The organism is Bacillus sp. DJP31 (assembly GCF_049310945.1).
Taxonomy (GTDB): domain Bacteria; phylum Bacillota; class Bacilli; order Bacillales; family SA4; genus Bacillus_BS.
This window is the reverse complement of sequence record NZ_JBMERO010000026.1, coordinates 1-51,600: the sequence shown is the minus strand read 5'-3', so window position 1 is coordinate 51,600 and position 51,600 is coordinate 1. Positions and strand designations below refer to the sequence as shown.

Annotated in this window: 41 protein-coding genes and 10 pseudogenes; 8 read left to right on the top strand and 43 right to left on the bottom strand. The window is 35.7% G+C overall.

Features of this window, described 5'->3' with window-relative positions; all coding sequences use genetic code 11:
• Nucleotides 1–164: 164 nt before the first annotated feature.
• From ACOI1C_RS18370 to ACOI1C_RS18330, 9 genes and pseudogenes are all read right to left on the bottom strand, one after another.
• Nucleotides 165–614, bottom strand: coding sequence for a hypothetical protein (locus ACOI1C_RS18370; protein ID WP_422512039.1), 450 nt, complete (start codon nt 612–614; stop codon nt 165–167).
• 389 nt (nt 615–1,003) lie between these two features.
• Nucleotides 1,004–1,581 (bottom strand): annotated as a pseudogene (locus ACOI1C_RS18365) (histidine kinase dimerization/phospho-acceptor domain-containing protein); the annotation flags it as partial.
• 55 nt (nt 1,582–1,636) lie between these two features.
• Complete coding sequence (locus tag ACOI1C_RS18360; protein WP_422512038.1) at nt 1,637–2,266, bottom strand: response regulator transcription factor; 630 nt, start codon at nt 2,264–2,266, stop codon at nt 1,637–1,639.
• A 135-nt stretch (nt 2,267–2,401) separates the two neighbouring features.
• Complete coding sequence (locus ACOI1C_RS18355) at nt 2,402–2,737, bottom strand: hypothetical protein (protein WP_422512037.1); 336 nt, start codon at nt 2,735–2,737, stop codon at nt 2,402–2,404.
• Between the two features lie 48 nt (nt 2,738–2,785).
• On the bottom strand, nt 2,786–2,932 hold the full coding sequence (locus ACOI1C_RS18350) for a hypothetical protein (protein WP_422512036.1): 147 nt from the start codon (nt 2,930–2,932) through the stop codon (nt 2,786–2,788).
• Between the two features lie 365 nt (nt 2,933–3,297).
• Nucleotides 3,298–3,570: pseudogene (locus ACOI1C_RS18345) on the bottom strand (cupin domain-containing protein); the annotation flags it as partial.
• 131 nt (nt 3,571–3,701) lie between these two features.
• Nucleotides 3,702–5,144 (bottom strand): carbon starvation protein A, encoded by a 1,443-nt coding sequence (locus tag ACOI1C_RS18340; protein WP_422512035.1) that lies wholly within the window; start codon nt 5,142–5,144, stop codon nt 3,702–3,704.
• A 122-nt stretch (nt 5,145–5,266) separates the two neighbouring features.
• A complete protein-coding gene (locus ACOI1C_RS18335) occupies nt 5,267–5,995 on the bottom strand; it encodes a LytR/AlgR family response regulator transcription factor (protein ID WP_422512034.1) in 729 nt (242 codons plus the stop codon).
• On the bottom strand, nt 5,985–7,736 hold the full coding sequence (locus ACOI1C_RS18330; protein WP_422512033.1) for a LytS/YhcK type 5TM receptor domain-containing protein: 1,752 nt from the start codon (nt 7,734–7,736) through the stop codon (nt 5,985–5,987). The genes ACOI1C_RS18335 and ACOI1C_RS18330 overlap by 11 nt, the downstream gene beginning before the upstream one ends.
• 166 nt (nt 7,737–7,902) lie before the next feature.
• Between ACOI1C_RS18330 and ACOI1C_RS18325 the strand changes: the two genes are divergently transcribed.
• Both ACOI1C_RS18325 and ACOI1C_RS18320 read left to right on the top strand, forming a co-directional pair.
• Nucleotides 7,903–8,823: a ketopantoate reductase family protein gene (locus ACOI1C_RS18325; RefSeq protein WP_422512032.1), complete on the top strand. Its 921-nt coding sequence runs from the start codon at nt 7,903–7,905 to the stop codon at nt 8,821–8,823.
• A gap of 168 nt (nt 8,824–8,991) precedes the next feature.
• A pseudogene (locus tag ACOI1C_RS18320) lies at nt 8,992–9,129 on the top strand (YitT family protein); the annotation flags it as partial.
• Nucleotides 9,130–9,181: 52 nt separating this feature from the next.
• On the opposite strand, the pseudogene ACOI1C_RS18315 reads toward ACOI1C_RS18320, so the two are convergent.
• From ACOI1C_RS18315 to ACOI1C_RS18275, 9 genes and pseudogenes are all read right to left on the bottom strand, one after another.
• Nucleotides 9,182–10,041 (bottom strand): annotated as a pseudogene (locus tag ACOI1C_RS18315) (metallophosphoesterase).
• A 223-nt stretch (nt 10,042–10,264) separates the two neighbouring features.
• Nucleotides 10,265–10,624 carry a cupin domain-containing protein gene (locus tag ACOI1C_RS18310; RefSeq protein WP_422512031.1) on the bottom strand — a complete coding sequence of 120 codons (360 nt, stop codon included), beginning with the start codon at nt 10,622–10,624 and terminating at the stop codon, nt 10,265–10,267.
• 52 nt (nt 10,625–10,676) lie between these two features.
• Nucleotides 10,677–11,186, bottom strand: a complete 510-nt coding sequence (locus ACOI1C_RS18305) for a GNAT family N-acetyltransferase (RefSeq protein WP_422512030.1) — start codon at nt 11,184–11,186, stop codon at nt 10,677–10,679.
• Nucleotides 11,187–11,458: 272 nt separating this feature from the next.
• On the bottom strand, nt 11,459–12,001 hold the full coding sequence (locus ACOI1C_RS18300) for a GNAT family N-acetyltransferase (protein ID WP_422512029.1): 543 nt from the start codon (nt 11,999–12,001) through the stop codon (nt 11,459–11,461).
• A 599-nt stretch (nt 12,002–12,600) separates the two neighbouring features.
• Nucleotides 12,601–12,940: pseudogene (locus ACOI1C_RS18295) on the bottom strand (short-chain dehydrogenase); the annotation flags it as partial.
• Between the two features lie 250 nt (nt 12,941–13,190).
• Nucleotides 13,191–13,416 (bottom strand): annotated as a pseudogene (locus ACOI1C_RS18290) (transposase-like zinc-binding domain-containing protein); the annotation flags it as partial.
• A 412-nt stretch (nt 13,417–13,828) separates the two neighbouring features.
• Nucleotides 13,829–14,272, bottom strand: a complete 444-nt coding sequence (locus ACOI1C_RS18285; RefSeq protein WP_422512028.1) for a YueI family protein — start codon at nt 14,270–14,272, stop codon at nt 13,829–13,831.
• A 137-nt stretch (nt 14,273–14,409) separates the two neighbouring features.
• On the bottom strand, nt 14,410–14,838 hold the full coding sequence (locus ACOI1C_RS18280) for a hypothetical protein (RefSeq protein ID WP_422512027.1): 429 nt from the start codon (nt 14,836–14,838) through the stop codon (nt 14,410–14,412).
• 220 nt (nt 14,839–15,058) lie between these two features.
• Entirely contained in the window at nt 15,059–15,676 is a 618-nt protein-coding gene (locus ACOI1C_RS18275; RefSeq protein ID WP_422512026.1) for a hypothetical protein, read from the bottom strand.
• Between the two features lie 144 nt (nt 15,677–15,820).
• On the opposite strand from ACOI1C_RS18275, the gene ACOI1C_RS18270 reads away from it, so the two are divergent.
• Nucleotides 15,821–16,042 carry a hypothetical protein gene (locus ACOI1C_RS18270; protein WP_422512025.1) on the top strand — a complete coding sequence of 74 codons (222 nt, stop codon included), beginning with the start codon at nt 15,821–15,823 and terminating at the stop codon, nt 16,040–16,042.
• Nucleotides 16,043–16,314: 272 nt separating this feature from the next.
• Here ACOI1C_RS18270 and ACOI1C_RS18265 read toward each other — a convergent pair whose 3' ends face one another.
• Nucleotides 16,315–16,830 (bottom strand): GNAT family N-acetyltransferase, encoded by a 516-nt coding sequence (locus ACOI1C_RS18265; RefSeq protein ID WP_422512024.1) that lies wholly within the window; start codon nt 16,828–16,830, stop codon nt 16,315–16,317.
• Between the two features lie 252 nt (nt 16,831–17,082).
• Nucleotides 17,083–17,745 (bottom strand): oxidoreductase, encoded by a 663-nt coding sequence (locus ACOI1C_RS18260; RefSeq protein ID WP_422512023.1) that lies wholly within the window; start codon nt 17,743–17,745, stop codon nt 17,083–17,085.
• Nucleotides 17,746–18,050: 305 nt separating this feature from the next.
• Between ACOI1C_RS18260 and ACOI1C_RS18255 the strand changes: the two genes are divergently transcribed.
• The 4 genes from ACOI1C_RS18255 (at nt 18,051) to ACOI1C_RS18240 (ending at nt 21,626) form a co-directional block, all read left to right on the top strand.
• Nucleotides 18,051–19,025 (top strand): ABC transporter ATP-binding protein, encoded by a 975-nt coding sequence (locus ACOI1C_RS18255; protein WP_422512022.1) that lies wholly within the window; start codon nt 18,051–18,053, stop codon nt 19,023–19,025.
• 15 nt (nt 19,026–19,040) lie between these two features.
• Nucleotides 19,041–19,676 (top strand): ABC transporter permease, encoded by a 636-nt coding sequence (locus ACOI1C_RS18250; RefSeq protein WP_422512041.1) that lies wholly within the window; start codon nt 19,041–19,043, stop codon nt 19,674–19,676.
• 13 nt (nt 19,677–19,689) lie between these two features.
• Nucleotides 19,690–20,601 carry a glycine betaine ABC transporter substrate-binding protein gene (locus ACOI1C_RS18245; protein ID WP_422512021.1) on the top strand — a complete coding sequence of 304 codons (912 nt, stop codon included), beginning with the start codon at nt 19,690–19,692 and terminating at the stop codon, nt 20,599–20,601.
• Nucleotides 20,602–20,795: 194 nt separating this feature from the next.
• Nucleotides 20,796–21,626: a DUF4037 domain-containing protein gene (locus ACOI1C_RS18240; protein WP_422512020.1), complete on the top strand. Its 831-nt coding sequence runs from the start codon at nt 20,796–20,798 to the stop codon at nt 21,624–21,626.
• Between the two features lie 324 nt (nt 21,627–21,950).
• On the opposite strand, the gene ACOI1C_RS18235 is transcribed toward ACOI1C_RS18240, so the two are convergent.
• Nucleotides 21,951–23,153, bottom strand: coding sequence for a class I SAM-dependent rRNA methyltransferase (locus ACOI1C_RS18235; RefSeq protein ID WP_422512019.1), 1,203 nt, complete (start codon nt 23,151–23,153; stop codon nt 21,951–21,953).
• A gap of 457 nt (nt 23,154–23,610) precedes the next feature.
• The gene (locus ACOI1C_RS18230) at nt 23,611–25,038 is read right to left on the bottom strand and encodes an MATE family efflux transporter (protein ID WP_422512018.1); all 1,428 of its coding nucleotides are present in this window, start codon (nt 25,036–25,038) and stop codon (nt 23,611–23,613) included.
• A gap of 570 nt (nt 25,039–25,608) precedes the next feature.
• Here ACOI1C_RS18230 and ACOI1C_RS18225 point away from each other — a divergent pair.
• A pseudogene (locus tag ACOI1C_RS18225) lies at nt 25,609–25,719 on the top strand (recombinase family protein); the annotation flags it as partial.
• A gap of 661 nt (nt 25,720–26,380) precedes the next feature.
• On the opposite strand, the gene ACOI1C_RS18220 reads toward ACOI1C_RS18225, so the two are convergent.
• From ACOI1C_RS18220 to ACOI1C_RS18120, 21 genes and pseudogenes are all read right to left on the bottom strand, one after another.
• Nucleotides 26,381–27,490 carry a DUF1648 domain-containing protein gene (locus ACOI1C_RS18220; protein WP_422512017.1) on the bottom strand — a complete coding sequence of 370 codons (1,110 nt, stop codon included), beginning with the start codon at nt 27,488–27,490 and terminating at the stop codon, nt 26,381–26,383.
• Nucleotides 27,491–27,886 (bottom strand): GntR family transcriptional regulator, encoded by a 396-nt coding sequence (locus ACOI1C_RS18215; RefSeq protein ID WP_422512016.1) that lies wholly within the window; start codon nt 27,884–27,886, stop codon nt 27,491–27,493.
• Between the two features lie 742 nt (nt 27,887–28,628).
• Nucleotides 28,629–28,820 carry a hypothetical protein gene (locus ACOI1C_RS18210; RefSeq protein WP_422512015.1) on the bottom strand — a complete coding sequence of 64 codons (192 nt, stop codon included), beginning with the start codon at nt 28,818–28,820 and terminating at the stop codon, nt 28,629–28,631.
• Nucleotides 28,821–28,849: 29 nt separating this feature from the next.
• Nucleotides 28,850–29,587 (bottom strand): tRNA pseudouridine(38-40) synthase TruA, encoded by a 738-nt coding sequence (gene truA, locus ACOI1C_RS18205; protein WP_422512014.1) that lies wholly within the window; start codon nt 29,585–29,587, stop codon nt 28,850–28,852.
• Between the two features lie 344 nt (nt 29,588–29,931).
• Nucleotides 29,932–30,345: pseudogene (locus ACOI1C_RS18200) on the bottom strand (manganese catalase family protein); the annotation flags it as partial.
• Nucleotides 30,346–30,849: 504 nt separating this feature from the next.
• Nucleotides 30,850–31,410, bottom strand: a complete 561-nt coding sequence (locus ACOI1C_RS18195; protein WP_422512040.1) for a DUF1697 domain-containing protein — start codon at nt 31,408–31,410, stop codon at nt 30,850–30,852.
• A 107-nt stretch (nt 31,411–31,517) separates the two neighbouring features.
• The gene (locus tag ACOI1C_RS18190; protein WP_422512013.1) at nt 31,518–33,743 is read right to left on the bottom strand and encodes an alpha-galactosidase; all 2,226 of its coding nucleotides are present in this window, start codon (nt 33,741–33,743) and stop codon (nt 31,518–31,520) included.
• Between the two features lie 216 nt (nt 33,744–33,959).
• On the bottom strand, nt 33,960–37,007 hold the full coding sequence (locus ACOI1C_RS18185) for a glycoside hydrolase family 2 TIM barrel-domain containing protein (protein WP_422512012.1): 3,048 nt from the start codon (nt 37,005–37,007) through the stop codon (nt 33,960–33,962).
• 193 nt (nt 37,008–37,200) lie between these two features.
• Nucleotides 37,201–38,025, bottom strand: a complete 825-nt coding sequence (locus ACOI1C_RS18180; RefSeq protein WP_422512011.1) for a carbohydrate ABC transporter permease — start codon at nt 38,023–38,025, stop codon at nt 37,201–37,203.
• Entirely contained in the window at nt 38,018–38,944 is a 927-nt protein-coding gene (locus tag ACOI1C_RS18175; protein ID WP_422512010.1) for a carbohydrate ABC transporter permease, read from the bottom strand. Before ACOI1C_RS18175 ends, ACOI1C_RS18180 begins: the two co-directional genes overlap by 8 nt.
• Before the next feature lie 415 nt (nt 38,945–39,359).
• Nucleotides 39,360–40,655 carry an ABC transporter substrate-binding protein gene (locus ACOI1C_RS18170; protein WP_422512009.1) on the bottom strand — a complete coding sequence of 432 codons (1,296 nt, stop codon included), beginning with the start codon at nt 40,653–40,655 and terminating at the stop codon, nt 39,360–39,362.
• A 177-nt stretch (nt 40,656–40,832) separates the two neighbouring features.
• Nucleotides 40,833–42,599 (bottom strand): sensor histidine kinase, encoded by a 1,767-nt coding sequence (locus ACOI1C_RS18165; RefSeq protein WP_422512008.1) that lies wholly within the window; start codon nt 42,597–42,599, stop codon nt 40,833–40,835.
• A 16-nt stretch (nt 42,600–42,615) separates the two neighbouring features.
• Nucleotides 42,616–44,175 (bottom strand): response regulator transcription factor, encoded by a 1,560-nt coding sequence (locus ACOI1C_RS18160; RefSeq protein WP_422512007.1) that lies wholly within the window; start codon nt 44,173–44,175, stop codon nt 42,616–42,618.
• A gap of 424 nt (nt 44,176–44,599) precedes the next feature.
• Nucleotides 44,600–44,773: pseudogene (locus ACOI1C_RS18155) on the bottom strand (23S rRNA (uracil(1939)-C(5))-methyltransferase RlmD); the annotation flags it as partial.
• 65 nt (nt 44,774–44,838) lie between these two features.
• Nucleotides 44,839–45,147 (bottom strand): annotated as a pseudogene (locus ACOI1C_RS18150) (type I restriction-modification system subunit M N-terminal domain-containing protein); the annotation flags it as partial.
• A 17-nt stretch (nt 45,148–45,164) separates the two neighbouring features.
• The gene (locus tag ACOI1C_RS18145; RefSeq protein WP_422512006.1) at nt 45,165–45,758 is read right to left on the bottom strand and encodes a transcriptional regulator; all 594 of its coding nucleotides are present in this window, start codon (nt 45,756–45,758) and stop codon (nt 45,165–45,167) included.
• Nucleotides 45,759–45,919: 161 nt separating this feature from the next.
• Nucleotides 45,920–46,867: a type II toxin-antitoxin system antitoxin SocA domain-containing protein gene (locus ACOI1C_RS18140; RefSeq protein WP_422512005.1), complete on the bottom strand. Its 948-nt coding sequence runs from the start codon at nt 46,865–46,867 to the stop codon at nt 45,920–45,922.
• A gap of 576 nt (nt 46,868–47,443) precedes the next feature.
• Complete coding sequence (locus ACOI1C_RS18135) at nt 47,444–48,691, bottom strand: ion channel (RefSeq protein WP_422512004.1); 1,248 nt, start codon at nt 48,689–48,691, stop codon at nt 47,444–47,446.
• 106 nt (nt 48,692–48,797) lie between these two features.
• A complete protein-coding gene (locus tag ACOI1C_RS18130) occupies nt 48,798–49,934 on the bottom strand; it encodes an XRE family transcriptional regulator (RefSeq protein WP_422512003.1) in 1,137 nt (378 codons plus the stop codon).
• Nucleotides 49,935–49,963: 29 nt separating this feature from the next.
• The gene (locus ACOI1C_RS18125; protein ID WP_422512002.1) at nt 49,964–50,644 is read right to left on the bottom strand and encodes a hypothetical protein; all 681 of its coding nucleotides are present in this window, start codon (nt 50,642–50,644) and stop codon (nt 49,964–49,966) included.
• 235 nt (nt 50,645–50,879) lie between these two features.
• Entirely contained in the window at nt 50,880–51,443 is a 564-nt protein-coding gene (locus ACOI1C_RS18120) for a hypothetical protein (protein ID WP_422512001.1), read from the bottom strand.
• Between the last annotated feature and the right edge of the window lie 157 nt (nt 51,444–51,600).

Genomic DNA, 51,600 nt, shown 5'->3' with positions numbered 1-51,600 from the left:
AAAACCTTATACCTATATTTCGTAACCCATATAACGTGGTATTTTATATCAAATACAGCATGACTACTTTTTTGATAACCGTCCATACGAAATGGGTAAAATGCGACATTTAAGAATCTATTAACCTATTTAACTAAATTGATCGTTAAAATATTTAGACATTTTCAAAATGTAATTTTCCAAAATTCACGGTCTTCTAAGACTAGATCATAAGGTTTCTTTATGTCCATCCAACGAATGTTTTGTTTTTTTGAAATTGCCAAGTCTTCTTTACCACTCAGACAAGTAAAATACTCTACAACTCCACTTGCCTGAAGGGCTTTATCTAAATAAGAGTATAGTATTATTAAACATTTTTCTTCATCCACAGTTCCTTTTAATTGATATTTTAAAGGGATGTAACTTGAGCCAACTGCGACTTGGTGATTGAATGAGAAGTGCGGACTAAATGAAAATCTTCGTTTTAATTTACTATCGTAATTATTTTCAAAATATACATTCGTGAAGTCTAATTCATCTCTAAAGATATTCGGTTTTTCAAACGATAAAGGGTTTGATCCAAATGAACCTTTAGGTAATCTCATTGATGAAGCAATATAAATATATTGAGTCATAAATGTTTCCCCTTTCTATATTTTCTTATTAAACTAGCCTTCGTTAATTTAAGTATATTCTTTACTTAGTGGATTTTCTATATATCATTATAAAAGAAAATAACATGCTTTTAATAGGGCATTTTTACCTTTTTTCCATTCTGCCTCTTTGGTTTATTGCCAATAATAAATTTCCTATACATAAAAAAGGGCGTATTTGCACTTCTAACAATTATGTTTGTTGATGCACTTTATAAATTTTATAAGATCTATAATATAGCCTTTACATCATAATGAATTAACAAGATTTATCTTTAGTAAATCTTGTTCAGCTAAAGCTCACCCCGTAATGGAGCAATGAAAAAAGCCTAATTTTAAATATTTTACGCTGAAAATTTAGTAAGGAAATCTACTTTTTGAAGAGCCACCCTTTCTTTTTTAAAGTGCTCCGTACCGGCGTCAATTTTTGATAACTTTAGTAAAGAAGAAACGGGCCACTCCATTCTTTCTAATTGAACGCCAATATTACGCGTGAATTCGACCCTTTTTATTTCTTTTAGATTAGGATCACTTAACAAATCAGCCATCACCGTCATTGACGTTAGTGGTGTCTTTAGCTGATGGGATATATCCGAAATGGCATTGGTTAATTTCGCTTTGTCACGTTGCAAAAGCGAGCTATGCTCAGATGCCATTAAAGTCACTTTATAGATGTCATTTTTTAATAGCATAGCTCCCCCTCATGGTTATCTCGAAGATCAAGGGTATAATCTCCACTACTAATGCGGCGTAAATAACTTGAAAGCTTTTCAATTTCTCGATAACGCCAAGCTGTAAAACCTAGACTACAGCCTATAAGCAAAGCAGATGTGATGAATACAAGTATCGCGGCTTGTAAGCAAAGAATGATTGCAGCTAAACCCGTTGCAATTAGACAGATTGTACTAAGGAAGAGGACTAGTAGCTGAATTTCTCGATTTCGTAGCAAACTACTCACCGACCTTATAGCCCAAACCACGCACGGTTTTAATGAGCGTCGGGCTTTACGGAACATCATCAAGCTTTTCTCTTAATCTCTTGATATACACCGTTAGCGTATTATCATTAACAAAATCACCCGCTACATCCCAGATACGCTCTAGTAGTTGATTTCTCGTTAACACTTGTCCAATATGAGTCGCAAATATGAGGAAAAGCCGATACTCCAGTGCTGTCACAAGCACTTCCTCACCATTTTTATAAATCTTGCCTTCTAATGTATTCACACGAATATTCTCAATTTCGATAACTGGCTTCGCCTGCGATTGCTTGTGGTAACGGCGGAACACTGAATTAATTCTTGAAAGCAGCTCACGAATACGAAATGGCTTCGTTATATAATCATCTGCCCCCATATCAAGACCCATCACCACATTCACCTCGTCATCAAAGGCTGTCAGAAAAATGACCGGCTTATCACTGTTCTTTTTCACATACTTACATAAATCATACCCACTACCATCCGGTAAAGATAAATCAAACAAACACAAATCGAACTCATCTAACTGTTCAGCTAGAACCTTCAATGCCGTTTCTACATTGTGACAGAGAATGGTCTCATATTCATCGTTCTGCAAGGAATACTCCAATCCAGCTGCAATGGTTTTATCATCTTCAACCATTAAAATTTTCATCAGTAACCTCTAACGTTCACTTATTTTCTATTATCATATTTTATCAGACTACTACTAGTCAAAAATATAGGGCAGCTGAGAGTAACGACAAAAAGCAGCTTTCTTGCAAAAACGGCTTGGGGGAATGTATACTCGTTAATCTCTATGCCGAACGAAATAAATTAATGGATTCAATAAACTTAAGCCCACAATCGCTAAAAATAGAACGCTTGAAACCGAATCTTCTGCTAAATTGATCTCATCAACAATGATTCCGTTATAAAATAATATTTGTGCAGATACCACTATAGAAAGGATTGAAATACTTGAGACAGAGAAGCCATTTATAATGTTACGTTTTGATTTTGGTAGTTTCATTCCTATAAAAATATTCAATGTAACGATAAAAAAAGTAATAAAAACAGGTCTTAATAACGTGAAGACTTCAAATGTTTCAAATGATTCGTATGTGTACATCATATATGCCTGCAAGTAAGTTATTTCACCTTTCTCATTCTCGTTAGCTTCCTACATGTTTCATTACTCACATTCTAGTGCTTCTTTTGACTTATCAAATGTCACATACTCACCGCGGTCAATTTCTCCACTTACTTCATAGGCCATCTTCTCTAATGCCTTTCCTAGATTTTCCTTCCGCTCTGGTAATTTCTTTTCGATCTGTTCCATAGTCAGTCTTTCTCTCCTTAAATCTTTTCGAATTTATACCGTCTTCCTCCTCATTGTTTTGGTTTGCCTCTTCTTCTTTTGTCATTTCGGTTCCTGAAAGCTAAAAATATTCATATTGATTAAAGAAAGTATCATCTGGAGTTACAGCTTTGATATAGGTCATTTCCTTTTCCGTAACGATAGGCACAAAAAATTCTGTTCCCCATTGTCCTGAATGGAATACAGAAGCAAACTCATTGTTCAAGTTAACTGTAAACCATTTGAACTCCCCATTTTCATGCAATTGTTGTGCAACAGGTAATCTGAGAGTGGAGATGATTTATTAGTGCCTGGATCAATGCAACGATTGTTCATATGCTAAGCTACTAAATCAACTCCAAATCAGAAACCGTTCTTTCATTTACTTGATCTCCCGTGTTAAGTGTTGATTTTGGTTCCAGCAACAGGACGTGTACTTCTTCTTCGGCAACAGGTAGGTGCTCAACACCCTTTGGAACGATGATGAACTCTCCTTCATTTAATGTAATGTCTTTATCTCTGAATTTAAGCAATAGCTTTCCTTTTACGACAAGGAACATCTCATCCTCATGTTCATGACGATGCCAGACAAACTCGCCTTTTAATTTAGCGAATTTCAAGGAAGCATGGGGACGGTTCTCGTGCTTCCTGGTTCAACAAAAAAAGCATGTGAATTCAGTTGTGAATTCACATGCTTTCCGTTTGGTTTTATTCTGTTTGAGAACTCGTTAGAAAAACCCCAAGCTCTTTATTAAGCTACCTTTTCAAATACATCTTCATCTAGCTGTACGTTATTATTACGAGCTTTGATTGCTGCTTTGAAGAAGATTGCAACAATTGCTACAGTAATAATTGCAGCAGCGATGTATGAAATGGTCATTGATAAGCCAAATCCAATTTGTGCGTTTAGGATATACGTGAATACGGTCATGGTCATGAAGATTGCTGGGATCATGGCGATCCAGTATTGTTTCTTCGCAATAAATAGATACATTGCACCAACCCATAGGGCAATGACAGCCGTTGATTGGTTAGCCCATGAGAAGTAACGCCATAAAATCGTAAAGTCAACAAAAGTTAAAGCAACAGAAATGACGAACAATGGAAGGGCAATCCATAAACGAGTTGACACTTTCTTTTGAGCGATTTTTAAATAATCCGCGATAATCATACGAGCACTTCTGAATGCCGTGTCTCCAGAAGTAATGGGAAGGATGATTACTCCAATAACGGCGAGTGTACCACCAACAGCACCAAGCAATGTTGTTGAAACTTCACTAACAATTGCTCCTGGTCCACCATTAGCAAGAATCTCGCTTAACGATTGGCCATCAAATATACTCATTGCTGCTGCAGCCCAGATCATCGCGATGATACCTTCTGCGATCATCATTCCGTAAAAAATGAAACGTCCTTGTTTTTCATTTTGTGTTGTACGAGAAATAATTGGTGTTTGAGTTGCATGGAATCCTGAAAGTGCACCACATGAAATCGTTAAAAATAATAGAGGAAAGATTGCAGCATTACCAGGATGCATGTTTTCAAAAGTTAATTCAGGGATTGATGCGCCTGTAAAGATTAACATTCCACCAACACCTACTGCACTAATAATTAGTAAAGCTCCAAATACTGGATATAGGCGTCCAATGATTTTATCGATAGGTAATAGTGTTGCTAAAATATAATAGACAAAAATTGCAGCGATGATAAGTCCCATTGCTACCTGCCCATTCATTAACGAATGAAGGAGACCAGCTGGTGCAGTAACAAAAACAGTACCTACTAACAAGAGTAATAGAATGGCAAAAGCATTAACTACGTGCTTCATTACCTTACCTAAAAATTTACCCGCAAGCTCGGGTAGATGTGCACCACGATTTCGAATGGATATCATACCTGTTAAATAATCATGAACGGCTCCAGCAAATATACAGCCGACTACGATCCAAACGAACGCAACAGGCCCGTAAAGTGCACCCATGATTGGACCGAAGATTGGACCAACACCCGCAATATTTAAAAGCTGAATCAATGAATTGTTTTTTTTGCCCATTGGTAAGTAATCAACGCCATCACTATGTGTATAAGCTGGTGTTTTACGACCTTCGTTCACACCAAAAACCTTTTCTACGAACTTACCATAAGTGAAGTAACCTACCACTAATAGAATGATACTTGCAATAAAAGTAAACATGAAAAAATCCCCCTTCTTGTATCCGCTTACATTAAGTATAAAGAAAAGGCGGAAAATGTGACGTTTTTGTGTCTGACATGTTGTTTTTAGTGTTTAAGAGGTATGAATGTTAAGACAACATGTCATAGTTCAAGCCGTGCCCGCAATCCTTTTACATAGTTTCGACTTACAGAGAGAAGTTCCTTTATATCTTTTATTTCTAATTGGTAGGCACCATTAAACCAAGGAGTCAAACGTACCACGTAATCTAGATTGACTAAATATCCTTTGTGAATGCGAAAAAAAGAAAAATCTTTTAATCTAGTTTCTAAATCCTTTAAAGGTGTTTTAGTATCATATGTATTATCTTTTGTAACGATTTTTGTATATCTTTCATCTCGGTATATATATAAAATGTTAGCGGGGTGAAGGTAAAGAATCTCATCATCACCTTCAACTGCAAGCTTGTTTGGATGAAGAGTATTTATTTGATTGTTATCATGGGGTAATAGTTTCCTTTTAATTCTTGTAATTGTGTCTCGTAATTGATTATCGTCAAACGGCTTTAGTAAATAGTCTATGGCTTCTTGGCGAAAAGCCTCTACTGCAAAATCTGGATAAGCAGTGGCAAATACGATGAGGGGAACATGCTTGCATTCTTTAATTGCCTTTGCAACCTCTATCCCATTCATTTTCGGCATTTCTATATCTAAGAATAGGACATCTGGCTGAAGTTGGAGAGTCTTCATCACACCACTTTCACCCGAATCTGCCTCTCCTACAACTTCGATAAATTCATATTCTTTTAATAGATGTATGATTTCTTCACGGCTATAACGTTCGTCATCAATGATAAGTACTTTAATTTTCATTACTTTCCTCCAAATCTGTTACTATTCGAAAATAGACAGTTGTACCTTCTTCTATTTTGCTATTTATATGGATCGCCGCAGCTTCACTAAACATCATAATAAGACGACGATTTACATTGTATAAACCTATTCCTGTCCCAGAATCAGATGTGGAGAATATGATTTTACCTGCCTGGTCAATACGACCTGGATCAAATCCTTTTCCGTTATCCTTAACCGAAATTATCGTTTCTCCATGAACTTCTTTTATGGAAATCTTGATATAACAATTTTTTTCTTTATCTTTAATGCCATGTTTCACTGCATTTTCAACGATCGGTTGGAGAGTTAAAGGTGGTATTTTTTGCGTTAATACGGACTCATCAATTTCATAGGATATCTCCAGTTTATCAATAAAACGAGCCTCTTCGATGGACAAATATGCTCTTACATGTTTCAACTCTTCCTCAAGAGTTGTCCATTTTTGAGTAGTTGCCGATAAATTTTGCCTGAAAAAGTGAGAAAGTGCAATTAATAGCTTTCTGGCCTTCGTCGGATCGATCCGAATTAATGAGACAATAATATTCAACGAATTAAAGAGAAAATGAGGACTGATTTGAGCTTGTAATGCTTTAATTTCAGCTTCCTTTGCTAGTTCATTCGCTTTTTCAACTTGTGCAATCTCAAGTTGATGACTCAATAATGAACTTAGACCTTTTATTAATTCAATTACTAGATTAGAGATCTCCTTTTCACTTTGAAAATAGAACTTTATCGTACCAATTGTCTCCCCACGCCTTTTTAGAGGAGAAATAACCACAGATCTTAATGGACAATCAGGATCTGCGCAATGAATATCACCTTGATTGGCCATAAGTAAACGTCCCTCTTTTATCACTCGTTTCGTGATGGCTGTTTGAAGTGGACTATTTTCTTGATGATGGTCATCACCTAGTCCAATATGCGTTAAAATTTTCTCATTATCTGTCATGGAAATGGCAGACGCTCCGACCTCGTTATATAAAATAGTGCACACTGCTTTTGCTGAGGCTACATTTAACCCCTTTCTAAGGTGAGTGATGGTTAGTTCTGCTAGACGCAAAGCTTTATGAGCTTGAAGTGCCCCTGCTTTTTCCTCTTCATTTACCACGTTTTTGATAATCAAGAGGAATAATGCCGCTCCAATTCCATTTGCTAGAATCATAGGTACACCAATCACTTTTACAAGTGCTAACGAACGATCAAAGGGATCAGCAACGACTAAAATAACAATCATTTGGATGGTTTCTGATAAAGCGCCAATAATTAATGCAGAAGAGAGAGTAGGTTTTCGGTTTTTTTTATGCAAGGCCGCTGAAAGAATACCTGCGATGACTGCAGATAAACCACATGCGATATCCGTAAAACCACCGAGAGTATAACGATGGACACCGGCAATAACTCCTGCACCAATCCCGACTTTATATCCCCCAAGTAAACCCGCAATAACAATCCCAATAACACGTGAATTGGCAATAGCCTCATCTGGAGAAAGACCTTGTGTCCAACGGTTAAATTGTAATGAATCGGTACTAAACGCGATCCCTGAATAGGTACCAATAATACCAAAGAATCCGAAAAAAAGAATAGCGCTATATTGTTGCCTACGATCAAACTGTTCTTGCTGAATCATCCTTCGAAAGAAACGAAACCGTGTAATGACAAAAGCAACTGTTACAATGATGCCAAGTCGTTCAAGCATCGTGATCATTAATTCAAACATAAGAGATTCTCTCCATTGAACGTTTTCTTTGATTTTAGCATACAGATGTGGAAATCCTTAAACAAGGTAAATATTATATAAATTCAGAAAAACTAGTAAGCATTTTTGGTGACGAAAGGTAAAAGCTCCTTTACACTAAAGGTAATTCATAATTCGAGGTGAAAATATGCGGATATTAATAGTTGGTGCTGGAGCAATAGGCGGTTATTTTGGAGGAAGACTACTTGAAAAAGAGGAAGATGTAACCTTTTTAGTACGCGCGGGACGGAAAAATCAGCTACAAGAAAACGGATTATACATTCAAAGTGTAAACGGAAATGTTGCGCTTAGACCAAAGCTTATCACGGAAAAAGAGAATACTGCTTCATTTGATGTGATACTCGTATCAACTAAGGCCTATCATTTGAACGGTGTCTTAGATAGTATTGCACCATTTGTCGGTGAAAACACGATGATTTTACCTTTATTAAACGGAATCTCTCATGTTGAATTACTCCAAAACCGTTTTGGAAAAGAAAGTGTAATTGGCGGCCTCTGTTTTATAGAGTCAACGTTGGACCTGGAAGGAAATGTAGTTCAATCAAGTCCCATTCACGATCTAGTATTCGGTGCAATGAGCGGAGAAAGAACGGAAAGAATTGAGCAGCTAGAAAAAGTATTTAGTGGAACAAAGGCTACTTTTCGCTTAAGTGATGATATCGTAAGTGAAATGTGGCATAAGTATTTGTTTATTACAACTCTTTCTGGTGTAACCACATTGATGCGATCACCAATCGGACCTATTCGTGAGGCTATTGGTGGAACTGAAACAATCTCTCATTTAGTTAAGGAGCTAGCTACTGTGATGAGAGCAGTTGGGGCACCAATTCGAGATCATATAGAGCAAGTCATGCAAGACCGTGTGAATACTTTAGGGTATGAAATGAAATCATCCATGCAACGAGACATGGAAAAGGGACTACAAGTGGAGGCAGATCACCTTCAAGGGTACATATATAACTTAGCAAAAAGGGAAAACATCGAAGTCCCCGTGTTACAAATGATTTATAGTAATCTTAAGGTGTATGAAAGAAGTTTGATAGAGTAACGTTGCTGACATCAAACTATTACTCGGTAGATGGATACAAATTTTAGGATGACGACCAAGCCTCAAGGAAAAAATTATTGTTACCATTCACCAGATACAAAGAAAAAAACAGTGCGATTTGATATATGAAATGCAATGATTTTCTTTGTGTTTTTTCTGTGTAGGACAATTGTAATAAGTAAAAAAGTACCCTTTTCCGTAGAGGAAATTGTCATGTTCATAAACCTATTTATTCTTAGTTCTGCCGGTTTTGTTTACACATGGGACCGAGCCATGTATTCAATTTTAGCTTATGCTTCTTCATCAATTTTTTTGCGGGAGGTCCCTTATAATGATCCTTTGAGTACAGATATTTCGATTAGTTATTTCCCACTTTCAATGTCAAAACCACTATCTCCGGACGATTAAATAGTTTAATAGGAATGATACTATTTCCGAGTCCTCTGTTCACGATCATGGTTGTATTGTCTCCTGTATGTTTTCCAGATGTGTACTCTGGAAATATTCCTTGATTAGGTGCCACTAAACCACCGATAAAAGGAATTCTAAACTGTCCACCGTGAGCATGACCTGAAAGAACCAAATCAATGTCGAAAGTTGAATACAAAGAAATCAGTTCTGGTCGATGGGATAACAGAATATTATAGCTTTCCTTTTCCTCTATTTTACTCATTGAAGTTTTAATCGCTTCTTCTGCTATCTGTCGCTCAGCATATGATTCAGTGTTCTTTGCTGGATCATCAATTCCTATAAGTTGAATATGATCATTTCCTTTCGTTACTTCTCTAAAGGAATTCCTCATTACTAGTACACCTATATCTTTTAATTTAACCTCTAATGCATCAAAATTCCCAGACCACCATTCATGTTTCCAGTCACAAAATAGACTGGAGCGATTTGTACCATTCTCTCCATTAATTTCAGAGCGTTCTTTTCATTGTATCGTTTCGAATCTACCAAATCCCCAGTAAAGACTATTAGATCAGGATCTATCTTCTCCACTCTTTTATAAATTCCATGTTGATTTTTTCCAAATAATTTACTGTGAAGATCAGACAATTGAAGAATTCTATACCCATCAAAATCTTGTGGAACCTTACTCGAGATTATGCTGTATTCGGTCGTTACAATTGAGTTATTTTGATAATAGAAAAAAACAGACAGTAAGATAAGTCCAACAAAAATATATAACAATATTTTTCTAACCTTATTCTTCAAAATCCGTTACCTCACTTTGATTGTTTTTGAAAAGTTGTAAAGGCTATTCAAAAGACTGTCCTGTATTAATCAACATAATATTTTGTGTTCCTCGCTTTACCTATTTGCTTTATTCTCCCTTCACCTAATAGATTGTTTATAAGGATCGTTATGCTGGATTTGCTCAATTTCAATTCTTCTTCAAGTCCTTCCTAGACTCGATATTAAATATCTAGCAACACAACTAAATCAACTCCAAATCAGAAACCGTTCTTTCATTTACTTGATCTCCCGTGTTAAGTGTTGATTTTGGTTCCAGCAACAGGACGTGTACTTCTTCTTCGGCAACAGGTAGGTGCTCAACACCCTTTGGAACGATGATGAACTCTCCTTCATTTAATGTAATGTCTTTATCTCTGAATTTAAGCAATAGCTTTCCTTTTACGACAAGGAACATCTCATCCTCATGTTCATGACGATGCCAGACAAACTCGCCTTTTAATTTAGCGAATTTCACATGCGTATCGTTGATCTCACCTGCAATTTTAGGACTCCAGTATTCATTAAATAGTTTGAACTTTTCATTAATATTTACTTTTTCCAATAAGAACACCCCTTTGTATATGGTTCAATTTCTCAGAAACTAGTAATCATATTCAACTTTTCAAAAGTAACCCGTTTGGTCTATAACGACCCATAATTGTTTCATCAATAAACCTTCCATTTGCTCGTATGGCGCCTTTTTTCTTTCCCTCTACGATGAATCCAACCTTCTCATATAATGCTTGTGCACCTGGATTGGTTTCCAAGACACCGAGTTCAATGCGTTCAAGCATGAGCCAATTGTCTGCAAGATCAAGCATCTTACTAAGCAATGCTATACCTATTCCTTTGTTGTGATGTTCACTATCAACTCCTATAAACAATTCTCCAAAATGAGAACGACGGCCCGACTTTTGACTCATGCCAATGAAACCAACTACAATTCCGTCTAGCTCTGCCACAAACTCAAAATCAGTTTGCCCTAAATTGCGGATTCGGTTTTCCACAGCATTTATTCTCATGCTTGGTAAAAAGACCATATTCGGCAGCACCTCGTCTTGTATGTAAATTCGGTGAAGTGCGACTGCATCAGTAGTTTGTATTGGACGAATTTTCACTTCCATTATGATTCCTCCTTATAGTAAATGGTCATTTATACAATCACATCAAAACAGTATAAGTTTATTCAGTAGTATGCTTGTAAATTAATATGAAACAAAAGAACCTTACTTCAATTCCAGTAAGGCTTTACACATACTATTCGTCACTAGGAAGATATATCCTTTTATATTTCTCAACCTGTAAGAGGTATAATTCGTGTTGATTGTTTTATACAACCTACTTCTCCTTTAGTTGAAGAAGAAAAAGCAACCTTTTAGCTACCTAGAATTTTGGACTAATTCACCCGTTTGTTCAACAAGGTTGAAGGCGATATAAGATAATAAGCCATTAATATGTCATCACCATATGAACCATCTTCATATTTGAACTGATGTCTTTGCCTGCCTTCTTCTACAAAGCCTATACGATTATATACTTTAATGGCTCTATCATTTATGGAAACTACCCCTAAGCAAATCTTTTCTAAACTATTTTGTTTTTCAGCCCAATTTATCAGGAATTCAATTAGTTTGGTCCCAATACCTTGATTGGTATATTCATCTCTGATTCCCATTCCCATTGACCCAGCATGTTTTAAACGTTCAAGTTCATAACGATTGAAGAGCAAAAAACCAACCACTTTACCTTCTACTTCATAGACGATATAAAGATTACCTTTCTCATGGCTTTTCTGAATTTTTTCTCTCTCCTTTTCAACATTGCTTGGTAATTCATTGGGGGATGGTACAAAAAATTTTGTCGTCGTTTCTGATAATATAATTTCTTTTCTAATATCAATAATTGATTCAGCATCAGTTTCTTTGGCTAATCGAATCACTACATCACAACTTTCTTTTAAAATGTCCAATAAGCAAAATGAGCTGACTTCTAAGTTCACTGATCTTCAATTCGAGCATCCTTTCTCCACCAACTTTACTGTTAATCAAAACGTTCTGTTTCAAAACCATCCAACAAATCCTCTAATTCTATTCAAGAACAGATGGCTCAGAAAGCCACTTTGCTAATAGATAATTATCCTTCTCCTCTAATTCACGAACTAGTAAACTATCTCTTTGGAACAACACCATTACATCACTCACCTTTTACGCCATTTGATAATAATTCTCTTTTTATGAAAGTTTCCACCATTTAGTTGTTACTCAATTCAACACAGCTAGCTAAAATCTCTTTATATTTTAACTTAAATTACCTATTCCTTTTGTTTCTTTTATCACCTCAAATGACAACATTAATCGCAACCAAAATAACGAAGTGACAATATGTATTATATTTAGATTAGATAGGTTAAGTAGATGATAATAAAAAGATCACACATATTAGACATATCTAAAATGTGTGGTCCTTTATTTAATTGCTTTTTCAACTAATGCACACGTTAACTCAAAAAGAGGTACAAATTTAATTATATTGCTTTATTTAAATATCCACATTATTTTTGAAGTGATTTCCCCAATGTGGTTGTGAGCCATCAATATCTTTAAACCCATAAATCTCAGAAAGTTCCCACGTACTAAAAATTCCACCCGTTTTATCAGCAATGGTATTGTCCAAGGCGAGACACTTTATTGCTTCCCCAATGTAATAAGGGGATTCAGAAGCAATAAAATGCGGATCAACTTTGGCTCCTTCTTTCCGTAACACCAAAGTGTTCAAGTATAGCTTCTGATCTTAAAAACCCTGGGGTAACTGCAATTGAAGTTATATTGTAATCTTTTAGATCCTGTGCCATTGCTTGAGCCATATGTATATTAGAAATGAGCTTGGAGATACATTTCCCAGCTCATTTGTTATGTGCATTTTTTTTTCCTATAAAAAACGAATAATCTTGGCACTTAGAATGCAAAAGTCTCTCAGTCTTAACTTATCTGCGGTTTCTCAAGTTCCATGAACACTTGCCAAGATAAGCATTTGCTTTTTCTTGCTCAAATCGCTTTCCATTTTTCTATTGCCGAGGAATTGAAACCACACTAAATAAAGTTGTAAATACTTCGTAGGGAATGGTAATTATAACGTTGGCGACCATCTTGCTTCCCGTAACGAACCACTGATGCACTTCCACAATGCCTACAATGAAAACCATGAGAAAACTTTCTCTCTCAGTTCATCAATTAAAGCTCCTTGTTGGGAAGCTGAAACCGAGAAATGGCGAGTTAGATAATCTAAAATAGATTCTTTATCCCTATCGTTTAAAGAAGAATTATCAGCTATTTTGTTCGTTAATAACTTTAACATAGACATGTTGATCTATAAATTGACTTTTCACATCAACAAAAAAAGGCAATTGCCTATATGCGGCAATCCACCTGTTAGTAAAAGAACAATTTCAAAATAAATCTATAAGAGCCTGTTCAAAAAGGAGGACAAAAAGAGCAAAGAAGTTCAAGGAAGCGAAGTCTTGAGCACCGGAGCGTATGTTTTGTATACGTGAGGAGCGGAAAGACGAGCTGACGAAGAAATTCGAAGCTATTTTTGCCGGACTTTTTGAACATCCTCTATAATTGATATTTGCTTGGAACATTATCCTTACGCCCTTAAAAGTAAGGATAATCTACAGATTTTTAGCCTTCTAAGCCCAATACCCTACCAAAGCCCGTGGGCTCCAACTACGAAGGCTATCTTTCTTTCCATATTTACTCCTTCTTCACTAATTAAATAAACTCTTGAAAAATGCAACTAAAGGTTGATCTTTTTCCTCGTTATCCTTTAAATCATTGGTTTCTTGCTGAATAAAAATTTCTTCCATGTCTATGGCATGATCATATGCCAAAACTAATCCTAGATCCGACTCACCGTCTTTATTTACAACCATTGTAAAAAGCATGCCATTCTCATTGGCTATCCTTATATAATCAGATAAATCGGTATAACTCATATTTCCGTTCAAATACATCTTCGCTTCTATATTTGATTTCACTAGGTCTTCAACTTCTTTATAAATACCAGGTTCTTTAACCTGCTTCTTTGTCAGTGCGACGACAACCCGTTCTCTTAATGTTCCTAGAAATCTTTCCCGCTCTTCTGGTTTAATTTCTTTTGTACCATAAATACCATTTTGTAAATATCTGTCTACATTGGGACCGTTTTGCAAAAAGAATACCCCCTTTTAAATGCTGTATTTTTCCTATGCCAAGCCAAAATAGATTTACTTTTAGTTTGGACATCCCCTGAAAAACTATCCACATAGCCTGTAAAACAGGTACCATTCTCTACTATAAAATTGATGAACTACAATATCCTAATCTTCCTTAATGCGTATGACCCGTTTATCTCTGGTAGTCTCTCATATTCTTCTTTTCCAACAATAATGCCATGAATATAGTTCTCAAGTTTTAGTAGATTCTTTACATCCTCTGGATAATCACAGTATGTCTTATGATAAAAAGATTTGGTCTCTCCATCCATTTGAACCTTCCAAACAGAAATGGAAGAAGGTTCGGCATCACATTCCTTATCTTTATCTAAATCTAATTCATCCATTATGTGTATACTCATCATTTCTTTATAAATACTTCTCATCTCTTCTTCTGTTAAGACTATACTGGCCTCGATCGTTCCTTCTTCTACTAGGTCCTTAATAATAATGTCGTTAAAAGTATCTATTTTTTTCTTTCCATATGCCCCATAAGTAAGGCTAAAGTTAAAATCTTTGGGCATCGCTTTGTCTAATTCGAGTGAATTCTCTTAACACCGGCTATCCCTGACAGGATGATCAGAAAAATAAATAGTGGTAAAATGAGTTTTATTCGTTTCAACTCGGGTTGCTCCTTTCACAAATAATTACTCAGAAATGATTACCAGAATATTTAACTGCTTCGCCTTTGTTTATCATGATATATATGAAATCCCTTACTAGTATAAGTTGATCGATACTTCTTTAATTTCTAAATCTTCTCCGCACTAAGAAAGAAACAAAACCAATTACGACAATTGCTATCATCCATAATAATGTACGGGTACCATAAAATTTGTTAACCAAATTACCTTCTTCTGTTGGTGCTTTTCCCTCGCCAAGTTCTACTAAATCATCTTCTGCTTCACTTAATTCATTTGTTCTGTCACAAACGATTGTAGTAAGGCCTGTATTATTATACCCGTACATTGAAGACCGATGAGCATACACTAGATATTCTTCTCCTTGTCTAAAATCATACCCACAATCCCCATGACCTTGACCTGTGGTTATTACTATTTGAGATTTCGATTCACCCTTCCAAGTGGCTATTAGCTCAAATAGTATTTTATTTATAGTACCTCCACCCAATTGTTTTTGTTCTTTTATTTCAATTGCTTTTCCCGTAAAAACGGCGTCTGAACGCTCTAACTCAACTTCAACAGCTCCGGGTTCTATACACGAACAGGCATAGGCAGTTGAGGGGGAAATTGATGTACCTATAACACTTAAGCCGAGGCATAATGCTAGTACAAGGAATACTCTATTTTTCATAGATGAAATTACTTTACCTACAACTTTGTAAATCTTTCTCTGAATCAATCTCTCAATCCTTCTTTCAAAATCTATTTTTGTTTTACTTTTCTTTGTGTATTTTGGTCTAAATCTAACAATAATCAAATATTTTATATGAAGGACAATGAGTATTTTTTGTAACATATCCCATAAGAAATAGGTGAGAATAAAATGTTTGGTGTTCATTTTTTCGAAAACAAAAATCTTTTATTAGTTCAGTTGCGTAAACACGTCCCTTCTGTAGGTGAAGATTTAACCATTAAAGGTCGTAAAGGTAAAGTTACAAGTGTTACTAGTATTAATGAGAAAAAGATTCATGTGCATGTCACCTTGGATAACGTCATTAAAAATACTAAACTGATTGTAGATGATTCGAAAAAGAAAAAAAGGTAAGACACATTTATCTAAAAAAGAACGAACAGATTAGAAATATTAATTCTGTTCGTTCTTTTTATACTTGTTCATAGTCTAAAAAATCTACTCTTACTTAGATAGGTCCTTTTCTAACTTTTTTTGATTTCTTCTAATAATTGTTTTGTTTCTCTTGCTTTTCTACTATCTTGTCAGTCAATATTTCTAACGTCTTTGTAATGGACCATAAGGAAATGAAAATAACTAAAATTACTCCTATATCTATCGTAATCTCCACCTATTTACTACTAAACTCAAAGATCAAACTCTATTTTAAATAATTTAAGCTCCTTGTTATCCTGAGGCAATAAAACCATTCTGTCATACTTCATTCCAATTTTTTCAAGCAGTTTAGAGGAATTGGTATTTTTCTCAGAAGTAATGGCCACAATTTTAGTAAGACCTAAATGATCTCTCCCATATGCAAGAGTGGCGGAAGATGCCTCAAATCCATATCCTCTTCGTTGAAATTTTGAGGAGAAAGCAAAACCTAAATCGGTATCTTCCAATGAATCTCGTTTAATTAGTCCACAGATGCCCAGTGGTGTTTTATCTTCCTTACGTTCAACCAGATACAAACCAAATCCTACTCTTTCATACATGTTTATAAGTACGGAGGAAATATAATTCGTAGCTTGTTCAATTGTCCTAATCTCTCTATCTCCTATATATCTTATCCAGGAAGGATCATTCAAAAGCTCCAGTATAAAGGGAGCATCCTCTTCCCTTGCCCACCGGAGTAGCAATCTTTCTGTTTCAATTACTTTCATAAATTAGTCCCCCCACAATAAATTTCGGTTATATTGATTAAGTTTAGCTTAGGTTTGGGATTTCACTCCCTTAAACAACGTTATTAAATACACATGGCGATCTTTTACTTATAAAGTTCCATGATCATGAAAAAGAGCCTTACTTCTTTATAAAGTAAGACTTTACTCATACTATTCGCCATAAGGAAAATATATCCTGCATGTCGTAAAGGAACTCCCCTTACCATTTCGGATTGTTACCTTTTAATCGAATTACAAAGAACCCTTTACCTCAATTTCCTTAGATTCAAAAACTTCACATCCAGGTAATTCTTCTACCGCTGCTTTGTACATAGCTTTTGCAACTATAGATCCGTATATGGGCTTATATTTTTTTAAAGAGCCATTAAATAAGAAGGGAATACCTTTAGAAACAACTTCTGCTATTTTTTCACCCAATCTAAATTCATTTCGCTCACCTAATAGTAAGGATGGTCTAAATATTTTTAGCCCTTTTAGACCGATTCTCTTCAGCTCTTCTTCCATCTGCCCTTTGACTGCATTATAAAAAATGCCAGACTTTTCATTGGCACCCATTGCTGAAATGACGAGGAAATTAGATACATCACTTTCTTTTGCTCGTTTAGCTAAAGAAACAGGATAGTCAAAATCAACCTTTTTGAAATTTTCTTTGGTCTTCGCCTTTTTTATCGTTGTACCTAGGCAGCAAAATACATGCTTAGCCTTATCAAGCTTATAGCTTTCTATTTTGTCAAAATCTATTATGGTTTCTTCAAGCTTCTCGTTTGTCATTCCTGTAGATTTTCTAACCCAAACTACTACCTTTTCATATTCCTTAGCTTCTACTAATATTTTTACCAATTCAGTCCCAACCAAGCCTGTAGCTCCAACGACTAACGCTGTTTTTCTTTCCAATTATATTCTCCTTCTTCTACGTTTCATTTTCTTCGGGCTTTTATCCTTCTATATTTTGTTACCTCTATTATAGTTACTAATCAGTATTGTCGCAAAAAAAATTCACTAAACTAGCTTTTTATACAGATTTTAGTTATTCAGTAGACCTGCCTTCCTACCCTATAAAGCTACTTCTAAAAGCTTCCTAGAAATCACTCAATGTGCGGTTTGCAATCCAATTCTTTGACTGTTTACAGAGCTCTTTATAAGATGGAAGTACTTGTGGAAAAATATTTATGGATCATCATTAAGGGAGGTGAAAAACGTTGATCACATTTAATCAGGTAACAAAAACGTTTATAAACGATACTACTGCTGTTGACAATGTTTCATTTACTGTGAAAAAAGGTAACTTAGTTACATTAATTGGTCCAAGTGGTTGCGGGAAAACGACCACAATGAAAATGATCAATAAGTTAATTCCCCTTACGTCCGGTACCATTACAATCAACGGAAACGATATTTTAACCGAAGATGATGTAGAACTCAGACGCAATATTGGCTATGTGATTCAACGAATAGGTTTGCTTCCACATATGACCATTGAAGAGAATGTTTCTATAGTTCCCAAACTTAAGGGCTGGAAAAAGAAAGATTACGAGAAAAAAGTAGATGAATTGCTTGATTTAGTAGGACTGGATCCTCATGTATATAAAAAGAGATATCCATTAGAGCTAAGTGGCGGTCAGCAACAGCGAATAGGTGTGATCAGAGCATTAGCCGGTGATCCTCCGATTATTCTGATGGATGAACCATTTAGCGCACTTGACCCCATCAGCAGAGAGCAGCTTCAGGATGAGTTGAAGCTCATGCAGAAAAACATTCAAAAAACGATCGTATTTGTCACCCATGATATGGATGAAGCATTAAAATTGGCTGATGAAATTGTCGTGATGAAAGATGGAAGCATTCAACAAATTGCCTCTCCTACAAAGCTCGTTCAAGATCCAATAAATGAGTTTGTGCGTTCCTTCATTGGGGAGCATAGAGTAAAACAAACTTCGAATACCTTGGGAGATACTCGCGTAGATTCCATTATGCGGCCTTGGCCATCGGACCAAAAAGATGTTCATTTTCCTTTTTTATCTTATCAATCCTCTTTACAGGAAGTAGCGCGTCTTATGCTAGTAAAAGAAACTGAAACCATCATCATTACTGGAGAAAATGGTCACCCAAAAGGTATGATCGAAAAAAACCAATTGCTAAGAGAGCTTGCGGGTATTCAGGAGGAGGTACAATAGGTGGATGCCCTTCAAATGTTTATAGATACCATCATAACTAGGCAGGATTTAATTGTTGAGAGTACCATTGAACACCTCTATATATCATTCTTAGCTATATTTATTGCCGTCGCTATTTCTTTGCCTCTTGGGATATATATTTCGAGAAAAAGAAAAATGGCGGAGTTCTACATAGGAATAACAGCTGTCCTACAAACCATACCTAGCCTTGCACTTTTCGGTTTCCTAGTACCCCTTTTAGGAATTGGAACCAAAACGGCCCTAGTCGCACTCATCATATATGCGCTTCTACCTATTCTTCGAAATACTTATACAGGTATTATAGGAGTGGACGCGGGAATCATTGAAGCTGGGCAAGGAATGGGAATGACACCCCGGCAAATCCTTTGGAAAATCCAATTGCCTCTCTCGTTACCATTTATGATGGCTGGAATCAGAACGGCCACTGTTTTAACTGTAGGTATTGCGACCCTTGCTACATTTGTTGGAGCAGGAGGATTGGGAGACATTATATGGAGAGGTCTTCAATCTTGGAATAACAGTCTTGTTTTAGCAGGGGCTATTCCTGTTGCGTTAATGGCCTTGTTTTTTGATTTTGTTTTAAAGCTAGTCGAGAAAAAAGTTACACCTAAAGGGATTATTTCAAAATAGAGGAGAGATTAAATTGGCGAAAAAGAAACCTTTTATAGCTATTTTCATGGCTATTACACTACTACTTACTGCATGTGGAGGAACGGATAACGGGAAATCTTCAGTTCAACCGATTGTTGTTTCAGGTAAGAACTGGACAGAGCAATATATCCTTTCACAATTGCTTGCCATTTATATTGAAGAAAATACGGACTACTCGGTTGACCTTCAAGATGGATTAGGTGAAGTCGCGATTTTGACACCAGCACTTGAAAAAGGCGAAATTGATATGTACATCGAATATACAGGAACTGGCTTAGAAGCTGTCTTAAATGAACAGGCAGAAGCTGGTGAGTCAGCTGATAGTATCCTAAACAGAGTAAGAGATGGGTATGCAGAACGCTACGATGCAACCTGGCTAAAGCCATTAGGATTCGAAAACAACTATACACTTGCGTACACTAAGGAAGCAGATTTCAAAGCAGAAACATACTCAGATATTGCCGCATTATCTGAGAACCTTTCATTTGGAGCGCCTCATGCTTTTTACGAGAGACAAGGTGATGGATATGATGCTTTTGCAGAAGCCTATGGTTTTAAATTCCAACAAAAAGAAAGCTTTGACCCGAACATCATGTATCAAGCTTTACTCAATGGCGAAGTAGATGTCATCCCAGCCTTTACTACAGACGGCCGAATCGAACGCTCAAACCTTCAAACAACAAAAGATGACCTTGGTTTCTTCCCACGTTACGATGCAGCTATTGTTGTAAGGCAGGAAATACTTGTCCAATATCCAGAACTTGAAGAAACATTGAATGGATTAGCTGGACAAATAACAGAAGAAGACATGCAGCAAATGAATGCTCGAGTTGACATCGATGGTGAAGAATATGAAGCTGTCGCTAGAGAATTCCTTCTCTCTAAGGGACTGGTAAAAAAATAGACTCTTCGTAAGGGTAGTCCACGCACGATCAGTATGAAAAGAAGATAGTTAGAATAAAACGTATTTAACGGCGCGCTTTACTCGAATTCCGGGTAAAGTTTTTTTATTCCAAATAAAATCAGTAAAAGGGAAAGCAACCAGTTATATCGAATTCAAATGATACAAGAACAAATAGGGGTGATTATGTAAATGTAATGGTGTTAGCAACTGATATTTCTAGAGTTTATAGACAAAATTCAAAAGTTGAGGCTGTTCTTCTTGGAGGTTCTGTTTCACGTAATTGGTACGATGAGTATTCTGATATTGAGTTGTTTGTATTTTGGAAAGAAAGTCCAACTGACGAAGATAGAAAAGCTTCCATTCATACAGTTAACGGTAGCATTATTGACTTTCATCCTTATGAGGAAGAAGAATGGTCAGAAACCTATACTACAAATGGTATCAAATTAGAGATCAGTAACTTTCTGACTAGTACTGTTCAATCAATCATTAATGATGTAACCCTATCGTTTGATACAGATTTAGAGAAACAATGTCTTGTAGCATCAGTTTTTAATGGTATTTCGCTTGGTGGCGAGGAGGTCATTCGTAAACTAAAGAAAAATGTAGAGATTTATCCAAAAAAATTAAGTGAAGCGATGATTAGAGAAAACATCCATCTTGGGCTTGGGAGCAGATGGAGTAATCGTGAGGCCTTACTCGCTCGTGAAGATTGGCTCATGCTTTATAAAGTAATCGTTGCTGTACAAACAAATTTGCTGGGAATACTCTTTGGTTTAAATCGGCAATATGTCCATCACCCTCCATTTAAATGGCAAAAGTATTCCTTAGAAGCAATGAATATTGTTCCAAAAAATGTATCGCAACGTTTTACTTCTATATTAGTAGAACACCCTAAAGATAGTGTGAGAGAATTAGAAGGCATCATACAAGAAATTTATCAATTAATAAAAGGTGAGTACCCAACTATGAATTTATCTAAAGTTATGAATCAAGCACTTTTCCTAAGACCTAAAAACAGATAAAAAAATCTACTTACTGATGATGAATTTAATAAGACATGTAGTATAGCGACAAAAATGCGAACAGTATATTTTCGCGGGCACTGAAAAAGACCATTTTTTAAAAAAGTATGTTCAAATCTACCTGTTGATTTCCACTGCAGGATGCACCAATCCCCGGGGCGATGAACCTCCTTCAGCGCAAGGACTAGAAGGCTATTTTCACGATCGTGAAAAAGCCTAGGTCTCACCTGTCCTGTCCCGATGCTCCCAGTCGAGTAAGCGGGAAAACCTTTAGTTTGAAGGTGTTCCTCACTCCTCGCTGAACCGTGACAGGCATTAGCATTCTCAGCCAGTAACCTTCCTTATAAACACGACTTTAAGATAGTTACCTTCCTTGAATGGCTTGATCGTCTTAAAGTCTTGGGGTAGTGAAAATTCCTCTTTTATGCTATATTTCTCGTTTGATTCTTTAAAAGCTGAATCTATAAATCCTTTGAATTTCTTCATGTCAAACGTAGCACAGTTTGTCGATGCCACAATCAAACCATTGTCCGCAGTTATGGCAATCGCTTCTTTTAGGAGATTCTTATAGTCTTTTGCTGCGCTAAAAGTGAACTTTTTTGACCTAGCAAAGCTTGGTGGATCCAAGATGACCATATCAAAGGTTAGCTTTTTCTTCACTGCATATTTAAAGTAGTGAAACACATCTTCCACAATAATGTCATGTGCTTCATAATCAATTTCATTTACACTGAACTGCTCAATCGTTTTGGCTAAACTACGATTCGCGAGGTCAACACTCGTTGTTTTTTCGGCTCCACCTACTGCTGCAAAAACTGAAAAGGCTCCTGTATACGAAAAGGTGTTCAAAACAGTCTTTCCTTTCGCATACTTATCACGAATCGTTCTTCTTACATCACGCTGATCAAGAAAAACACCGACCATGGCCTCTTCATTAATATAGATAGCAAAGTTAACTCCATTTTCCTTCACAATAATCGGGAACTGGCCTTTAACACCCACAACAAATCCGTTATCTTCACCAGCAGCTTTTCCATCGGTATTAAACCGTTTTTTCTCATATATCGCTTTATATTCAACTAGCTTCTTAAGTGCTGAAAGCACAAGATCGTTAAATTTATATATCCCTTTACTATACCAAGTGATTAAATAATACCCATCAAAACAATCAATGGTTAACCCACCGATTCCATCACCCTCCGCATTAAATACCCGAAAAGCATTGGTTTCTTGATCATTAAATAGTGATTTTCTAGCTTCTAATGCCCCTTTAATCTTTTTCTCAAAAAACAAAGAGTCAACTTTCTCATGCTCATCCTGCGTGAGAAGCCAGCCACTCCCCTTGTTTTGCTCACCGTAATACCCTTTTCCAATAAATCGATTCTCTTCATCAACAAGTTGAACAACCACACCCTCTTCTTTTAAGGCATGCATGTTGCTGATCGCTTGCTTAGAAATAAGAGGATAACCTTCCTTATACTCTTTAACAAAATTTGACTTTACCTTTAACATTACTTCTGCTGTCATCTTCTCATCCTTACTTTAGAAAATATGCGTTTCTACTATTTTTACATAATTGAAGACAATTTCAAAATAAAATCATGAAAAAGTCATATTCAATTCAAATGCAACTAAAAAAAAAGCCCACCTAAGCGAATTTCTACTCTGTATAGTTACTCTTTTATGAGGTGAGATAAATGCAATTTCGTATTCAAGAACATTATCAAATATGTGCAGAAGCTTGTCGGACGTGTGTGGGAGTTTGTAAAAAATGAATATGTGAATAAATCTCAAAGCAGGCGTAATACACATAATCCCCCAATATAGTTGTAAGAGTAAAAAGGAGCTAACCATAACTAATGGTTAGCTCCTTTTTACTTTATGACCGCCGTAGTTTCTTCTTAAAACCCTATATCTCCCCAATATGAATTATAATTCGACTTTTCCTGTTATATTACATTAATCACATACGGATATACCGTGACTAATAGTTATTAACGCATCCGGACATAGTTTCTTTTGACGTCTGAGGATGACATTCATCTTCTGCATCCTTTTGAACAGAAACCCATTTCCCTCGTGTGAACTGTATAGTTAAGACCACGGCTCTAAAAGCAATATCTATCCCAATTGCAATCCATACACCGAGAAGTCCCCATCCAAGTTGAATTCCTAATACATACACAAGTAATGTACGAATTCCCCACATACCAACGGCCGTCAGGTACATGGGAAACTTCGTGTTATTCGCTCCCTGAAATGCACCGGTAAGAATGAGTAATAAGGCGAGGAATGGTTGGAAAACACCCGATACTTTTAAGGAGGTTCCAATATTTCCAATTACCTCAGCGTCATTTGTAAATATGCTACCTGCCCAGTCACCTAAAGTAAAAAGCAGTGCGCCTATAATAGTCATCAAACCAATACCAATCCCTGTACAGAGAATTGCATATTTCTTTGCCTCCGCTATGTTTCCTGCACCAATTTGCTGTCCAACAAGAATAGTTGCCGCGGTAGCAAAACCGTAGCCAATCATATAGGAGAAAACCTCCACATTGCCAGCGACTTGATGAGCTGCAAAAACGTTAGTTCCAAGTGAGACGACGAATCCAAAGTAAACTATTTGTCCCAGCCTCATGACTAACCTTTCAACAGCAGCAGGACCTCCGAGAGTTACTAATTCTCGTATGTGGGGTCTATCTGGTTTCCAATAATCTTTCCTAAATGAAAGAACTGTAGAGCGCTTTATATAATATAGTAGAGCTATGCTTCCAATGATCCTTGAGACAACAGTAGCTATTGCAGCTCCCGTAATCCCCATTTCGGGAACTAGCCAGAAACCGAAAATTAAAATATAGTCTAACATACCGTTTACTATGTTAATTAAAATACTGACTTTCATTGGAGCACGTGTATCACCAGCCCCTCTTAAGACCGCACTTAGTACAAACATTAGAGACATAAATACAGAGGGAATTGCTACAATTTTAAAGTAAATAATTCCTGACTCTAGAACATTATCTTCTATTCCCATCAACTTTAATAATGGTTCTGCAAAGAAGAAAGTTAGAATTCCCGTCAAAATGCCAAATAAAATAGCCAATATAACCGATTGTTGGGCAATATGGCGAGCTTTTTCTGGCTGCTTCGCTCCAATAAAATTTGCAATCCGTACATTAGCTGCAACGCCAATTGCCATAAACAAAGCAAAATAAATGGCGAGCAAAGCATTTGTTACACCAACTGCTGAAACTTCCGCAAGACCAATTTTAGACACAAAGTAAGTATCAACAAAGCCAAGCATCGTCTGAAAAAAATTTTCTATCACAGCTGGCATTGCCAGAACCAAAATAAGCTTTATCTTATCTTTTGTGTTTTCTCCATTTGGTATGGTTACATCATTATTTTTCACGATACCCCCCCAATAATGTAAGTATTCCCGTTAACAAACTCATTAATCTTTAGATAAACGTAAAAATCCACGAAGATTAAGAAGAAAGAATTTGATACCGGATTTACAGTAAGGTGTGAGTCGCTCATGACAGAACCTCCGTGTGGTGTTGGTGTGGTAACTTACATCTTACACGAATCTGTCATGAGTCTTTTTAATTGGTGTTGCACTTGATATTACAGCCCGTCATTAAAAAAGGGTATATTTACATTGTTAAACTAAAGAGAATAAAACTCAGAATATTTTGGTGAACTTTATCTATTCGTCTCCTACATGAGTAATGGACAAAAATAGAAGAATTCTCTTATTCTACTTTATGTGTTCCAAAACTCGTCCTTTTCTGAACACGGCACTACTGGTTATAAAAGATATCATTTTGATTCTATTATATGCAACAAAACTTTGACCATTATTCTATGTTCAATAACCACAACCCACTAGTCTTATGTTACAACGGATAATGGATTATTATGGAATCGTGGAATGATTGTGTTAATTGAATAAGCTCGTGTATCAACAGGTTTACAAAACTTGGATTTACAGATAGATGCACTTACTCAATATGGATGTACAAAGATTTTTCACGATAAAATGAGTGGATCAAAAAAACAACGACCTGGATTAGAGATTTCATTGTTCTTTTGTTCCATATGTACTTTCCTTTTCGTATGCCGAACTCTATTATCTACAGTCTCTAAACGAATAATTTCACCATAGCTAGACAATAAAAACACTCCTTATCCTTGCAGTTATACGCAAGAATAAGAAGAACAAGTCTTTAAACGGGTCATACGAGCACTGTTTTTTTGTTAAAACAATCCGGTCATGTCACAACCAATTTTGCTTATCACTATAGTTGAAATAAGAGACGATTTAACTAACAGGTTTCATTCCAATCGCAAAACACTAATTCAATGAAAGATAGTTTAATCTGCAAATTAAAACAGCGAAATTGAGAACGGCAAGTTAGAAACCTTGCCAGCCTCTTCAGACGGTAATCTTTTCGACTATTCAAAACGGCAAGTGGGAAGCGTGGAATGAACCTCAATATAAAGAACGACTTATCCTACAGGTGAATCAGTATCCGATGATTTTAAGGCTAAAATGATGAAATCTTTAACTGACATAATTAAAAAGGATTACTCTCATTTATAAAAAGACCATTAAATAGTAATGGTCTACCTCTTTCAAACGCATTTGCAATTCTTGATTGTCTTTAATTAATTGTATCGAGATTTCATAAACTGAAATAGATGACAGATCAAATCTCTCGTCTATTTGTGTGCATATTAAGTCTTTACTATCATGCCCCAAGTAACATTGGTAAACTTATAGCTAACAATACAATTCCAAGCAATATCAGCAAAGCTACCGGGCGAGCATAGTTAATGGTCCACCCTATTCCAAACCGCTTTTCTAAAAATAACGAAGGGTCATTTTTATTGAAATAAACTTGGCCAAACTTCCAATACTTATCATCATCACGGTCAATGACATTTCCATTCTTCCCTGCTTGGGTCTTCAGTCGGCTTCCGCCTTGACCTGTTGTGAAGGAAAGCACGATTGAATAGATGGTCACACCGAAACTAAAAACCAGTGGAACAATGACCAATGCCTGCTGATTGATTGGATAAATAAAGGAAAGTTGAATGAACGAAAACAGTAGGGTTAATGCTGTACCTGTGATGATAATAAACAAGGACCATGCCCTCCGAAATATCACATTTTGTCTTATTGAATCCTCTGGTCTTTCTACGCTTACCTGCTGTTTAGCTTTCGTAATCATTGTATTTATAAAAAGAAACAGCAAGGTTAAATACACTTGCATAATCGGAATCAAAAGTACTGTGCGATAGGACTTATCTGCCCAATTCGTAATATCGCCTTCAAAGTTATATCGCGTCGGGATTCGATCAGGAATTTGATTGTATTGAAGAAAAGTTAGAATAATTGTAGCGATTACAACGACAAAGGAGAGGATGAACCAGAGATTGGAATGTGTAAGCTTTTGCTCACGAAAACGAGTATCAATCACAACTGTTTGTGGTTTTTTTCCAGCCCATCCTTCCTTTATTTTTAGCGATTCCATTTTGCGATGGAAAAATAAATAGACTAGAAAGCTACTAGCCATAAAGGTTACGAGTGCACTACCAAAAATCAGACTAATGGTAGCTTCATTGTCTCCAAATGATGAGCTGAAAAGCATAAATATCACTAACACAGAAGCACTAAGAATTCCTGTGATTAAGGCGTACTGCTTCCGCATCAACTTCAGTCTGGCACTGTGGTAAATATCTTCTGGAATGGTTACCCCAAAGCTTTCAGTTAATCTTGTTAGATAAGGCATAAACATTAGAGTAATAAAAACTGGAATCATAATTACAAGCATTAGGACAACCAAGATTGAATTCATTTACTCATCACCCTTCCCCTTCTCAAATTCTGTGAATAGTTGACTACAAATCTGTAAAAACTCCTCTTCGCTAATCCCTCGACACACAGATTCTGCGATTAAAGGATGCATATGATTTTTCAACTGTTCTCTATAAGCATCGTCTGCTTGTGGAACCCGATCTGGATTCACAACTACACCCTTTTGCCGATGAATTAAGATAAATCCTTCTTGATTCAGTTGTTGATACGCTTTGTTAACGGTATGAAGATTAATCCCAATATCTGCTGCCAACGACCTAACAGAGGGCAAACCTTCACCTGGACTTATTTCCTTCTTTGCAATTCCTGCAATGATTTGATTCTTCAATTGAGTGTAAATCGGAACATTTGATTCCAAATCAAGGTTTATATACAATGGATCACTCCTTTTACTCGAGTAATGTTATATCTGTTATATTTATATTATAACAGATATAACAAGGTGTCAATTACCTTACTGCCCTATTTTTCCGGTGCTAATCAATTGACGAATACATTTTATTAATCTAATTCCTATCTTCGATCGTGACATGGCTACACTAACAAAAGGACTGGAGACATCTTTAGCTCCGAATAGTCTTCAAATATGGCAAGCTACAAGAGCTAGATCTGATTCAACACCAGTACCATTAGGAAAAAATAATGATACGTAATAGAAAGTACAACACTTACGTAAATACACTTGCAAGAGGGTGGAGTAGTGTAGTCAATCGACAATTTTATGTAAAAATCAATGCATATTTGCTACTTTTTTTGCTAAATCATCTACTACTAAGTAAAGTGGATCTCTTTTTTCCCAATATGCGACCAAAATGATAGAGAATCGATTGCTGGTATCAGCACATGTTTACTATATCAGCGATTTTCAATATATATCAGCGATTATTTGATTTTATCAGCGATTTTCAATATATATCAGCGATTCATGGATTATATCAGCGATTATTTCATTATATCGACGTACCGATATTTTTCAGCAAAATCCGACACATACAGATGGTCCCTCAACCCGAAAACACCTCAATGGAAGCAGTTAGACTTGAACTCCTACTGATTTGGGTGCTGGTTCCAGATTTTAAAAAAGAGAATCAATTTGAATTTTTTTATAAAAAAAAGACCTACCTTTTAGGCAAGTCTAGTGCTTGGTATGCTGTCTGGTACTTTCCACCATCCGCAACCTCTGAATGATACAAAGCTTTAAGTGCAAAGCTTCTCTCAAGCTCGTGTTCCTTCATTAACTCTTTTAATCGTCGCTGCAATTCTTGATTGTCTTTAACTAGCTGATTCATCTGTGTATTTAAGTATTTCATTAGGTAATTGATCTCCTGCCTTTCCTTGATTAAAAATCAATCTTTTCCAAATACAATCCACCAGGATCCGCCATTCCACCTGTAAGGACTCGTTCCTTTGAATTTATGATGGCTGGTATACGATCAGCCTCGATTTCCCCTAATCCAACTTCAATCAATGTTCCGACAATTTTTCTGACCATATTATATAGAAATCCATCACCACGCACTTTAACATGGATGAAGCCGGCGTTTTCTTCGATATCAAGAGCATAGATCTCACGCACCATGGATTTCTTCTTTGACTTGGCATTTGAGTATGTAGTGAAATCATGTTCACCAACGAAATACTGACAGGCCGTTTTCATTTTTGCCAAATCTAGCTTTCCATCAACATGCATACTGTATTTTCGCATGAAAGGATTGGTGTATTCCTCGTTCCATATCTTATAAATATAGGTTTTATCCTTGGCATTATATCGGGCATGAAAACGGTCTGGAACAATTGAAACGTCGATAACGCTGATATCTTGGGGTAAGTATTTATTCAAATAAGTTTTGATTTCAGATTCAGTCAGGTTCTCACTAATTTTAAAATTGGCAATTTGAGCAAGAGCATGTACCCCCGCATCTGTTCGACTGCATCCAATGATTTCGATCTTTCTTCCCACCATCTCTGATAATACATTCTCTATTTTTGCTTGAATGGTATCTTCACCATTGCCGAGCCGCTGCCAGCCCTTATAGCGTCCACCGTCATATTGGATTGTTAGTTTGTAATTGTTCATTTTATTCTCCTTATTATTGCACTGATCGTTTTCTAAAAAAAACATCTTGATACAATATGTATTGTAATCTTCCTATTATAACAACTTTTACTCGTGTCTGCTCTGTGTATATAAAATGCACCTTGTTCGTAGTATTTTGTTCCATAAAAAAATAGAAGAACCCTTCAAGTGAAGGATTCTCCTATTGTCTAAACATATTGCTTTTTTCTAAAAGATTTTTGTTTTTTAAAATAGGTGTTTTGTGAAATCTTCCCGTTGATAAACAAGGTTGATTGGAGGGGAAATCAACCACTCCTCTTTTGGTTAAATAGCAACAATATTTACGAATACAGCCATAGAGTAAATTAATAAACTTTTTTTCGATCGCGTTCATCTTTAAGAAGTTCAACAGCCTCTCTAAAACGTTGTGAATGGATAATTCTTTCTCTTAAGAAGCGAAGAGAATCATTTAAATCTGTGTCATCAGACATATTGAAGATCCATTGATAAGTAGCCCTTGCCTTCTCCTCCGCCGCAATTTCCTCGTATAAATCTGCAATTGGATCTCCCTTTGCTTGTATATATGTAGCTGTAAATGGAGCTCCAGCTGCATTATGGTAAAATAGAGCACTATCATGATTGACATAATGTTCAGCAATCCCAGCTTCCTTTAGACCTTGTGGTGTGGCATCCTTCGTTAATTTATAAATCATCGTTGCGATCATTTCAAGATGAGCAAACTCTTCTGTTCCAATGTCTGTTAAAACTCCAAATACTCGGAATTATAAGTTACACATTGTTATTCTCTGATCTTTGCTCTTTCTTAAAAAAGCCTATAAGAGCCTGTTCAAAAAGGAGGACAAAAAGAGCAAAGAAGTTCAAGGAAGCGAAGTCTTGAGCTTCCTGCGCGTATGTTTTGTATACGTGAGGAGCGGAAAAGACGAGCTGACGAAGAAATTCGAAGCTATTTTTGCCGGACTTTTTGAACATCCTCTATAAGAAGGAGTACAAGACCAACAAAAAATAAGGTAGGCACCATTACTGTCATTAATGCAACCGCAGCAAATCCGTCTCCTTCAATAGTTAGTTGCGTAAATAATCGAAACAACCCACGAGAGAAAAGGAGCTACTATGAACATTGTTACTAGCCCCCATATTATGAATCTCTTTTTTGGCTAAAAATGGGAATTAAGTGCAGGCATTAACCCGAAGTGTTCTATATCTACTTCTGCTGTCATGATTAATCTCCTCTATTGTTATTTTTCACTTACAAAAGTATAAGCTTACTCTTCCGTTGCTTTCACCATTGTAATGAGTTTATTAATCGTTTTCCAATTACGAATAGTCACTGGAACACCTAGCTTTTGAAGCTGATTTGCCAACTTGGATTTCCGAATGCTCTTACGGAATAAGAGATAGATCTCTCTGTCTTCGATATGAAATTCTTCATTTTCTGTTTTATAAGCCCCAAGCCTCTCGATCCCTTCTTCGGTAGGTACTTCAAGCAACAGTGCAACATAGAGGCTCTCTCCCTCTGACGTCCCTTCTGCTTTTGTAATCGCCTCCTCCGAGAAAGGGCAATTTTCAGCGATCCATTCTAACTCCGAGGCCGTTCTCAATACAACGGTGACAGGAAAACCGAAATTCTCTTCAATCTTATGCTCAATCAGCTTCCGCAATGCTTGCTCCAATTCATTCGACTCGAACAATACATTGCCGCTCTGAATATAAGTTTGCACTCTATTTAAACCTAGCGATTCAAACGAACTCCTCAACTCTGCCATCTTAATTATGTTTTTACCGCCTACGTTTATTCCTCTTAATAGTGCCATATACGTGGTCATACTAATCCCCACTTCCTTTATACAAAAGGAATCCATCATTGAACTCCTTTTGTATAGTCTGAAACATTTACCTATTCTTCTTTATACCCTGAATGGAGCGAGATTCACTACTCTTTTCCTATTATATGAAAGACAGCAGATTGATAGTCTCCCGCGCGTTTTGCCAGTGAGGCGTTCACTCCGTTAAACTCAGTTGGCAATGGTAATCCACGGTATACTAACTCATCACCGTAGTAGCATCCTTCACCATTCACTTCATAAAGTTGGTCTTCATTTAGCCCTTTTAATAGAAGAACTTGTTGTTTCTTTGGATTAGCTGTCGCTAGCACTTTATACCAGCCTACTAGTGCTTCTTTTTTGTCCTTTGACACAATCATCCATGCCGTTTCATTGCTTTCGAAAGGACTCTGAAGTCGATAAAACTCTCCGTCTCGAACTAAATGACGTATATTTTTATAAAACTGGATTTGTAATTTTATTACCTCTCGCTCATCTTCACTTAATTCTAGTGGGTTAAGTTCGTATCCAAATGTTCCGAAATAGGCGGTATTCGCTCTTGTTTCTATTGGTGTTTTTCTTAGTGTTTGATGATTTGGAACAGCTGATACGTGTGATCCCATACTATAAATCGGATACACTAATGAAGTGCCATACTGAATTTTCAACCGCTCAACCGCATCTGTGTCATCACTTGTCCATGCTTGTGCTGCATAATAAAGCAAGCCTGAGTCGAATCTACCACCTCCACCTGCACAAGATTCAACTAATACATTGGGAAATTCATGTGTGAGTCTTTCATATAGATCATAAACACCTAAAATGTAGCGATGGGAAAATTCACCTTGCTGATCCATAGGAAGTGCTGCGGAATAAGCATCAGTTATATTCCGATTCATATCCCACTTAATATAAGAAAGGTTGGTCTTTCGGATAATCCCAGCCATTTTATCATACATATAATCCACAACTTCTCGTCTTGAGAAATCAAGTACTAATTGATTTCGACCATATACTATGTGTTCTCCTTGTCTCCCAACAGCCCAGTTTGGATGTTTAGTATATAGTTCACTCACAGGATTAATCATTTCTGGTTCAAACCATAAACCAAATTTCATGTCTAGCTGCTTTAATTTTTCTGCTAATGATTCTAAACCATTTGGAAGCTTTGCTTCATTTTCAAACCAATCTCCTAATGAAGTTGTATCATCATTTCTTTTTCCAAACCATCCATCGTCTAACACGAATAACTCAACACCAAGCTCCTTCGCACTTTTCGCGATGTTTACTAGCTTTTCTTCAGTAAAATTAAAATACGTGGCTTCCCAGTTGTTCAGTAATATTGGACGATCTTCTTTTTTCCAAGGATCACGAATTAAATGGTGACGGTATAACTCATGATAGGCTTGACTCATTCCATTTAATCCCTCATTTGAATATACCATTACAACCTCTGGCGTTTGAAAGCTTTCTAAATTTGATAGTTTCCAACGAAATTGATGTGGGTGAATTCCCATCATCACTCTAGTGGTCTCGTAGTGATCCACTTGGACTTGTGCTAGAAAATTGCTACTATAAACAAAGTTAAATCCGTATACTTCGTTTTCGTGCTCTGTTGTAGCTTGTCTTTTTAAAGCGATAAAAGGATTATCATGATGTGAACTTGCTCCTCTTATGCTAGAAATAGAAGAGATACCTTGAACAAGCTGTCGCTCTTTTATATGCCTTTCCCTCGACCAGGTTCCAGATAAATGAACCATTTTAAAGTCCGCATCAGGAAGATCGATAGACGCACTCATTATTTTTTTAATAAAAAGTGTGTTGTCATTAAGATTTTTTATAGCTACATGACGGGAAATAACTGGATAATGATGAAAAATTGTATATGATAACAAGACGCTTGCACCAATCTTGCTATCTTCTAAAGTAATGCAAAGGGTAGTTGCTTCTTGCTCATTTGCATATGTCGCTGGAAGTCCCTTCAAATCTGGCTTACCTTTTATCACTTCATATTCTTGATAGGTAAACTCATTTCCTATCCTTCCATCACTTGTTTCAAGCTCAATCGCCGCTTCACGAAAATCCCCTTTCCCCGCTATTGGAAACTCTTGTCGTGTTGTTTCTAATGAGAAGGCCGGATCATCTTGATAGAAGTGACAGCTTGCAGCTGTAGGAATGGTATTTACTTGAAAATGCGAAAAGTCATCCTTGTGACGAATGGCCTTACCAAAATAAAGTTGACCAAGACTGCCATTTTTTAAAACTTGAAAAAGATAACTAATCTTGCCATTTGTTAAGTGAAATTGTTTATTTTGATCATTTATATGAATATACAATGTGTCCAACTCCTTGATTATGTAGTAAGTATTTTAATAAGACAAAGAGCTTGAATATATTCCAAGCTCTCTTCTTTTTATCAATGCCTCTTTTCCAAAAGAATGTTGTTTTTTAAATAAGTTTTGTGAAAGCAAAGCCTCGATAAACAAGTTGATTGGATCGGAAATGAACCACTAATTATATAGGAACAACGTTTACGAATGCAGCCCTTTCAATTAACAGCCTTCTCGATGAATAATAAACTCAAATTCCATATCTGTATTAGCTTTTATTACATGTTCATCATGAACAGGTGCACCCCAACTGTCATCTCCGCCAACACCCATTTGCTTTCCAGCAACAGTTATAACTGAATAATGAACATTTGGTAGCTCATAATGATGATAAGCATTTTCGAGTTCAAAAGCCGTGTATGGAGATACATTACACTCAATCGGTTTATCTTTAGAAGAAATAGTTAATCCTTGACCCTTTGTGCTTGTTATCGACACACAACGAACACCTGTACGATTACCAGATTCTTGAGGTTTCAAATAGCCTGATACATTTTCTTTTACCGTGTTCGTAAAAATACCAAGCCTTGCTCCCATGTTTCGATCAGAATAGTTTTCTTCTGGTCCCATCGCATACCATTTCAGTTGATCATATGTTGCTGGAACCTTGAAAGATACAGAAAATATAGGCATTTGTGGTAATCCTTCTGCTCCATGATAGGACGATTTAACATAGATACTTCCATTAGAATAAACAGTATAGCTTGTTTTCACCTCAATCTTTTCATTCACTGAAAACTTGTAGGTGAAGGCTACTTCTACAGAATCAGTGCCTTCTGTTATTTCAATAGCCTTACACTTACGGGCTAAACTCGCTGCATACCAACAACCTGAATGAAGGGCTTGTGCATATCCTCGATCATTATCTGTTGTCGCTCTCCAAAATAACGGAGCAGGCGGAAAAGCGATCATTTCTTTCCCAGAATAGTTTACAGAAACTAAACTTCCTACTTGCTTTGAGAACATGATGCTAAAGCCTCTACCATGTACACCAATATTCACATCACCTTTTACTACCCTGAACTCGCTAGTAGCAGTAACAGGTGTTACTTCTCCTGACTTTTTTTCATAAACATATTGTCCAAAAGCAACCTCATGTCCAGCCTCTGCCCACAATGTCTTTTCTTTTAAAAGAAAAGCAACATGCACATAATACTCTCCTGATTTATTCATATCATGAGGCGACCATTCAAATTCAATTCGTTGTTCACCTTGAGGTGAAACATCTACTTGTAATGTTTTTTGGGTACACTCTTCACCTTCTAGGAAAAGAGTGTATCTTAACTCATACTCAGAAGTATCTTTAAACAGGTGATTGTTTTTTATGGTTACTCCCGCTTCATCCGCTTCCAGCTTAATATTTTGATATAAGTATTTCACTTCCTGCATTTTGGGTGAAAGCTTGCGATCAGCGAAGACAATTCCATTCGTACAAAAGCCATAATCTGTTGGCCGATCCCCGAAATCTCCACCATACGCTAAAAACTCATTTCCAAAGCGGTCCTCTTTTACAAGAGACTGATCCATATAGTCCCAAATAAATCCTCCTTGATACATCGGGTATTTGTCTTCTAGCTCTGTATAATAATTCATTCCACCTAAAGAATTCCCCATTGCATGCATGTATTCACAGCTAATATACGGTTTTTCAGGATGATTCGTTAAATAGTCCTCTATATCTGCCGGTTTTGCATACATTCTACTTTCCATATCACTCGTGTCATTATAATGACGGTCATAGAAAACTCCTTCATAATGAACCAGTCTACTCGTATCAACAGATTTGAAGTATTTCGTGACATTTAAAATGACTTCACCTGCATAGGATTCATTTCCGCATGACCAAATCAAGATAGAGGGATGATTTTTATCCCTTTCAAACATTGACTTCGCACGGTCTAAAACAATTTCTTGCCATTCGGGTTTATTACCTGGTATATTCCAAGATGGATCCACAACACCCATCTTCTGCCAAGATCCATGTGTTTCTAAATTCATTTCATCTATTACATATAAACCATACTCATCACATAATTCATACCAATAGCTTTGGTTAGGATAATGGGATGTACGAACGGCATTCATATTATTTTGCTTTAATGTTTTGATATCCCAAAGCATATCTTCCTTCGAAATGGCACGACCTGTTCTACAGTTAAATTCATGACGATTTACACCTTTGAAAATAATACGTTCACCATTTAATTTCATCACTTTATCCACTAGCTCAAATCGTCTAAATCCAACCTTCTGTGGAACAACCTCCACGATATCCCCGTGCTCATTAATAAGCTGAATATATAGTTTGTATAAATAAGGGTTTTCCGCACTCCATAACTCAGGGGTTTCCACTTTCATCGTAAAAGTTGGCTTGTTATCATTCATTACAACACTTGTTGTTCCTACAACTTGTTGAGCAGCATCCACCAATTCTGCTATAACCTTTGATCCGCTCCCAACAGGAGATAGGAGTTTAAGATCCACTTTAAGTGTTCCCTCCGTGTAAGTTTCATCCAGTTCCGCATGAACATATGTATCGTACACATGCATCTTTGGAACCGTATAAAGATATACATCCCTGAAGATGCCAGAGAAACGCCAGAAATCCTGATCTTCCAACCAGCTCCCCGTACTTCTTTGATACACCTCAACCGCTAACTTATTTTCTCCTTCTTGTAAAAGCGGAGTAAGCTCAAATTCTGCCGGTGTAAAACTGTCTTCGCTATATCCTACGAACTTCCCATTTAGCCACACGTAAAAAGCGGATTCAACACCTTGAAAAGAAAGATACACAGGGTTTTCTTTCATTTCGTCAGGAACATAAAAGAACAACACATAGCTTCCCACTGGGTTATGATCTGTCGGAATTTCTGGAGGACGAATGTCGTGATGACCATCCCAAGGATACATTGTGTTCACATACTGAGGTTTTCCATATCCTTGCAATTGAATATGACCAGGAACCATAATATCATCCCAACTCGTACATTCATAATCTAGCTGATAAAAAAGTTCCGGTCGATTAGAAGGATTAATCGCATAATGAAACTTCCAATTCCCGTTCAAATCATGTCTCATTTTCATACGATCGGCTTTTTTTGCCTCTTCCATTGTTTCATAGTATACATGACTAGAATGTGCAGGCAGTCGATTCACCGCAAATACGTTCACATCTGCCAGCCAATTTATACTAGGATTCGGTGTCATCATTATCACCCTTCCTCTCTATTAATTTAGACTCTATTCTACTAATTGTTGTTTTTTAATGAAGTTAACCTTAAGAAGTTATTTGTTCCATTGTGCTTCAGACACTTGCTTTCCGCGGGGAATGGTGCATCCTGGAGAGGATTTCAACCCGCTACTCTCTGATCGTAACTATGTTTACGAAAACAGGCTAAATTCATTACTTCACAGAGCCCATCATACCTTCAACGAAATGCTTCTGCATAATGAAAAATATAAGTGCAGCAGGTAAAGTAGCAATTACGATTGCAGTCATAATAACTCCAAAGTCTGGTGCATAGCTTGAGCCTAGGTTTGAAATAAGCAATGGAATCGTCTGATTTTCTGGAGATTGTAAGACAACTAGAGGCCATAAATAACTGTTCCAACTAGCCATAAATGTAATAATCGCTGCTGCTGCATATGTTGTTTTCATTGTAGGTACATAAATTTTAAAGAATATACCTATTTCACTTAATCCATCAATTCGACCAGCTTCTAGAATATCCTTTGGAAACATCTTCGTACTTTGACGGAAGAAAAAGATAAGAAAAGCGGTTGTTAGAGTTGGTAGAACAGCTGCTGTTAGCGTATCAATTCCTAAAAGCGGAGCCTTTTGTGAAATCGTTCCAAACATACGGAATAAAGGAACCATTAACGCTGCAAATGGAACCATCATGGAAAGAAGTAGAATATTAAATACAACATCTTTTGTTTTACTTTTAAAAATCTCAAAACCATAGCCTGCTAACGAAGCAATTGACAACGATAAAACAGTGGTTGAGAGTGAAATCTTTGCTGAATTCATTAATGCCGGGACAATGTCTACTGTGTTTATTAGATTTTCAAAATTCTCTACAAAATGACTTCCTGGTAATAGTCTTCCCTTTGTCACATCAACCGACTTATTTGTTGAAGAAACAATCATCCACAAAAACGGGAAGACAGAAATAATGCTAGCGATAATTAATACACCATAACTGAACAATCCTTTAATATTAAGCATTTCGATCACCTGCCACTTTGAACTGAATAATAGAGAATATGACAATCATAATGACAATTGCATATGACACGGTTGCCGCATACCCAAAGTCTGGTGTGTATTTAAATGAAAGGTTATAAATATATTGCGAAATGGTCATCGTTGCATTACCAGGACCACCCCTAGTAATATTCATCACTTCATCAAACAACTGTAGCGTGCCTATTGTAGATGTAATGGACGTAAAAAGAATAATCGGCTTTAACATGGGAATCGTAATCATAAAAAATTGTTGAACCGATGACGCTCCATCCATTTTCGCCGCTTCATAAATCGAATGATCAATATTTTGAAGTGAAGCAAGATAGAAGATCATATTATATCCAGTCCACCGCCATGTAATCGCTAGAACGATCGCCAACTTTGCCCAAAACGGATCTGTCAGCCATTGAATCGGTTCAGCAATAAAAGAAAATTTGAGTAACATCATATTAATAATCCCGTCTATACCAAATAAATACTTAAATACAACGGAATAGGCAACAAGAGATGTCACACACGGTAAGAAGATGGCCGTACGGAAAAATCCTTTAAACTTTAATCGTTTGTTATTTAATAATACAGATAAAAATAAAGCTAAGAGAATCATCACTGGTACTTGGATGATTAAATAAATAACTGTATTCTTAACGGCTGTAATAAAAGCAGGGTCCTTGAACAATCGTGCGTAATTATCTAATCCAGTAAACGTCAAATTAGTACCTGTACCGGATTGGAAAGACATGATCAGGGCTTGGACCATTGGATAAAAGTAAAACAAGCAGATTAATAACGATGGTACTGTTATAAACGACCAACCGATTAACGTCGTTTTATTAAAAGTCTTCTTCTTCTTCGTATAAAAGACAGGTGGACTTTGATTCGTTTTTGCTGGTATCATATCAAGTCAACTCCTTAACTTGTCGAAATAAGATAAGAGCCCTGAAATCTCACTTCTGCTCCTAATAAGTTATCCTTATATACAGAAGAAGATGAGGTTTCAAGGCTTGGCTTCTCAAATTAAATGGCAGATTTCTAAAAGATTGTTGTATTCACAAGGTTTTGTGAAAGCAAACCTTATGAGTTGATTGAAGCGGAAGGTGCGAGACTCCTTGCTAAGAGCAGCGGGACAGGTGAGACCTAGGCTTTTTCACGATAGTGAAAATAGCCTTCCGTTCCTTGCGCTGAGGAGGCTCAAAGCCCGCCCCGGGGAATGGTGCATCCTGGAGCTGCAATCAACCACTCTACTCTTTTGTAAATAGCAACAAAGTTTATGAAAAATGCAAAATAGATGCGAAGATTGGTAGGAAAGTCCATTATTGAAGTTGTGCTTCCGCTTGTTGTTGAGCATCTTCTAATACTTTATCTAGATCCTTACCGTTAAGGTAGTTTTGCATCTCAACAATCAAAATATCGTCAATCGCATACGTATGCAGACCATAATTGACTTGTGGAATTTCCTTTACCCATTCTGAGAAATCAAAGATAATTTTTTGACCTGCAAAGAACTCATCAGCTGCTTTGTATGCTTCTCCATCTGCTGCAGGAATGTACGTTCCAATTGCTCCAATCTCTGTTACTAAATCTTGATAGAAATCAACGTTTGAACCGTATGTTTTGGCTAAGAAATCTGTTGCTTCCTCTTTTCCATCAACATCAAGGACATACCACGAGCTTCCACCTAAGTTAGAGTAATTGACTGAATTATCCACACCTGGAAGTTTAGGGTGTGGTACAACCGCCCATTTACCTGATTGTGATGCTTCTGCCTTAATTGAAGGAGTAATCCAGTTTCCAGTTGGAACAGATGCTACTTCTCCGCTATTAAATCCTGCTAAAAATTGACTCCAATCAGAGATTGGCTTCACAATATCAGAGTCTAACAATGCTTTATACATTTCAAAAGACTTCTTAAGCGCTTCATTACCAGCAATAAATGGTGTGACTCCATCTTCTTTCAAGTACCAAGAACCACTAGATTGGATCATCACACGAATTAGACCTTGATCATTTGGATCAAGTGACAACATTTGCTTTCCAGTTACTTCTTTTACTTTCTTTCCAATTTCAATATATTCATTCCAGTCAATACCTTCTAAGTCAGCAAGTGTGAATCCTGCTTCTTTTAAATAATCCGTTCTCACATATAAACCTGTTACGCCTGTATCGAATGGTAAACCATAGTTTTTACCATCTAAGCTGGTTGGTGCAATTTTATATGAAGCAAAGTCTTCAGGGTTAAAAGATCCTGTAATTTCATGGAAAGAATCCGGATAAGCTTGAAGGAAACTTTGTGCTCTGTAGTCTTCAATTAACACAATATTTGGTAATCCCTTTGTAGTCCCAGAGCTTAAACTTGTATTTAATTTTTGGATAATATCTGCTTGAGCATTTTCTATAATCTTAATTTCTAAATCTGGATTTTCAGCTTGATAAGCTTCTTTTGCTAGATTCATGGCTTTAATATTAAAGTTAGGGTCCCATGCCCATATTGTAATTTCTTTTGACCCTGATGATCCATTTGAATCTGATCCTACTGTCTCTTTAGATCCAGAAGAACATGCAGCCAAAATTAGCATGCAAGCCATCATTAGTACGAGTAGCTTTTTCATAAAATACCCCCATATATTGTGTTTTGTAAGCACTATCTCCCTACATCTACTATGTTAGCATCTATATTCAGCATTTCTTTAGGACGATATTTTTATAAAATTGTGATTTCTTTGTAAAATGTATCCGCTTACAAAAAACATGGGTTGTAATTTCTTTAGATACTTGTAATTTCTTTATCATTCACTGATCGGGATAATAATTTTCACCTTAGTTCCTTTACCTAATTCACTATGAATGGTTACACTGTATTGGTTCCCGTACAAAATTTGAATTCTTTCATTCACATTTCTAACACCAATTCCGGTAAAATGCTGGTGCTTACGTTTTGTTTTTGGAAGTTTACTAGATGTTATCTCCATTCCATCGCCATTATCCATTACTTCACATATCAATGTTCCTTTTTCCTTCCAAACCATGACATTGATAAACCCAGACGTTTTATGATTAAATCCATGGAAAAAAGAATTTTCAATAAAGGGTTGTAAGATAAGTTTAGGAATTTGCTCCTGTAAGCAATCCGGGGCAAGTAAATAATTTACCTTGATTCTGTCACCGTACCTTTTTTGGTTAATTAAAACGTAGTCTTTCAAGTTGTTTATTTCTTGTTCAACGGAAATGGTTTCACTAACATTTCCAATTGTATTCTGTAACAAAGAGATCAAGGAATTGATTGTTTCTTCTGCCTCTCCCTTCCCACCTTGTTGAACCATAAACTTAATAGAAGTAAGTGTATTGTATAGAAAATGTGGATTGATTTGCTGTTGCAGCGCTGCAAGTTCTGCATTTCGTTTTTGTTTATGAGAAAGAACAAGTTTCTCTAAATAATCATGTAGCTCGTCAAGCATCGAATTAAACGCTTTACTGATTTGCCTAGTCTCATAAGTGCCAGTTACCAAGACATATTGATCGAAATTATATTTTGAGGCATCCGAAATTTGCTTCACTAACGTAGATAATGAATTTGTCATTCGTCTAGAAATCAGAAACACAATAATAAGTGCCACAACGACTATGCATATACAAATCAAGACAATTTGCTTTTTATTAATTAAATCACCAATTGCCGATTTTTTATCTATTAGATTGAAGAGATAGATATCAAGGGAAGGAATATATTCCATAAAAATGATTTGCTCTGTACCCATGAAGTTTTCAATAATATAGTTATCATCCGTTTTCTCATTTTCTTTTGCATAGCGCAAAAGATCCTCAGCGTCTTCCCCAATTAATTCCACTTGATTACTTGAAACAATGGTGCCTTTTTGGTTGAGGATGAAGACATTGTTACCCACACTCGTATAACTGCTATAAAACTTTCTGAACTCACTCTCTTGAATAGCAAAATACATCATTCCGTAAATACTCCCTGAAATCCTTTCCATTAATGCTTTGGAAGCTACAATAAACCCGGCATCTCCAGCCGTTTCTGTTAATTGATTCCGATGGTCGTATTGATAAATCAACCGTTTAGGCTCTGTTAATGAATTTCCAGTAATGACATGTACCTTTAACTCTTCATCAGAAATAGGCCAGTATGTACGATTTGAAGCATAGCTCATTCCATTAAAACCGGTAACAATTATTTCCGTCTCATATGCATTCACATTTGATTTTGTTCGTTTCATTTGCTCACTCAATTGATAATAGGATCGCATTTTTTGCGCATTTGTTTGTTCCTCAGTCATGATTCTCTTAATCGTTCCACTTTGTAACATGTTGTTGGATGCGAGAATAATAGAGTAATTATATGATTCAAAACTATCTTTAATTTGATTCATGACTTTAGCATTTGTAATGCTGAACTTATCAATAAAAAAATTCTCAGACATACGAAATGTTGTCCATGTAATAATGATTGAAACAGTAATAATACTTATCACACTTATAAGAAACATAATCGCGAACAAACCATTATGCTTAAAATGATTTTGAAAACTATTCATTCTATAATCACACCGCTTATTTCAGTTTTTGTTTTCTTTTATATTGGCTAGGAGATAATCCTTTTAACTTTTTAAAGACCTTGCAAAAGTAACTATGATCAGAATAACCTACCATCTCGCATATTTCAGATATACGAATAGAACTATTCATTAAAAGCTTTGATGCTTCTTCAATACGAATTTTATTCAAATATTCATTGAATCCACCTTTGTTATGTGATGCAAAATAACTAGATAAGTAGGAAGGATTAAAATGAAAATGGTTCGCCACTCCCGTCAAGTTTAACGGTTTAGCATAATTCTCTTCAATATAATCAAGCATCAATTGGAAGTTAGAATGTCCTGTATGATTTTTCCTCGTTAAAATAATCTGCTGTGCTTTATCTATAAAGCGATGCAATTGTTCCACAACATCAATTGTCGTCTTAGCGAGGTCGATTGAATTGAAAAGAGTGAATCTCTCATTCTCTAATTTCTTAACGTCATAATCAAGATTGCTTAACAGAATGGTTATATTAAAAATAACATTGCCAAAAAAAGATTTATATTCAAAAATATCCATTCTACTAGATTTTGATAAAGCATTTATATGATCCTCTAAATAACTGAAGGCTGAGTCAAAACGTTTATGTTTAAAATCATTTGTAAACTTGTCCAAATTAAAGGAAGCAAGTAATGGTTCATCAATTGATAGATTCTGTTCTGTCACGATTTTAGACTGTGGGTGATAAAAACGATATTCCAACATTTTCTTAATCACATCATTGTATTTAATGCCTATTTGAGAAAAACTTAAAAAATCATCACACAAAAGCACCGCAAGATGATGGTCCAGTTTTATTAATTCATGAGCCAGACTATAACATTTCGCTAGTTGGTCGGCTTCTCCATTGACAAGGAATACGCTTACATTGTCCTCAATTTTAAAACGTTGTAAGACTAAATCCTCCAACTCCAAATGAGTATCAAACAAGGTGTCCATTCTCTTACCTAAAGAATCTATTACTTTTGCATCAATGATTGGAAGGTGTCTCGCATCCACAGCTACTAAGCGGAATGCATCATAAGGAAAAGTCCGTGAGATTAAGTCAACATCATAGTTAACGTCATATCCTGATACAAATTGTCCAATTATATGACCCATATTAATCGGAAGACTAGCTTGCTCATTAGTTGATTGCAAGGAAGGTATTCTATTTGCTGCAGTTGTTAACACCTTAAGTAATGTTTCAGCATCGAGTTTCGGTTTTAGAATATAATCCACTGCGCCACTTTGGAATGTCGATCTCACATATTCAAACTCTCCGAAACTACTTAATATGATGATTTCAATGTGTGGATACTTGCTTTTCACAATCCGTGTTAATTCTTCACCGTCCATTATGGGCATCACAATATCTGTTAAAACAATATGTGGATTTGTTAACTCGATTAATTCAAGAGCCTCTTGACCATTCGATGCTTCTCCGACAATTTGAAAACCTTCTTGCTCCCATTGCAAATAGTGTTTAATCCCTTGCCTAATTAATTGCTCATCATCCACAATTAGAATTCTACATCTTTCACCAGATTTCAAAACGATCCCCTCCAGGTGTTTTGCTTGGCACGTACCGATAGACTTTTTATCTTTCATTATAACTTCAATTTTCTGTTAATACTACATTAGTGCCTAGTGTACCTAGATAAATTCGAAACTATCCAAATAAACCAAACGAATTTTATGGTTGTTCAATTACAAACGACTTTTATCAATCAGGAATTAAGTGAGATTATTTACTACACAAAAGCAGGTTCTTCAGCACTAAGATCCCCATTAAAAAACCTTGAAAGGCAAGTAGCCAATCAAGGTTTTTATGCATATTTGTATTGCTTGCTTAACTAAATATAATATAGATCACCAGTCTTAGAATTAGTTCAATATTGACTTTCTAGCTCAACCCCTGATAAAAATAAACCTACTTTTGCATTATTATCAAGTGGTAACTGCACTAATAGAACTATTATTTCAAAACCAGTAAAGCTACACTTTCAACGTGCACAGTATGAGGGAACATGTCCACGGGCTGCACCTCAACCTTACGGAAACCCCCGTCTTCTAAAATTCGTAGATCACGTGCTAACGTAGCTGGATTACAGGAAACATACACCACTCTCTTAGGTTTCATCTCAATAATAGGACAAGGGGACAGGTACCGTGACCCAATATATTGGGACATCGTACCTGTCCCCTTGTCCCTCCAATTTCAATCATTGCATCGTCGATATATTGGCCAATTTTCGCATCCTTTGCATGGTCTTTGACGAATCCCCATCTTGCTTCTTTTGGTAAACAAAAGATGTTCTCATGTGCATATTCATCACGATCTTCTTCAAAACTATCGCCTTCTTCAAGTAGCTCTTCATACTTTGTATCGAATTTATCTGAGATATATTTTAAGAAGATGAGTACGAGAACGACGTGCTTATATTCCCCAGAGTCCATGCTTCCTCTTAGTTTATCTGCTGCTTTCCATAGTGTTTCTTCAAAACCGATATTTGCTGTTGCCATCATGATCGTCTCCAATGCTAAAAATTATTGTCGTCTAACACTTCAAATAGTTCACTCTCGAATTCATCTTGTTCAGGTCCAGTAGACACCCAATCAGGCAAAACCTCTAAATAATGAGCTAACGCTTCTACTGTTTTATGTAAGATAATTTCATGCTGCGATTTCTCCAAAAGCTCAATAACTAGTTTGAAAGTATCAATATTAGGTAGTTCATCTGCTATTTCTATTACTTTCTTGAATCTGGCTACAAGCTTTGCTTTTTCGATCGTTCTCTCAATCTTGTTCATTTCTTCTTTGTCATATACTGGTACTTCTACTATATCATTTACATTTCCAATGATAAATTGTTGATCGTAGTTTTTAACAACTGACGTGAGGTCTTGTTTTAGTTTTTCCTTCTGAATCTCTAATTTCTCTACTTCGCTTAGTTCCTTCATGAAGTAGTCTTCTTCTATTCTAAATAACTCAGAGAGGACAGGAAGGTATTTCTTAGGAATATTCTGCTTTTGTTTAATCCAAAGATTGATGTTTTGCTTCTTTATTCCTAGTGTTTCAGCTAACATCAAATGCTGCATATTATATAAATTTAAGATATATTCAAGTCCAATCAAAAAACCACTTCCTAAGTAATTGTCTCAGTCAATAAACTTAGTTTATCAGCAAATATTGTCTTAGTCAATATACATATATCTTCTATTAGAAAAAGTGCCAGGCGCTATCCAAATAATTGGAGAGTTCCTGGCACCTAATACTCTTAACATTAGTTAAGGTTTTAAGAATGAATCTTATTAAATAGGTCTTCACTGTAATCCTTTACATCAGAGACATTTAGCATCTTATACTTTTCTTTTATATCGTTAAAATAGTTTTCAATTAATTGTTTATCAATAATACGGTTAGAAGCCTCTTTTTCCATTAATCCAATCCTGGTAACCTTCCAAGGAGGTTCAATATGAGTCATTTTTTCTAAAAGTTTCCCACTATAGCACCCAAAGTTATTCACGATTGTATCCAATAATTCCTTCTCAGATTCAGATAATAAACTATATTTATATTCATGCTGCTTTTCTTCAATGGGATTATATCCATATTCTTTATATATTTCATAGACATTTCTATATACTGGCCCATGAATCCAGGCTTCACAATCATCTTCAATTAGAAACGCATTATTTATAGCTTTATTAAATCCCTGTGAAAAATATAAAAGTTTCTGAAGCGCAAGTGGAGTGATCTCCTCACATTTATATAATAAATATTGGATCACATGGTCGATCTTCCTTTGCTGAGTAAAAGGGAAGACAGTAGATTTTTTAAATTCTTCAATTGCTTTTTCACAATTTTTATATGCACTTTCTGTAATTTTTTCCTTATTCGCTTTTAAAAAGCCTTCCATTAAAAGAGGTTCATTTAGTATACTTCGCATTATTTGGGAATATTGTTTAGTCGGAATGTCTCCATTCAAATATCTGGTTAGAGTTCCCTCTCCCCAACCTAAGGCTAATGATAAGGGCCTTTTACCTATTTTAAAAAATTCAACTAAATGGTTAATCTCTTCATTAGTTATGAGATCCTCTAATTGTCTATAACCTTCATTTATTACTTTTAGGTTATGATCATGTATTTCTGGAACAAATACAGCTGAACCACACACTTCACAGTATGCTTCCTTCGCTATATAAGTAATTTCCCTCCCTTTTATATTTTTCACCTTTTTCATTTCAGATTCTTTGAAATTTACAATGTCGTGGCATTCTTCACAGAAAGGTAACAAAAAAAAAGCTCATCCTAAGTAAACTTAGAATGAGCTACTTACTATTTCTGTACATCGCTAAAATTCCCTACCGAATTCACCCGCTCCAAACCCGCATTCCTTCGTTCGCTGTTATAATAAAGTTTTCGCATAACTCCCGCTTTTTAACCCTTTTCTTAGCTTTTTCTCACTTTTCCCCGCTCTTTTTTCACGCTTTTTTTCACACTTTTTCTCGAATGATAATAAAGTTTTCCGAGACCACAATAAGAAGAAAGGCTTATCCCGTAAGGGATAGCCCTGCTTTTCTCACGCTTTTTTACGAAATCTTTTTTCTCACTCGAAGGAGAAATCGGAAAGGTTTATTGTGTTTTCGGTTGGAATTATTGGTTAGTTACATAGTAGAAAAAAGGTTTAAGGTTAAGTATTAAGATATTTATTAATCATAATTAATTTACAATAATTATTTTCCAGATATAGTCTTCAAACAATAATTAGAATTTTTCACAATATGTAAAATTCTATTATAATTTAAAATGGCTGACCCTAATGTCTAAACAGTTTCCGTAAGAATAGTGCAATAAAACTACCTGTTATTATGAATCCAGCTACTTGTTGCACTATAACAATTAAGCGAGCTTGCCAATTTGCTGGACTCACATTACCATATAAGTTTGAAAGCATTGTTGTTGAATTGAAATATATTACATCTATAGCATTCTCGAATATGTTATTATTCTCTAAATCTATTCCAGTTAATTTTATTGGACTATTAGGATAGGGATAAAATACAAAGAAAAAAAGTACATACAAAAATAAAAAGATAAATAGTAGCCTTGTTGGTTTCTCTCCATAACCCGTTCCATAATCCAATATATGATCCCAAAACAATTTCCAGCTTTTCAGCTTTTTCTTTTGACCCTTATAAAACATATATATACTATCACTCATTTTTTCATATTCCCCGATATTTCTTAATACCGCTATTCGGCTAAGCATAAAATACCTATAAAAATGGTCATAGTTTCTATCTGTAATTTTGGGAAGGTTTTTATAAAAATGATAAACAACTCCTGTGTATGATAAAAATGTTGGAGGGGAATCATTTTTTAATTTTTCTAATTCCTTTTCATAATTGTTATAAATCTGTTCAAGTACATATAATTCCGATTCTGTTGTTCCAATCCCCATAATGTCATAATAATAATCAGTTCTGTAATAATACCACTCAAGTATTTTTGTAATGGCAATGTAAAAGTCGTTTTCTCTCAGTAGCCTTGCATAATAGTCTTCAAGGATTCTTAAAAATTCAGTATCAATCTTCTCTTTTTTACCTTGTTCTAAACCTGAATTATAAGTTAATGAACTTAGTTGATTAAGATATTTTCTAAGTTGGTCAACTTCACATGAATTATTATTAAACAAATGAAAATATTCACTCCATAATCCTATTATCTCTCTTTGGTAACTCCTTAAATCTTCTTTGCAGAACCAATAATAATCCAGTTTAAAACCAAAGTGATCAATTTCATCATCATGCCCATCTCCTAAACTATACGCAAGGCTTGCTACCGAACTTTTCTCATACTTTTCGTAATACACAAATTCAGCAAAAGTTAGATTTATCAATTTGGAATCTATAGGTTCTCGAATCATATTTAACCTTTTCATTTTCGATAAGATTCTCTGTCTTTTTTTCTTTTGCTTTGACTCTAAGTAATATGTAATAAAATCAGCAATTAATGTAACGATTGCAAAAATAATTAATAAGTATATAGCATCGTGATTATCCATAAATTTTCTTTCCTTTCAATGCATCTTAATAAGCAATATATGAAGAAGAAATTTTTTCGTAAAACATCCTAAAAACCCTCTTACGTAAAGAGGGTTTTTATAGTAGTTACCTTTTAACTAATTTAATAGTCGGCTCAGACTCTTTGTAATTTAGAGTACCTTTCGAGAGATTGCATAACATTTCGATAAACTCTTGTGGCACACCCATTTCCTGAATAAGTTGTAACTCATTTTTCACATCGTGTTCAAGTAGCATTAGGATGCTCTTTTTTAACACAACAGGTTCCTGTAAAGGAAATACATCATCTAAAGGTTCCTTTGTCCTCATTTTTTTCATGGACATTTGTTTTTGTAATGAGGTATATCTACTTTCGTCAATTAAGTTTAATTCTCTACTACGATAAATCATAGCCCCCATTGAAACCTGCCAATATTTTTTTAACTCTATGAAGTGTAATAATGATGTAGATGTTACTGTTCTGGCGAATGCTTCTGCGGGTAGTAATAATGCTGATGCAAAACGATTCGCTTGATGCTCCATTGCCTTTATTTCTTCTCTACTAAGGGTATCTTGATTATCTATGTCTTCATGCATAAGGATATGACCTAACTCATGTCCGCCATCAAACTGTCTTCTAAAAGCCGATTGCTTGTCATTTCCAAGAAAAATAAAAGGTCTACCAGACCGATGTTGACAAAATGCATCTACTTTTTGCGTATCAGTATCAACTGAAAATACCATGATTCCATTTCGTTCTAACAGGTGTACAATGTTAGCAATAGGATTCTCACCTATTCCCCAATGTTCTCTTACCTTTTTAGCCAATTCTTCTATAGTATCACTATCATTCCAATTTGCGTTTAATTGGGACACATCTGGTAAGTTTAGATCTGGAAATTCTATTAAATCAGCTAAATAACTGTAGATATATCCAGCTAATAGAGACTTATTATACTGCATCTCTTTATTTTTCTTCGTAGCAGTAGCATTTGCTCGAAAGAAGGTATTTCCAACATATTGTTCTTTATAGTCTTTATAAAAGTAACTTTTTGGGAACCCTAAAGTATTAATTAAAGCCATCATAGTTTCTTGTTTCGGCATATGTTCTCCGAGTTCAAATTGTGAAATAGCTTGTTTTGATATCCCAATTATATCGGCAAGGTCTTTTATGGTAAGCCCTCTTATTAATCGAGCCTCTCTTAGTCTCTTCGGATTAATAATTGCATCCTGTTTTACGCTCATTTTTACTGCCCCTAACTAAAAAAGTTTCTCTAAGATGTAGTCTTTCCTTTTAGCTTAACTACAATATCTTCTTCTGATGGTGTTTTCAACGGTGTTGGAATATCTGATAGTTGGTAGTTGTTGAGTGGCACAAGAACTTTAGTGTCTATATTAATTGAATCTGAAATATCGTCTTTGTAAATCCAGTCCTCTTGATCTGGTCTTAATGCCCCTTCATAGTAGGTCTCTGTTTTACTATCATAAGTAACAATAATCCCAAACGGCTGGTTTTCTATACCCAAAGGAAGAGACTCCTGAAAAGGGGTATCACCATAAATTTCATCATAAGTCATTCCCATATCGGTTAGTCGTACTGCATTTGAAGATGCATACTCCCCTCTATAATTACATTGTGCAGGTATAAACTTTTTTTGAGGTAGTTTGGATACAAGTATGAAAATATTCCTTATTGTATCTTGAATTACTATATATGGGTGAAATCCTGCTCTTCGTGGGGTAACCTTCATTTGTGTATGAGGATTTTCCTCTATCATTTTCGATACACTTTCATTTACCATGTCATATAATAAATGAGGTGCATACTTTCTTGTGATTGTTACTGGCATTGCTGAGATAAGTTCTTGATAATCTTTAATTCCTCTTTGAATTCCTTTTACTATTAAGGATCTTTGTTCACTCGTAAGCATACATTTTTCTACTACCTTATTCACTCCATCACCCTCCAAACCATTATCTACCAATATTATTTACCTTTTATTAATTTTTGTCAAGTAATTAAGATAAATTTATACATAGATAAAGTAACGTGCTTAAATCTTCTTATTCGTCAAATGAACCATCTAAATTTTAAGTATAGAAAAAGACTGCTGTAGGATAGGTCAGCAGTCTTAAATTAATAAAAAACTATTTTTTAAAATATACAAAACAAATTTGATTCAGCACTGATCATGGATTACCCCTAAATGAATCATGCATAAAACTCTTTCCTTCTGTACAATGGCACTTTCCACATGTACAGATATAACCAGTACAATCTTGACACCTTTGGTTTAAATCAGGATCAAGAACTTTACCACAGTAACAATTTGGATAGATGTGCCTTACAAAAGAATATAATTCAGGTTTATGTTTCTTATTTTTCCAAGATTGTTCAATCTTATCTAAAATTTCTTGTCTTGCCTCCAAAGTGATTTTTGCAAGATTGTGTAAGATAATAGGATTACTGTGGAAAGTAACATACACATAGCCTATATCTTTTGAGTAATTTAGAACACAACCATATAATACTCCAGTATCAAGCAAAACTTTATTCAAGTCTTTCAGGAGGTTCAACTCGAATGGATGTTCCATCATAAAATGATAGGGTACAAGGTTAAATGGTTGGTAGTTTGTTTCCCAAAGCAATTCCTTACTTTGCGTAAATCTCACTTCTCCTGTCTCGTTATTTATTGTAATCTTTATAACATGTCCAAGGTGAAGATCTGCTTTGATTTTTACTTCTAAAAGCATAATAATACTCTCCTCTCTTTTAAACTCAGAATTATAATCCTAGATTTCGAAGCCAATCTATAAAAAAACAATAAAAAAGTGCTCTGACCTTTGGTAGAATAGGGTTTATGACAACCAACTAAGCCAAAGAGAGGAGCACCTTACGGTGAATAATTAT

Excerpts from the sequence above, each read along its gene's own strand:
- ACOI1C_RS18135 (WP_422512004.1), bottom strand. The coding sequence starts at position 48,691 with ATGGATAATCACGATGCTATATACTTATTAATTATTTTTGCAATCGTT.
- ACOI1C_RS18120 (WP_422512001.1), bottom strand. The coding sequence starts at position 51,443 with ATGCTTTTAGAAGTAAAAATCAAAGCAGATCTTCACCTTGGACATGTT.
- ACOI1C_RS18280 (WP_422512027.1), bottom strand. The coding sequence starts at position 14,838 with ATGCCCAAAGATTTTAACTTTAGCCTTACTTATGGGGCATATGGAAAG.
- ACOI1C_RS18185 (WP_422512012.1), bottom strand. The coding sequence starts at position 37,007 with ATGATGACACCGAATCCTAGTATAAATTGGCTGGCAGATGTGAACGTA.
- ACOI1C_RS18350 (WP_422512036.1), bottom strand. The coding sequence starts at position 2,932 with ATGGAACAGATCGAAAAGAAATTACCAGAGCGGAAGGAAAATCTAGGA.
- ACOI1C_RS18170 (WP_422512009.1), bottom strand. The coding sequence starts at position 40,655 with ATGAAAAAGCTACTCGTACTAATGATGGCTTGCATGCTAATTTTGGCT.
- ACOI1C_RS18265 (WP_422512024.1), bottom strand. The coding sequence starts at position 16,830 with ATGAAAGTAATTGAAACAGAAAGATTGCTACTCCGGTGGGCAAGGGAA.
- ACOI1C_RS18210 (WP_422512015.1), bottom strand. The coding sequence starts at position 28,820 with ATGAAATACTTAAATACACAGATGAATCAGCTAGTTAAAGACAATCAA.
- ACOI1C_RS18370 (WP_422512039.1), bottom strand. The coding sequence starts at position 614 with ATGACTCAATATATTTATATTGCTTCATCAATGAGATTACCTAAAGGT.
- ACOI1C_RS18195 (WP_422512040.1), bottom strand. The coding sequence starts at position 31,410 with ATGACCACGTATATGGCACTATTAAGAGGAATAAACGTAGGCGGTAAA.
- ACOI1C_RS18330 (WP_422512033.1), bottom strand. The coding sequence starts at position 7,736 with ATGTTTGAATTAATGATCACGATGCTTGAACGACTTGGCATCATTGTA.
- ACOI1C_RS18175 (WP_422512010.1), bottom strand. The coding sequence starts at position 38,944 with ATGATACCAGCAAAAACGAATCAAAGTCCACCTGTCTTTTATACGAAG.
- ACOI1C_RS18235 (WP_422512019.1), bottom strand. The coding sequence starts at position 23,153 with ATGACAGCAGAAGTAATGTTAAAGGTAAAGTCAAATTTTGTTAAAGAG.
- ACOI1C_RS18340 (WP_422512035.1), bottom strand. The coding sequence starts at position 5,144 with ATGTTTACTTTTATTGCAAGTATCATTCTATTAGTGGTAGGTTACTTC.
- ACOI1C_RS18165 (WP_422512008.1), bottom strand. The coding sequence starts at position 42,599 with ATGAATAGTTTTCAAAATCATTTTAAGCATAATGGTTTGTTCGCGATT.
- ACOI1C_RS18140 (WP_422512005.1), bottom strand. The coding sequence starts at position 46,867 with ATGAAAAAGGTGAAAAATATAAAAGGGAGGGAAATTACTTATATAGCG.
- ACOI1C_RS18270 (WP_422512025.1), top strand. The coding sequence starts at position 15,821 with ATGTTTGGTGTTCATTTTTTCGAAAACAAAAATCTTTTATTAGTTCAG.
- ACOI1C_RS18180 (WP_422512011.1), bottom strand. The coding sequence starts at position 38,025 with ATGCTTAATATTAAAGGATTGTTCAGTTATGGTGTATTAATTATCGCT.
- ACOI1C_RS18360 (WP_422512038.1), bottom strand. The coding sequence starts at position 2,266 with ATGAAAATTTTAATGGTTGAAGATGATAAAACCATTGCAGCTGGATTG.
- ACOI1C_RS18220 (WP_422512017.1), bottom strand. The coding sequence starts at position 27,490 with ATGAATTCAATCTTGGTTGTCCTAATGCTTGTAATTATGATTCCAGTT.
- ACOI1C_RS18240 (WP_422512020.1), top strand. The coding sequence starts at position 20,796 with ATGGTGTTAGCAACTGATATTTCTAGAGTTTATAGACAAAATTCAAAA.
- ACOI1C_RS18305 (WP_422512030.1), bottom strand. The coding sequence starts at position 11,186 with ATGGAAGTGAAAATTCGTCCAATACAAACTACTGATGCAGTCGCACTT.
- ACOI1C_RS18130 (WP_422512003.1), bottom strand. The coding sequence starts at position 49,934 with ATGAGCGTAAAACAGGATGCAATTATTAATCCGAAGAGACTAAGAGAG.
- ACOI1C_RS18335 (WP_422512034.1), bottom strand. The coding sequence starts at position 5,995 with ATGAAAATTAAAGTACTTATCATTGATGACGAACGTTATAGCCGTGAA.
- truA (WP_422512014.1), bottom strand. The coding sequence starts at position 29,587 with ATGAACAATTACAAACTAACAATCCAATATGACGGTGGACGCTATAAG.
- ACOI1C_RS18325 (WP_422512032.1), top strand. The coding sequence starts at position 7,903 with ATGCGGATATTAATAGTTGGTGCTGGAGCAATAGGCGGTTATTTTGGA.
- ACOI1C_RS18250 (WP_422512041.1), top strand. The coding sequence starts at position 19,041 with ATGTTTATAGATACCATCATAACTAGGCAGGATTTAATTGTTGAGAGT.